The sequence below is a fragment of the uncultured Chryseobacterium sp. genome, from assembly GCF_936933875.1.
Classification (GTDB): domain Bacteria; phylum Bacteroidota; class Bacteroidia; order Flavobacteriales; family Weeksellaceae; genus CAKZIK01.
Map to the genome: position 1 here is coordinate 1 of NZ_CAKZIK010000077.1, position 41,290 is coordinate 41,290.

Consider the following 41,290-nt stretch of genomic DNA (forward strand, 5'->3'; position numbering starts at 1 on the left):
AGCGATAATAATTGATGGCGCCAAAGCTCCTAAAAACAATATTAAAGCCCCTTTCCAGTCGAAAATATATTTGGGTAAAGAAGAATTTTTCAAACTCATCAGTTCATAATTTTAACAAAGATAATTTTTAATATTCAATATCGCTTTCCAGCTGCTCCACAATTCTTTTCATTGAAGTTTGATACTCTTCATCAGAAGAATTCTCAAACACCAAAAAATCCAGATCATCATCGGGATTGTCAATGGTTTTCGGAACCGAAAAATCGATGGTTTTTACATATTCATCCCAGTTCTGCAGTTTCCAGGTATCTCGGTCGGAATTCCTTTCTATCATTCTTTCATGAATAACTTCAGGCGTTGCAACTACCCAAATCACTGTCAGTTTCGCATTAAATTTTTTGAGTTTTTCCTTTAAATTCTTCATATAATCCACATCGCGGATCTCTCTGGTGAAAGGGGCGTTAATCAAGACGAAATTATCGTAATTCAAAGCGTCCAAAGCCAAGTCAACAATCGCTTCATATTCATAATTGCGGATGTATTTTTCGAAAAATTCAGAACTGCGGTTGTATTCTTCTCCGGCAACGGCGAAAATCTGCTTGCTTAAAGGAATCAAGGTGTCCTTATCAAGATAAACAATATGTTTCAGATTTTCGGAAAGCTTTTTTGAAATATAAGTTTTTCCAGAAGCAGGAGGCGACGTAACTAGTATAAGGCGTTTCGGCATTGCATTTTATTTGAAAACAAATATAAATAATTTGAAATCACAGCTCAATAGGGATTCAACATTCGAAAAAAGCGCAACTCTCCTCTTTCAAATCTCGCTAAAATTCCCGATTTTTGCAGCCATAAATTTTCATATGTCAGATTTAATCAAGGAAATAGAAAAAAGAAAAACGTTTGGGATTATTTCTCACCCCGATGCCGGAAAAACCACACTTACAGAAAAACTGTTGCTTTTTGGAGGTGCAATTCAGGAAGCGGGAGCAGTAAAATCCAATAAAATTAAGAAAGGTGCCACTTCCGACTTTATGGAAATTGAAAGACAGAGAGGGATTTCTGTGGCGACTTCGGTTTTGGCGTTTGAATATAGAGGTCATAAAATCAATATTCTCGATACTCCAGGCCACAAAGATTTTGCGGAGGATACATACAGAACTTTAACGGCAGTAGATTCTGTAATTGTTGTAATAGACGTGGCAAAAGGTGTTGAGGAACAGACGGAAAAACTCGTTCAGGTTTGCAGAATGAGAAATATTCCGATGTTGGTGTTCATTAATAAATTGGACCGTGAAGGTAAAGATGCATTCGATTTGCTGGATGAAGTAGAACAAAAATTAGGTTTAACAGTTTGTCCACTTTCTTTGCCAATTGGGATGGGAAGCGACTTCCAGGGAATCTATAATATTTGGGAAAACAACATCCAATTATTTTTAGAAGAGAAAAAACAAAAAGTTGGAGATTCTGTAAAAATTGATGACGTTCATGACGCAAAAGTTGATGAAATTATCGGTGAGAAAGCAGCGGCAACTTTAAGAGAAGAACTCGAATTGGTAGAATCTGTTTATCCGGAATTCAACCGCGAAGATTATATGAACGGAAATTTACAGCCTGTATTTTTCGGTTCTGCTTTAAATAATTTTGGGGTTCGAGAACTTTTGGATGCATTTATCGACATCGCTCCGATGCCACAACCCAAAGAATCGGATTTGCGAATCGTAAAACCTGAAGAGAAAAACTTCACCGGTTTCGTTTTCAAAATCCACGCCAATATGGACCCGAAACACCGCGACAGATTGGCTTTCGTGAAAATTGTTTCCGGAACTTTTAAAAGAAATGAAAATTACCTTCTTGTTCGTGAAGGCAAGAAAATGAAATTTGCTGCTCCAAATGCATTCTTCGCTGATAAAAAAGAGGTAGTTGACGAAAGTTTTCCGGGGGATATTGTCGGATTACACGATACCGGAAATTTCAGAATTGGAGATACTTTAACGGCGGGAGAAAAATTGAGTTTCAAAGGAATCCCGAGCTTCTCACCAGAACATTTCCGTTATGTAAACAACGATGACCCATTGAAGGCAAAACAATTGGCAAAAGGCGTTGACCAATTGATGGACGAAGGTGTTGCACAGTTGTTTACGCTCGAAATGAACGGCCGAAAAATTATCGGAACGGTGGGAGCACTTCAGTACGAAGTTATTCAGTACCGTTTGGAACATGAATACGGAGCAAAATGTACATACGAACCACTTTCCATTCATAAAGCATGTTGGGTGGAAGCCGATGAAAAATCAGAAGAATTCAAAGAATTTGCGAGATTGAAACAAAGATTTTTGGCAAGAGACAAATACAATCAGTTGGTATTTTTAGCAGATTCTTCGTTCACGATTCACATGACTCAGGAAAAATTTCCGAATATCAAACTTCACTTTATCAGCGAATTTCACAACGAATAACTATCACAGTACGGATTTCAATATTAACTGTTGAACGGAAAAAAGATTTCGGGGAAATATTCCGGATGGTGAACTCTCCAGGAACCATAAAATAGGGGATAATTTTTTACTTAATCTTCAGAAATTCTGAAGATTTTTTTTGTGAAACGATTGTAAAACTGATTTACAAATTATTGATTTTAAAGCATTTAAATAAAATTTAAACCAACTTATACAAAAAGAGAAAATTCGGGAACGTAAATTGCTTCATGTTTCGTGTTAAAAACAAATTATAACGATGAAGAAATTTTTTCTTTCAGTTTTTGTAGCAGGAGCACTTATTTCCTGCAGTAAATCTGAAATTCAGCAGACAACGGACAGTATTAAAAGAGCCGACAGTCTTTTCACGAAAGCCAACGAAGGTTTCAAAACGCTGGATTCTATTTCAAAAACCATCAACGATTCGAACGGAATTGCCAGAAAAGTTATCATTCCGGAAATCGAGAAGCAGAAAAAAATGATTGACAGCACTATTAAGAGCGGCAATTATAAAATAGATTCCATCAACAAAGACATTGAAAAAATCACGAAACATGTGAAGAACGGAACTGAGGTCGCAAAAACTTTAGATTCTGCCAATCAGGCTTTAAAAAACGGTGAAAACGCGATTTCAGTTCTAACGAAAACCGCAGACAAAATTTTAAAGCAGACCAAACCACAAACAAGTACTACTAATAAAACTTCGCAGCAAAATCCTGCAACGCAAAATCCGCAAGCACAACAAACACAGCAAAATCCAACAATTGTTGTTCCGCCAGTCATTCAGCAAGACCCTGTAACGAAAACGGCAAAACTGGAAATCAGTGTGAAGGATTTATCGAATGCTAAAGCCATGCTTCAACAGCAAATACGCGACAGCAATGGAGATTTAGTAACGGAGAATTTTACCGAAAATGAAGGTGTAAAAAAAGAATATTTAACGGTAAAAGTTCCTTTAAAAAATTTCGAACAGCTTGTTGGTTCTGCTTCGAACAGTTTGGGTGATGTGAGAATGAAAAATACAGAATCTGAAGGAACCGATTATCAGCCGAACCAAATGTGCGACATCGAAATCACGTTGGTACAAAGCGAATTGGTGGACAATCAAATGGCGAATAACGACACTTCCAGCAATCCTGATTCTTACAGAGAAAAATCTTCTGGCGCTTTTATGAAAGGTTTTATAGTTTTAGGAGATGGTTTTCTGATGTTGCTTCCTTTTTGGCCGATTTTCTTAATTGGAGGTTTGATTTGGTATTTCGTTGCCCGTAATAAAAAGAAAAAAGAACGCGAGGAATTCGAAAGGCAGCAGATTTTGAATCAGCAAAGAGTTCAGGCGCACTATCCTACGGAAAACCAGACTTCTACCGAAACAACTTCTGAAGTGAAGAAAGATGGAGGTGATGAAACGGATTACTCGAAGTACTTGCCGAAGAATTAATCGCTCAACGAAGTTTTTGCTTAAGGAAATTTAAATTTAAAAAAGCCTTCCGAAAATTTGGAAGGCTTTCTTTTATTTCATGCTGACTACTTTATCTACAACATAAACGCTGTTCCCTCTCCAAGGTAAAGCACCTTTGTATTCTTTGTAATGCAAGTCGAAATATTTTCCGCTGTTTTGCTCCATTTGTTGGGCAACATTTGCATCTTCGATAGAAAATTCGAATTCGTAGCTGGTTAAAGCTCCTGTTTTTCCGCGTCCGAATCCTTCCTGAATCAGTTTACCTTCGTAGGTTTTGAAGAGATATCCTTTCTTCACCACGTAGTTGAGTGTACCGGATTTTACGCCTTCACCGAAAACAAAAAAGTATTTGTACCAGATAAAACCACCCAAAAGCAGCAGTACAAAAGCCAAACTTATCCAAAAATATTTCATCGTCTGTTTTTAGTTTTAATATTAATTTTTAGAAATACTTCTTGAAATCACGATTTTCTGAATTTCAGAAGTTCCCTCATAAATCTGAGTAATTTTTGCATCACGCATCATTCTTTCCACGTGATATTCTTTCACATAACCGTAGCCTCCGTGGATTTGAACCGCTTCAACAGTAGTATCCATGGCAACTTGTGAAGAATACAGTTTTGCCATTGCTCCACTTTCAGAAATGTCTTTTCCTTCATCCTTTTCGGAAGCTGCTTTGTAGCACAACATTCTTGCAGCTGTAATCTGCGTTGCCATATCTGCTAATTTGAATGCAATTGCTTGGTGATTGATAATTTCTGTTCCAAAAGCTTTTCTTGTTTTGGCATATTTCAAAGCCAGTTCGTAAGCTCCGGAAGCGATTCCTAAAGCCTGAGAAGCGATCCCAATTCTACCACCGTTCAAAATCGCCATTGCAATTCCGAAACCTGCTCCATCATCACCAATTCTGTTTTCCTTCGGAACTTTTACGTTGTTGAAAATTAAAGAATGTGTATCACTTCCTCTAATTCCCAGTTTATCTTCCTTCAAACCGATTTCGAAACCTTCCCATCCCTTTTCAACGATAAAAGCATTAATTCCTTTATGTTTTTTCTCAGGATCAGTTTGTGCGATTACGATATAATAAGTTGCATTCCCACCGTTGGTAATCCAGTTTTTAATACCGTTCAAAAGGTAATAATCTCCTTTATCTTCCGCTGTAGTTCTTTGCGAAGTGGCATCAGAACCAGCTTCAGGCTCGGAAAGCGCGAAAGCTCCAATAACTTGTCCACTTGCCAAAGGAACCAAATATTTCATTTTTTGCTCTTCGCTTGCATATTTTTCCAAACCAGCACAAACCAAAGAGTTGTTCACCGACATTACAACTGCTGCAGAAGCATCAACCTTTGCAATTTCCTCCATCGCAACAACGTAAGAAATATAGTCCATTCCCGCTCCTCCATATTTTGGATCGATGAACATTCCAAGGAAGCCTAATTCTCCCATTTTCTTAACCTGTTCATGTGGAAACTTCTGGTCTCTGTCTCTTTCAATTACGCCGGGCAAAAGTTCTGTTTGTGCAAAATCTCTTGCTGCCTGCTGAATCATCAACTGCTCTTCAGTTAAGTTAAAGTTCATAAAATGTATAATTTTTAATTGTCCCAAAAATACACTTTTTCCCAAAAACACTGAAAAATTTTCTTTTTTTGCTGAATTAAATAAAAATGATATTTTTACGAGAACCAATCTCTGTTAAATTTAAATTAAAAATAAATTAATATTTATGTCGATTAGAAGACTATTTGATTGCGCACATCATACGCACAACAAATTTCCTAAGGATGATATTTTCGTAACGAAATATCACGGTGAATGGGAAAAAATTTCCACTGCAGAGTTTATCAACAAAGGAAATATGATTTCCCGCGGTTTACTGAAACTGGGCATAAAACCCGGCGATAAAATTGCTTTAATCACCACCGCTTCACGCACAGAATGGGCAGTAATGGATTTGGGAATTTCCCAAATTGGAGCAGTTTCCGTACCTGTTTATCCTACGATTTCTCCGGAAGATTACGATTTTATTTTCAACAATGCTGAAGTACAGTACTGTTTTGTTTCCGACAGAGATTTGCTGGATAAAGTGATGAAAATTAAAGCCAATGTTCCTACTTTAAAGGGTGTTTTCACCTTTGATAATATTGATGGAGCTCCGAACTGGAAAGAAGTTTTGGATTTAGGTCAGGATGATACTACACAACAGGAGGTGGAAGACCTTTCAAAAACCATTAATCCAGAAGATTTAGCGACGATTATTTACACTTCCGGAACTACAGGAAAACCAAAAGGCGTAATGCTTTCGCACCAGAATATTGTGTCGAATGTGTTAGGTTCGGACCACAGAATCCCTAGAAAAAGAGGTCTGGATTACAAAGACACTCGTGTATTAAGTTTCCTGCCGATTTGCCATATTTTCGAGAGAATGCTGTTCTATCTTTTCATGTACAACGGTTTCAGCATCCACTTTGCAGAAAGCATTGATAAAATGGGCGAAAACGTGAAGGAAGTAAAACCTCACTACATGAGTGTGGTTCCACGATTAATTGAAAAAGTTTACGATAAAATTTACGATAAGGGAACAAGTGCAGGAGGTCTGAAAACCAAAATTTTCCTTTGGGCTTTAGGTGTGAACAAGGCCAAACAAAAGATCGGCAAACCAAGCGGAATTAAAGAAATTATTGCCGATAAACTGGTATTCTCTAAATGGAGAGAAGGTTTGGGTGGAAATATCGTGACTTTGGTTTCCGGTTCTGCTGCGCTTTCGGAAAGGCTGAACAAAATGTTCCAGAATGCGGGAATCCCAATTTTGGAAGGTTATGGTTTAACGGAAACTTCTCCGGTAATCTCTGTAAACTCTTTCGACAGATTAAAAATCGGAACTGTGGGTCATGTTTTGGACAATCTGGATGCAAAAATTCAGGAGGATGGAGAAATTACGGTGAAAGGACCATCTGTTTTTAAAGGATATTTCAAAAATGAGGAAATGACGAAAGAAGTCTTTACCGAAGATGGCTACTTTAAAACAGGTGATATTGGCCATTTCGACAGCGAAGGTTTCCTGAAAATTACCGACCGTAAAAAAGAAATGTTCAAAACTTCGGGTGGAAAATATATTGCACCACAGGTAATTGAAAACCTTGCGAAAGCTTCCAAATTTATTGAGCAGATTATGGTAGTTGGAGACGGCGAAAAAATGCCGACTGCTTTGGTACAACCTGACTATGTTTTCGCTAAACATTGGGCAGAACGCCACAACCTCAATATTGGAGCTACACCAGCAGAAATGTCTCAGAGTAAAGAATTAAAGGAAAGAATTGGTAAAGAGATTGATTATCTGAACACGAAGCTCGGAAGTTGGGAACAGATTAAACGTTTCGAGCTGACTCCGGATGTTTGGTCCATCGATTTGGGGTTACTGACGCCAACTTTAAAACTGAAACGAAAAGCCGTAAAAGAAAAATATATCGATTTGTACAATAAAATGTACGGCCACGAAGCATAAAACAAAAACCCGGTTTGAGCCGGGTTTTTTGTTTGGTTAAAATTTGAAATTTTAAAAAATAATTTAAACACGTACAAAAGTTGCTTATATTTGAGTGTTGTAGGCAATCTTAAACAAAAATATGTCAAAATATGGACTGACAATCCGAAAAGTTGAGTATGTGAAAAAGAAAATCAACTGTAAATAAAAGAGTATTTGAGTAAGCGAAAATCAAAAGAGTAGCAATTAATTAAATCCATTTTATTATGAAAACGATAAATTTTTTATTATATGTTTTTATTGGATTTCTATTATGTTCTTGTTCAAGAAACGAGGAAATAAATGTAAAAGAACTAACTGACCAAGCCAAAATAGCAAAAATCCAACAATCAGGAATTAAAGGAATTCCATTTCCTTTAGATAGTAAAGCAGTCGAGACAGAAGTTCACGATGTTATAAAGATTTCATTGCCTGAAGACGTTTTTTTTGTTGTGAAAGATTCAAAAGGAGAGGTATACCGTTTACCTGAAGCGGGTGTAAGATGTACTTGTACACGAGGAACAGGATGTTCACCTGTGAAATATGATGGTGACTATTATTGTGTTATGAACGAAAATTGCAGCGTTTGTTCAATGAAGACTACTAGAATTGGATCTAATGAAGTCATTGAAATTATAGGATTAATGGACGAAAGAAAACCAGTTAAACTGTTCGCAAACGTAAGTGGAAAATTTACAACAAACGTTTCTAAACACCAATATGGAATAAGCGAAGACTTTTTTAAATGTAAAGAGGTTAGAAATGAAATTGCTAATTTATATAAAGTTATCTATGGAGAAAACATACCAGACTTTATTAAAAATAATTCATTTAACATACCAACTAACTACACTTACACAAAAGTTGATTTTTTTGGTAATGAAATCTTAGTTCCAATACCTAAAAATTCTTCTATTATTAATGATTTAAATCTGAAAATTGTTGACCCTGGAGATGGTGGTGGTGTATCTTGTAAATGTTATAAAGGTTCAGGTTGTGTTTTAAAATCAATGTTAGGAACGAAATACTGTGATGCGGGAAATTGTTCTGATTGTGCATTGAACGGATAAAAAGACTGCCTACAACATCGGTTTTCCGTTAGCTGCAAGTGTGCCAATCGATCACATAAATTTATCAACAAAGGAAAAATATTAAATAAAGGTGATTAATTCAAAAACACAGAATAATTGGTATTTAACCCCAAACAAAACTTTCTTAATTATATTTTGGGTGTTTTCATTAATCGGATTTTTTTATGTTTAACTTCAATGACCAACTTTTTCATCACCATTTAAAACTAACTATTTAGTGATTTGGTTTTTAATAGCTTCAGGTTTATTCTCAACTATTAAACTGACTGCAAATTATTTTAGAAATACTAAAAACAAATAATATTATTATATAAATTTTCTTTAATCCACCTGCATTTAACATTATATTGCCGAAAAAATGAGTTGAATATTAACTTTAACGACTCATTTTAAATATATCAAGGTAACAAAAAAACCGCAGATTTTTCTGCGGCTTCTTATTTTCAAGAAAGGTCAATTAAAACTTAATTATTTCTTTCATTTTTTCAGTTTCTTCAACAACCAAATCGTCGTCTACCAAAATTTTTCCGGAATGCTCATCGATGATGATTTTCTTTCTCTGCGCAATTTCCATTTGCTTTTGTGGCGGTATTGTGAAGAAAGAACCTTTCGCAGCACCTCTTTCCAAACCAACTACAGCAAGTCCGTTCCCGGAGTTTGTGCGGATTCTGTTGTAAGAAGCCAACAGTCTTTCGTCGATTTTTGTAGCGAATTCCTGAGATTTGTTCAACAGGTATTCTTCTTCTTTCTGCGTTTCAGCAACCAAACCTTCCAATTCTTCTTTTTTGAATTTAAGGTGCTGTTTCAAATCTTCGATTTTAGAATTCAGATCGTCCAAAGTTTCGCTTTTCACCGAAATGCGGGCATCAAATTCCTTTATTCTTTTTTCAGCCAGTTGAATTTCAAGTTCCTGGAACTCAATTTCTTTTCCAAGTGCTTCAAACTCCTTGTTGTTTCTTACGTTGTCCTGCTGAGATTTATATTTTTCGATTAAAGAATTAGCATGATTAATCACCTCTTTTTTGTTGTTGATTTCGTCATTCTGCTCCTTTACCTCGCCTTGAAACTTTTCAGCTCTTTTTTCAAGACCTTCAATTTCAATTTCCAAATCTTCCACCTCGATAGGAAGTTCACCTCTTGTATTGCGGATTTCGTCCAATCTGGAGTCGATAATCTGCAGGTCGTAAAGTGCTCTTAATTTTTCTTCAACAGAAATTTCGATTGTTTTTTTAGCCATATCTAAAAGAAATAATTTACTGGGTTTGTATTTTCGCCTGATTTAGCGATTGCAAATTTAGGAAATTTTTCTGATAAAATCTCAATTAATTGTTGGGTTACAAACTGTTCCGATTCGAAATGTCCGATGTCGCAGATGAGCATTTTATTTTCGGCCGCGAAAAAATCGTGGTATTTTACATCTCCTGTCAAATAAGCATCGCAACCTGCGCTTAAAGCAGCTTTAATTCCACTTGCACCACTTCCTCCCAAAACGCCTATTCTTTTGATTTTTTTTGAATTGAATGAAGAATGACGAATCACTTTCAAACCAAATTTTTCTTTTACGAATTTCAGGAGTTCTTCCTCCGAAAGTTCCGTTTCCAAATCACCGAATCTTCCCAAACCGGAATACTGATTTTCGTTTTCAAGCGAAATCAGCTGATATGCGACTTCTTCGTAAGGATGAGCCGATTTCATCGCTGAAATAATTTGATGTTGTTTGAACGCTTCAAAAATTACAGATATCATCACTTCATCAGCATTTTCACGAACATTTTGCGTCCCCGAAAAAGGATTGGAACCTTCATTGGGTCTGAATGTTCCCGTTCCGGAAATACTAAAACTGCATTCATCATAAAAACCGATATTTCCTGCTCCGGCTTCGAAAAGCGCTTCCTTCACTTTTTCTGCATCATCTTTCGGAACAAAAACTTCCAACTTCTTCAAATTTTGCATTTTCGGCATTAAAATCTTCTGATTTTTTAAACCTAAGGCTTCGCAAATACCATAATTCACTCCAAAAAAATCGTTGTCGAAAGCCGTGTGTAAAGCATAAATCGCAATTTTATTTTCGATAGCTTTCAGAACAGCGCGTTCTACATAATTTTTTCCGGTTAAAGATTTCAAACCCGAAAAAATAATCGGATGAAAAGTGAAAACCAAATTGTAATTCTTCGAAATCGCCTCGTCAATCACGTTTTCCAAAGCGTCATGACAAACGAGAATCCCTGTGATTTCCCGGTCCGGATTTCCGCACAAAAGACCAACGTTGTCGAAATCTTCGGCTTGTTTGGAGGGAATAATCTGTTCAAATTCCGAAATAAATTCTTTTATTTTCATAAAAAGTCCTTAATTTCAACGAAAATAGGAATAATTTCGAAAATCAGCAGTTTATGGATGCACATCATGCAATAGAAAAAGAACATAATCTAATTCCAGGACGCAAAAAATGGAAGCGGCAGTTATTCCGCATTATCTATCACGCAGACACACCACTGGGGAAACTTTTTGATATCTGCTTACTGGTACTCATCTCGCTAAGTACCTTCATCGTTATGATGGAAAGTGTTCCTTCGCTGGACAAACGGTTCCATACTGTTTTTATCGTTTTGGAGATCATTATTTCCATTTTTTTCACCATTGAATATATTTTGAGGATCAGCATCATCAGAAATAAAAAAGATTATATTTTTAGTTTTTTCGGGATGATCGACCTGCTATCCATTCTACCCTTTTATCTGAGTATTTTCTTCCCGGTAACCAAATTTTTCCTCATTATAAGAATGTTGAGAATGCTAAGGGTTTTCCGGATCCTGAACCTGCTGGATTTTATGAATGACGGCTACCTGATCGTAAAGGCGTTGAAGAACAGCTCCAGAAAAATTTACATCTTTCTGCTTTTTCTGATGATTTTTAATGTAATTGTAGGTTCACTCATGTACATGGTAGAAGGTCACAAGGAAGGTTTTGAAAGCATCCCGCAAAGTATTTACTGGGCGGTAGTTACGGTAACCACGGTAGGTTATGGCGACGTTTCGCCAACCACACCGCTGGGAAAATTTTTCTCGATTCTACTGATGCTGGCAGGTTATGCCATTATTGCGGTTCCTACGGGAATTGTAACAGCGGAAATGCGAAATAAAAGACAAAATTTCGAAAAAATCTGTAAAAGATGCGGCAACGAAGACATTGATGATGATGCGAATTACTGTAAAAGATGCGGCGAAAAAATGGACGATACTTTAAATTAACTGATATTGAGTGTATCAGTATAACTTTCTTTGGCGGCTTCATATCCAATTTTGAAAATTTCATCCATCCTTTTTTGTTTGGTCTCGAAAAGGTTGTATTTCTGCAGTTCGGTAGGATTGATAAACCAATCACAAGTCGTCATTTTTCCTAATTCAGCCTGAGTTGTCATCAAATCATAAGCTCTGGAAGTAACATCAATCATCGATTTTAAGTCGGAAGCTTCAACCTGTTGTTGTGGCGAAAAATAAACACCGATAATCTTTCTACTTACATATTTCAAAACATCAGCAGGAAAATTATTTAGAATTCCACCGTCGTTGTAAAGGTCATTACCAATTTTATATGGTGTTGCTACCATCGGAACTGCACATGAAGCAATTAAGGCGTCCACAACTTTCGTCTGTCCGCCAAAAACCTCCAATTTTCCGCTTACAATATTGGTGGCGGTGATGAAGACTCTTTTATCCAGATCATCCAAAACCAGGTCTTTAAAGATTGGATTCAGATATTTTTTAAACACGTCTGAATGAATAAATCCACCCGGTTTCATCAACGCAAAATGGTTCCATTTGAAAAAATAGACCGATTTGAAAAACGTTACAATTTCTTCTGGCTTTTTTCCTGCAGCATACATGGAAGCCACAATTGCTCCTGCACTTGTTCCTGCAAGAACATCGGGAACAATTTCCTGTTCGTTTAAAAACTTGATAACTCCAGCATGTGCAATTCCTTTAGAACCACCACCACAAAAAGCAATACCGAGACTGTACATTTTAAATTCTTTCTGTAAAAATATAAAAACCACCGTTTTCGCAGTGGCTTTTCGTTATTTGCTTCATAATTATTTCAGCAGATATTCCTGCATGAATTTGATTACCGCCAATCTTTGGTAATCAATATTTTCTTTTTTACGGAAACCGTGTCCTTCATTTTTGGCTTCAAGATACCATACGGTATTGCCCTGCGCTTTCAACTTATCGCGCATCTGAATGGCTTCTGTCACAGGAACTCTTGGATCATTTGTTCCCTGAATGATGAACATGGGTTTTTTAATTTTTGAAGTGTTGTTCAAAGGAGCAATTTTGGTGAAAAATTCGCTCATTTTAGGGTCGCGTTCGTCGCCATATTCTGCACGTCTTAAATCTCGACGGTATTCTTCCGTATTTTTAAGGAACGTATTGAAGTCTGAAATCCCTACGACATCAACCGAAGCACGAATTTTATCTGCATATTCGTACGCTGTGGCCAACGTCATAAAACCGCCGTAACTTCCACCCATAATCATAATTCGGTCTTTGTCGAGTTCAGGTTGATTGGCAATCCAATCCAACAAAGCGCCGATGTCCTTTACGGAATTCATACGGTTGAAACCATTGTCGCTCGCAAGATATTTCTTCCCAAATCCCGAAGAACCCCTTACATTGGGATAAATGGTTGCAATTCCCAGTTCGTTCGTGTAATAATTGCCGGAACCTAAAGATGAAGCCATACTTTGACCTTCAGGACCACCGTGAATATTGATGAGAACCGGTCTTTTTCCCGTGAATTTTTTAGAAGCCGGATAATAAAATCCTGAGATTTTCATGCCGTCGAAGCTTATCCATTCGATGAGTTTTGGTTGTGCCATGTCGGATTTCTGCATTTCGCCCTGCTCACTTTCCGTCCATCTTTCAATTTTGTTGGAAGCTAAATCCAATCGGTAAATATCTGACGAAGAATCGAAAGTTGATTGTGAAAAGAACAATGATTTTCCGTCTTCAGTAAAATCAAAATTATTAATCAAACCAACCGGAAGACCTTTGATTTCTGAATATTTATTAGAAGAGGTATCCATCAAATACAGTTTATTCAAACCGCCTTCATTGGTGGCAAAAACCAATTTCGATTTATCTTTTGAAAGCGAAAAACCGGAAACTTCCCATGGAATTGATGAAGTATAATATTCAATTTTTCCGGTTTTCAGATTTTTTGTGGCCAATCTTTCGAATTCATTGTCGCGGTCGGTTGTAAACCAAATTTCGTCGGGATTTTTGCTGAATTTCGCACCACTTTGGACAATATGTTTTTCGGTTCTGTCGGTAATGGGTTCCAATTTTCTGGTTGCGGTATCAAGCTGATACATATATGATTCGTTAGCGGAAATATATTCTCCAACCAATATTTTTTTACCATCTTCAGAAATATCGCTCATTCCCCAACCTCCGCCTTTTACTTCAAGCACAAGTTTGTTTTCAGCCGGATTATTGGGATTCATGTAATAAATATCGCGGTCGCCTCCGTTTCTTTTCGTGGATGAAAAATAAAAACCGGAACCGTCTTTCTTCCACACAATTCCTCCGTTCTGACTTCTTCCGCCATCTGTCAAAAGCGTGGATTCCATAGTTTTTAAATCGAGTTTAAAAAGTTGTCCAAACTCGTTTCCGCCAATATCTTTCGAATACACTAAATACTCGCCTTTTGTCGGTTCGTAATCTGCTGAATTTACGGGTTCATCAAAAAACGTGATTTGCTTTCTGTTTCCCATGGGTTGAGAAAGTTTGTGCAACTGATTGGTTGATGCAAAACGCGTTACCATAATCAGTTCTTTTCCGTTTGGATGTATTGCAGTGAAATTGGCTCCTCGACTTTCGGAATATTTTTTGATTTTTTCATTCATGCTCTTCGGAATGGCAGGAATGTTTTCGGTAATTAAATTTTCGTTGGGAACAACGAGGGCTTCTTTTTGCTGAGCGAAAATATTTACACTCAGAAAAAGTGCTGCAATAATCGTTTTGGTTTTCATATTATTTTGATTTGTTGACTAAGTTATGAATATTTTCAGGTGTTTTATTTAAAATTTTGAACATAAACCGTAAATAGCCCCGGTTGCAGCGACATCCTTTTTGCGAGGAGGAACGACGAGCAAAAAGATACAGCGGAAAACGGGAAAAAGCTCCAAAAAAAATGGGACACAAATTGCGCCCCAAATATTGTATTACGAATTTCAAATTTTAGATGTGAATCACTTCACCGTAAGCTGCAGCCGCCGCTTCCATAATTGCCTCGGAAACCGTTGGATGCGGGTGGATTGATTTGATGATTTCGTGACCGGTAGTTTCCAGTTTACGAGCTACAACTGCTTCTGCAATCATATCCGTAACGCCTTCACCAATCATGTGGCAACCTAACCATTCTCCGTATTTTGCATCGAAAATTACTTTTATGAAACCGTCGGTATTTCCATTGGCTGTTGCTTTTCCTGAAGCAGAAAGCGGGAATTTTCCAACCTTAATTTCGTAACCTTTTTCTTTTGCCTGTTTTTCAGTTAAACCAACAGAAGCGATTTCCGGTGAACAATATGTACAACCAGGAATATTGCCGTAATCGATTTTTTCTACGTGAAGACCTTTGATTTTTTCAACACACGTAATTCCTTCCGCAGAAGCAACGTGCGCCAAAGCCTGAGTCGGGATGATATCGCCAATCGCGTAATAACCCGGAACTGAAGTTTCATACCATTCGTTCACCAAAACTCTGCCTTTATCGGTCTGAATTCCCACTTCTTCGAAACCTTGACCTTCAATATTAGCAGCAATTCCGACCGCTGAAAGAAGAATATCTGCTTCCAAGGTAATGTTGCCGTCTTTTGTCTTTACATTAGCTTTAACGCCTTCTCCCGAAGTATCAACTGATTCCACAGAAGCGTTCGTCATGATTTCGATACCTGCTTTCTTCAAAGATTTTTCAAGGTGTTTTGAAATTTCCTCGTCTTCAACAGGAACGATATTCGGCATAAATTCTACAACTGTTACTTTTGTGCCCATTGAATTATAAAAATCCGCGAACTCAACACCAATTGCACCAGAACCAACTACAATCATGGATTTTGGCTGTTCTGGAAGTGAAAGTGCCTGTCTGTAACCGATTACTTTTTTACCGTCCTGTGGAAGGTTTGGCAATTCTCTGGAACGAGCTCCGGTTGCAATAATGATATGATTTGCCGAATATTCAGTAGATTTTCCGTCTGCATCAGCCACGTCAATTTTTTTGCCCGCTTTTACTTTTGCGGTTCCCATAATGACATCGATTTTATTTTTCTTCATCAGGAAAGAAATTCCGCCGCTCATTTTACTGGCAACGCCTCTACTTCTCTGGATTACTTTAGAAAAATCGAAACCGGGATTTTCAACTGGATTCAAACCGAAATCTTCAGCATGCTTCAGGTAATGGAAAACGTGAGCCGATTTCAACAAAGCTTTTGTTGGGATACATCCCCAGTTCAAGCAGATTCCGCCTAAATTTTCTTTTTCAACAATCGCAGTTTTGAAACCTAACTGTGCTGCTCTAATTGCAGTAACATAACCTCCAGGTCCGCTTCCGATGACAATAATATCGTAGTTCATTATTTTTAATTTTGATGCGAATTTACGGATAATTTTTGAGGTTTTTAGATGATTTACATAACCTCAATTCTCAACTTGTACTGAAATTCCTGTTCCGCCATTTCATGATGGGCTTTTCAATCACATAATAAAGAAATGCAGCCGCGCAAAAACTCAAAATAAAGAACAGGATAAATTTGAGTTCAGATGGAAATGCAGAAAACATCTTCAGTTCAAGACCACGGAAAACCAGCCAGTGAACCAAATACAGCGAGTAAGAAATTTTGCTGATGAAAACGATGGATTTTGTAACTACAGATTTTTTCCAATTTAAATTTGTGAAAAACGGAAACAGCAAAGCCAAACCAATTCCAAGAACGGAAAAATATACCGAGTTGAAATATTTCAGATGTGAATAGTTGTCTTTGAATATGATATATTGATTCAAGGCTAAAAGAATGAGTCCTGAAATGAAAAGCAGATTCTTCAGTTTGAACACTTTTTCTTTAGAAAATTCCATCAGCCAAACCGAAAAAATACCGAAGGCAATGGCATCAAGCCTAAAGAACGCCACTTTTCGAACGCCTTCATAAAAGTGAAATTTTCCTTCATTGAGATTTAAAATTCTCATCAGCAAAAAATAAATCACGAAAATTAAAACTGCTGAGAAGAAAAGATTTTTAGTTTGAATATTTGGGAAAGTCTTTTTAATAAAGAAAAGCGATAAAGGAAATAAAACGTAGAACCACTCTTCTACACTCAAACTCCAGGAAATTCCAAAAAATGTGGGCTGAACTTCATAGAAATTCTGGATAAAAAACAAATATTTCCAAAAAGAAACGCCTTTATTCTGTACGGAATCAAAGAAGTAATTCCCAAAAAAATACACGATAAGCATTATGAAATAAAGCGGTAGCGTTCGAAGCCATCTTCTGAGGATGAAGTTTTTAAGACTTTTTTCTAGGTTTTTAGATTCAAATACATTGAAAAGCAATTTCCCAATGAGCACTCCACTTAAAATAAAGAACAGTTCTACTCCGAAAAACCCACACAAAAAAGAAATGAAAAACGAATAACTTCCGGCATAAATAAAGCCAAGACTATGACCAGCCATTACTAAAAGTATTGCCATTGCCCGAACAAAATCGTAACCAAAAATCCGTCTTTCCATCACTTCTTCAAAATTATGAAAACCGCAAAAATATTAACTAAAATTTAATAAAACTTTTATATACAGATGTTAGATTAGTTTCTAATTTTACAAAAAAATGAAGAAGACGTGATGAAGTACACATTAATCAACCGAAACAAAAGCACTGTTGCCAACAGCAATTCCGATTTCGTACGGTGGATGCGAAAGTCTGATTTACAATCGTTTAAAGAAAATGAAGAATTTATGGAAGCCTATGCTCATCGGAAATCAACTTTTGAGCAAATAGAATTACGCTACCATAACGAAGACGAATTTGTGGAAGATCTTCAGAAGAACAATATGCTAAAAATTGAGGAACCACCGAAGAAATGGAATCTTTTCGGAAAATAAAAGGAACCGCTTTGAAGCAGTTCTTTTTTTTGCCTTAATAAAAATAAACACGATAACCAGGAAATTCCTTTTAATACTCTATCTAATTTTCTCCGTTCTTCATGCATTGTATACAGGTTAATGCAACTAGAAAGTTATCGCCAAAATTTTTCATTTTCTAAAATTTTTCTCAAAGTTAATTTGAAAAACAATAAAACGTATATTTTTTAAGGGTTTGATTTACAGATTTTCACCCACAAAAAAGACGCAATCTGCGTCTTTAATTATTTTGTTTTTATTGATTTAAATCTTTGGAAATTTCGTCGGATTGCTCTCGGTAAACATCGCATAAATTTTTTCCACCATATCATCTGCAGACGGTTTGCTGAAATAATCGCCGTCGCTTGCATACGCCGGTCTGTGATTTTCTGCAGAAATCGTCAGAGGATCGCTGTCCAAATATCTAAATGCTTTCTGTTTTTCCAAAATCTGCTGCAAAATAAACGCTGAAGTTCCGCCTTCCACATCTTCGTCAATTACGACTAAACGGTTGGTTTTCTTCACACTTTCAGCAATTTCATTGGTTAAATCGAACGGAATTAATGACTGTACATCGATAACTTCAGCAGAAATTCCCACTTTTTCCAATTCTGCAGCGGCTTCCATCACAATTCTCCAGGTTGAACCGTAAGTTACTAAAGTCACGTCTTTTCCTTCTTTCGTCACTTCAATTTTTCCGACTGGAACAGTAAATTCACCTAAATTGTCCGGTTGCTTTTCTTTCAGACGGTAACCGTTCAGACATTCAACAATTACGGCTGGTTCGTCGCTTTGAAGCATTGTGTTGTAAAAACCAGCAGCTTTCGTCAGGTTTCGTGGAACCAAAATGTTAATTCCTTTTGAAAGGTTTAGAATTCCTGCCATTGGAGAACCGGAATGCCAAATTCCTTCCAGTCTGTGTCCACGAGTTCTGATAATTACCGGCGCTTTTTGTCCACCTTTTGTGCGGTATTGAACCGTCGCCAAATCGTCGCTCATTCCTTGAAGACAGTATAAAATATAGTCGAGATACTGAATTTCTGCAATAGGTCTTAAACCACGCATTGCCATTCCGATTCCCTGTCCCAGAATGGTTGCTTCACGAATTCCGGTATCTGCAACGCGCAATTCACCATATTTTTCCTGCATTCCTTCCAAGCCTTGATTTACGTCACCGATATTTCCGGCATCTTCACCAAAAACCAAAGTTTCTGGATATTTTTCAAAAATTTTGTCGAAATTATTACGAATCACTACTCTTCCGTCCACTTCTTGTGAAACTTCAGAGAAAATTGGAGCGACTTCTTTTACATTAGTCGCTTTCCACTGTGACTGTGAATATAAATGTGAAGAATAATTGTCTTTTTCAATTTTATAAACTTCGTCATATTTATTTTGAAGCCATTGTCTTTCCGTTGAAGAAGTTCCTCTCGTCAGCAGCAAAGCTTTTCTTGCCAAATGGAAAATATCTTTTTTAGCAACCGAAATGATTTTGTTGAATTTGTTGATTTCTTCTGCAACATCTGAATTTGCAATCAGTTTTTCAACCAATGGCAAAATCTGACTCTTAAGTTCAGAAATCGCACCCTGATAATTTTCCCAGGCTTTTTTCTGTCCGTCTTTCGCTGTTTTTTTGGCTTCACCATCAATTGCTTCCAACTCTTCAACTGTTGCAAGAATCTCTTCGTTTCCATCAATTTCTACTGAATAATTCAAAATCCACTCGCGGAATTTCACCAAACCATCGTATTCGCTTTCCCAAGCTAATCTTTCCTCATTTTTATATCTTTCGTGAGAACCGGAAGTTGAATGACCTTGTGGTTGCGTCACTTCAATGACATGAACCACCACTGGAACACTTTCAGTTCTTGCAAAATGTTCTGCTCGTGCGTAAGCATCCAGCAAAGCTGCATAATCCCAAGCTTTTACCTGGATAATTTCGCAACCCTGATTTTCGCCTTCTTTTCTTTGAAAACCCGAAAGCATTTCCGCGATATCCACTCGCGCTCTTTGGTTATGCGTGGGAACCGAAATTCCATAACCGTCATCCCAAATAGAAACAATCATGGGAACCTGCAAAGCACACGCTGCATTCAAAGTTTCCCAAAAATGACCTTCTGCTGTGGAAGCATCACCAATTGTTCCGAAAGCGATTTCGTTACCGTTATTGGAGAATTTTTCAGAACCTTCAAATTTTACATGTTTGAAAATTTTGGAAGCCTGCGCTAAACCTAATAAACGCGGCATTTGTCCTGCTGTTGGGGAAATATCGGAAGAAATATTTTTGATTTTTGTTAAATCTTTCCATGAACCGTCTTCATTTAAACTTCTGGTAGCATAGTGACCATTCATTTGTCGTCCCGCAGAAGCAGGTTCGCGCTCAACACTTGTATCCGCATAAAGCTGTGCAAAAAAACTTTCAACAGTTACAGCTCCAACTACCAATGAAAAAGTCTGGTCACGGTAATATCCGGAACGCCAGTCCCCGTCACGAAAAACCTTTGCCATTGCCAATTGCGGGAGTTCTTTACCGTCACCAAAAATACCGAATTTTGCTTTTCCGGTTAAAACTTCACGTCTCCCCAAAAGTGCCATTTCCCGCGAAATTCTGCCCATTTTATAATCTTTGAGCACCGCATTTTTAAAATCCTGAAAAGTGACTTCCTGAGTTTCTATATAAGTGGTTTGCATAAAATCGTTGGTTTTTACAAATATACTTATTTTTTGAATTGGAATTTAATACCATTATTAAATCGATAAAATTATTGAATATCTTTATGAATTATTAAAAGGGACCAACTATTTCCACCAAACCTCAAAGTAATTCTGAAATATATTTTTTAGTGGAGTTATTTTCTTAAAAAATCTTATCCATAATTTTTTTAATTTTTCGCTAATCAATTTACCCTATAAAGAAACTCCGGCAAAAAAAATCCTCAGTTTCTGCTAAAAGATGGAGGTCATTGAAAACGCATTATTTTTTTCGTGATCAAATATAATAGACCCAGCTTAACATCAGAATTTCTTTTTATACTTTTTAATCATTCTTTTATATAATTAAAATTTTGCCATTTTAATAAGTTTTTTTTAAAATACATTTGAAGTAACAATTAAAAATCAAACAATCATGGCAAAGAAAACCACTACTGCAGGTAAAGTGAAACCCAAAGCAGATGCTGCTGACCAACTTAAAGACTTTATGGTAGACGGGATTAAAGACTTGTATTGGGCTGAAAAAGCATTGGTAAAAAATCTCCCGAAAATGCAAAAAAATGCAACCTCAAAAAATCTAAAAGCTGCGATTGCAGGACATTTGGAAGAAACCAAAGGTCAGGTAAAAAGACTGGAAGATGCCTTCAAAGCATTGAAATTGAAACCCGAAGCTGTGAAATGTGACGCGATGGACGGACTTTTGAAAGAAGCTGAAGGAATTTTGGAAGAAACCGAACCGGGTGCAGTTCGCGACGCAGCAATTATCGCTGCCGCACAAAAAGTGGAACATTACGAAATTGCATCTTACGGAACACTGGCGACGTACGCCAAACTTTTAGGACAAAAAGAAGTTTTGAAACTCCTCCTGGAAACTTTAAAACAGGAAAAAACCTGCGACAAAGATTTAACCAAACTCGCAAAAACTGAAATCAACCTTAAAGCGAAATAAATGTGAAGCGGTTTTATGACCGCTTTTTTTGGCTAAAATCCTCAGACAAACTTGGGATAGACATTCCGAAGAAAGTTGATATGCCATTGAACCAAAATATCGGCGCAGATGAAAACCCAAAAAATCACCAACCAAAAGATGCGAATTCTGTGAAAGAAAAATCTGAAAAACTTTCAATGGAAGCGCATAACAAAGGCGACATTAAAACAAGAGTCATTGGAATTTTATGCGATAGCAATGTGGATGAAGATTCTTTCAACCAGTTCAAAAAAGTTCTGGAAAAAGAAGGCGCAAGTTGCAAAATTATTGCACCGAAAGGGGGAAAAATAAAAGGAAACAAAGGCACGGAAATAAAAGTGGACGAAAATTTCCTAACGGTAACTTCTGTTTGTTTCGCAGCGGTTTTCGTTCCAAACGGAATTTCTAATGAAGTTATAAAACACGAAGTTGCAAAACATTTGCTGAATGAAACCTTTAAACATTGCAAAGCAATTGCGATTGAAGGAAATGCGAAAACATTGTTAGAAAACACGGATATTCCTACCGATAAAGATGACAAAGCTCTTTTGGTGGATAAAACTCCGAAAGATTTTGTAAAAGCCATTGCATCGGGAAGAAATTGGGATCGTGAACTTCATCCAGTAGTTCCGGCTTAAAACTAAAACATATTTAACTTTGCCAAAATTTTAAAGTTTTGGCAAAGTTTATTTTATAATATGAAATCAGATATTCCAAAACAGAAAGAAGGCGCATTTAGTGACACGGTTTCCTCCATCAAATTTGAGAACGAAACGCAGGCGATTGAACATTTTACAGTGGTGCGAAAACGATTCCTTGATGTGAATTCTTGGGAACTTTTTGCAGGTGAAGAGAAAGCATCATTTTCGCTGACAGATGCTAACGGAAACTTTCTTCTGGATCATCCCGCGGTTGGAAATTTTATCAAAATTAAAATTCCCGGGCTACACAATCCGACTGGAGACGGTTTCGACTGGGTGAAAATTGAGGAGATTAAGGAAGAGAAAAATTTAAATTTTGAAAGTGTTTACATTCGAGTTCGTCCATCGTCCGATCCCACAAAACCAGAAGAAAAAGTAGCTCATTTCTTTGATGAAAAGGCGACTTCCAACTTTCTGATCAGACGCGTTGGCGAAGAAATTTTCGCCGAAGTTCATGGCAGAAATGAAGAACCTAATACTGAAAATTTAAATCTTCTGGAAAAAGCGAGAAATCTTTTAGTGGCAATCGGAGGAATGATTGCGGGATCAAAATTCCAGTGGAAATCTCTGACTGAAGGACTAATAAAAATGTGAGATTTGTCCTCTGAATTTCAGGAATTATATTATCTTGATTGAATGAACAATTAGAATTTTCGTTCGATTACATAATCCAACATGAGATGAAGTGACTGTCTGGATTCTGATTCGGGAAACTCATTGAGGATGTCTTTCGCTTTTTGATGGAAATCTTTCATCACTCCGATCGCATAATCCAGTCCGCCTGATTTTTTTACAAATTCCACCAATTCTTTCACCCTTTTCGTGTCGTTGTTGTAGCGTTTAATGGTGTTGAAGTAATATTTTCGGTCGGTTTCATTCGCAGTTCTTAACGTGTAGATTAAAGGCAAAGTCATTTTCTGCTCTTTAATATCGATTCCAACTGGTTTTCCGATGATGTTTGAAGTGAGGTAATCAAAAAGATCGTCCTTGATTTGGAAAGCCATTCCCGTCAAAGTTCCGAATTCTTTCATTTTGGCAGCCATTTTTTCATCTGCATTATTGGAAAGAACACCTATTTCGCAACACGCTGCAATCAAGGTTGCAGTTTTCTGACGGATTATTTCGTAGTAAACCTCCTCTGTAATATCTAATTTTCGGGCTTTCTCGAGCTGTAAAAGCTCACCTTCCGCCATTTCTCGAATCGTTCGTGAAATCACGGCAAGCAAATCAAAATCTTTATGGTCGGTTGAAAGTAAAACTGCTTTCGATAAAAGATAATCTCCCACCAAAACCGCAATTTTATTTTTCCATAAAGCGTTGATAGAAAAGAAGTTTCTCCGTTTAAAACTTTCATCCACCACATCATCATGAACCAAAGTCGCCGTGTGAATCAACTCAATCATAGAAGCTCCCCGAAAGGATTTTTCGTTCACCTCTCCTACCAATTTTGAACAAAGAAAAACAAACATTGGGCGCATCTGCTTTCCTTTCGTGGTAACGATAAAACGGGTGACTTTGTCTAAAAGTGGCACATTGCTCTGCATCGACTCATAAAACTTTTGTTCAAAAAGTTTCATTTCTGTTGCAATCGGTTTCTTGATTTCTTCTACAATATTCGCCACGTATTTATGAGCAATGAGTAATTAGTAATAAGTAATTTTGATACGAAGGCAAATATAATTAAAAAAGCATGAAAGATTTAGGCAAATCAATAGAAAATCTTAATTCCATCCAAAGCATTTTTCCCACAAAAAAAATCAGCTATGGTCTTTTGTTGTCATAAATGTAGTGACTTTCCTGATTTCATTTCAAACACATTTCCCAATTCAAAGACCGTAGAGTATAATGTTAAGAATTTTAACAAATATAATTTAAAAAGACCAATTTAGATTGAAGTAGTTTCGATACGTTATGCAATACAGTTTACTAACGAAGTTTTTCTCGCGGGATAAAATACAGGCTTTGTTTTACTTTGCCCAGTGGGCTTTTGAATTCTTCCCCGGAAATATAAATTCCGTCCTCATTTACTGAAATTCCTTCAATTTGGCCAACTGATAACGAGCTTCCGATATAATATTTCACCGGTTTCTGATTAAAGAATATTCCAGGTTCGGTCTCACCAAATATGGAAAGAAAAACTTCGGTATTTTTTGTGTATCCAACTAAATAAAGTTTTCTGTCAAAATAAGAAGCATCGGTAACAACAAAATCAGTTTTAAAAGATTCAATTTTTTCGGCAGGCTGCTGCACAAAAACATTTGGATTTACGGTGTAATGTGTTACCGATTTTGAAATCCATTCTTTGGTAAAAAGGTGAATTTTTCCGTTCAGGAAAATCATCGCTTCTGCGTCGAAATCGTTGTTGATGTTTTTTGGTTCGAAATCTTTCTGTTCAGGATAGAAAAATGGTATCTCCTGTATAGAATCAATTTTCACAGAATCTTTAAAAGGGATTTTATAAATCTTCAAGTCTTTCCTAGTTCCTGCATTGTTCCCGAAGTCACCAATATAAATATTTGTGGAATCGCTTGTAATGGCTTCCCAATCCTTGTTTTTTAAATCTGTTTTAATGACATCAAGAATTTTTCCCGAAGATTTGTCGATTTCAAAAACTTCGGAGGAATTTCCGCCATCATTAATCGTATATAATTTGTCTCTGAAAAAAGTAAGTCCGGAAGTTTCTTTCAAAGAATCTGAAAGCGTGGCGACTTTGTATTTTTTAATTTTCAACCATTTCAGGTCTTGCTGAGCGTAAAGGTTCAGAGCAAATAAGAAAGAAAAAAGAAAAAGGATTTTTTTCATTTTTTATCCTGATAAATTTTTCACGAAATTTAAAACAAAAAAACCACCAAACAAAAGTTGAAGGTTTCGTTTTAATGATTTTTTATTGATTAACTATTTCACTTTTTTATAATACGGAGTACCTCCTACAAAAACAGTTTCATCGTAATTAGAAATATTTCGGGTAGGAGGAGCACTAAATAATCGTTGTACAACACGACCGTCACCATATTTTAAAGTAATTGTATAATTTTCGATGGAATAGGTTCCTTTTCCACCAGTGCAATTATTCAAATTGGTGGAGAAAATTCCTTCATCATTAAAGGTTCCGTCTTTTTTAAATTCAATAACAAATTGGCAGCCGGAATTGTCCAAATAATTCAGTTTTGGATCTTTTCCCCAGTTTGGAGCAACATGGGTGTAAAACCCTTCCAATCTCGCACCATCAACGGATAAACACTTATGGAAACCATGAGTATAACCATCTTTTTCCATGTAAATTTCAGTTTTTTGGGTTACTGCAATTTCATCGTAATTATTTTTGAATTTTCCTTTATTTCCGCTCATTATCAATTTCCCCCAAGATTCTGACTGAAAAGTTTTATCCAAATTCATGATTCCTTCATAGGGCGCATTTGGTAAATAATCTCCGTTTGGATACACCACATAAAAATCTGTAATAGGTTTTGTTCCGGCGGTTACATCATAAAAATCTTTCGGCATGTATTTCATATTTGCCCATAAAATAGGTTTTTCTGTAGATTTTTTCATTGAATTTACATTGGATAAATTTGGTTTTGAATTTGAATTTTCCATTTTCATAAAAGTCACCGATTCCAAAAAAGTTTCCATTTCTTTTTGAAAATTTTCAGTGTTGGTGAGGATTAGAATATTCATCATTTTTGAATTTTTGGAACTGGTCATTAATATTGCAGCACCTTGTAAACCGTCTTTATTGAACGGAGCAGAACCAATTTGCGTTTCCCAACCATTGTGGTTTGCTGAAGGCTGCATGATAGGGTTTGAAGTTTTCAAAATCTCTTGAACCAAGGATTTCCATGAAATATCGAAGTTTTTTTTAGCGTCATTTCCGGCTTCAATGGATTTGTATAAAGTCATCACACAAAAGTTTCCGTTTGTATCGTCTTTACTGAAGGTTAACGTTTCATCAGTTGAAGATTTCGCCCAATTTTTCGGCGGTTGAAAGGTGACAATATCAAATTTTTCCTGCGAACAAAACAGATTTGAAATTATTGAAAGCACAAGTATAAATAAAGTTTTCATAGGATGATGTTTTATTTTTTAATTCCTTTTATAATCGATATTTTCCCTGAATTATTGATTTTGAACAGATATAATCCTGAGTTCAATCCCGAAGTGTTGACCACATTTTTCTTTTCGTTCAACGATTTTTTGGAAACGAGTTTTCCGTTCATATCCAAAATTTCCAGTTCGGCTTTTTCGGAATTTTCTATACTGATATTTACTTCGTCGGTGAAAGGATTTGGATAAATTTTAACCGAAGAATTTGCTAGAACATTTGCTGTTGATAGCGAACTTGTACCCATTCCACGAATTCGCTGATTGAGATTATCAGCAATTAAAAAATTTCCATTGTTGTCGAATTCAATATCATAAGGTCTGTAAAATTTGGCTACACTTGCATGGCCATCCAAAAATCCTTGCGTTGTTCCTGCAATTGTAGAAACCATTCCAGCCTGGGTAATTTTTCTTATTTTGCTGTTTCCGGCATCAGAAACATACACATTTCCGCTGGTATCAACACAAATTCCTACTGGTTGATCAAACTTTGCGGTTGTAGAAGGACCATCCAAAAATCCTTGCGTTGCACCAGCAAACGTACTTACAACCGCAGCAGGAGTAATTTTACGGATTTTATTATTGTTATAATCTGTTACATACAAATTTCCTGCAGTATCAAAAGCAATTTTTACGGGTGCACTAAACGCAGCCACGTTTCCAGCGCCGTTTGCAAGACCAGAAAAACCAGTTCCTGCGAAAGTACTTACAACTCCGGTATTCGAGATTTTACGGATTTTGTTGTTTGCGGAATCTGCGATAAAAATATTGTCATTTGCATCTATTGCAATACCGTAAGGTTGATAAAACGTTGCGGTACTTGCATTTCCGTCCGCACTTCCAATCGCTCCAGTTCCTGCAAGGGTACTCACCGTTCCGTCCGGAGCAATTTTTCGGATTTTATTGTTTTCGCGATCCGCTACAATAAGATTTCCGTTGCTGTCAAACGCCAAATCGGTCGGATAATTAAATGTTGAAGATACCGCTGGTCCGTCGTTACTTCCCGCGACATCATTTCCTGCAAATGTAGTAACTATTCCTCCAGAAATTTTTCTTATTCTATGGTTAGTATTATCGGCAACATAAACATCGCCATTAGATGCTACCGCTACTCCCACTGGATTTCTGAACGTAGCCGTTGTAACAGATCCATTTGTAGCACCGTAACCACCGTTTCCTGCAAAAGTTGAAACGGTTTGTGCACAAAAATTTATTTGAACGCATACTGCAATAGATATTGATAAAATTGTTTTCATGATATTGTTTTTTAAGGATTAATATTGGTGTAAATGGTGAAAATTCCGGAGGAAGAAAATCGAGAATCTAAAGGTTTATTTGCGGGAACAGCCACGAAATTTCCTTTTCTTGAAATTACAGGATTTCCTGTACCAATTCCAGAAGTGTTTGTTATGGTAAAAATTTTCTTGTTTTCAGTATTTTGAACGATGACATTTCCTTTGGAAACGCCCAAGTTGGAAGCATTGGTGTTGTAAGAAATCCATTTTCCATCAAAGGAAATTCCTACTTTTCCGCCTTGTAAAATCGGACTGTCGCCATTGGATTCAGTATTATTTTCAAGTGTTGAAATTCTTTTTAAACTCGAATTCTGAACATCGTAAAGGAAAATATCCTGAAAAGTATTGGTGTCATTTTCTACTAAAGTGGAGGAAGTTGTCGCAAAAACCACTTTTTCTCCATCCCCTGAAATCGATGGATATACAACCCGACTCGTACTTTCGTTGCCTTGGTTTCTTTCCATTCCCGAGTTGGGAACCGAAATTCTTTTCACATTTCCGTTTTTCCAAAGAAAAATATCCCACAATTTGTTGGTGTCATTTTCCACCAAACGATGATTGTTAGAATAAAATGCAATGGATTTTCCATTTTCAGAAATGGACGGCGCAGAACCTCCGGAAGCTTTTCCGTTTTCAAAATCTTTGGTGATAAAATCTGTAGAACCCGATGAAATTTGATGTACAAAAACATTTGGTGTATTAAAACCACTTCCCAAATCCGTAATATCACTTGCATAAGACGTAAAAGCCACCGTTTTTCCGTCACCGGAAATTGCAGGTTCAAAACTTTCGCCATTGGAAGGAATATTTTGACTGGATTTACTAATTAAACTTACTGTTCCAGAAGACTTTTTCCACAAAAAAATATCCCGAGTCCGGTTGTTGTCATTTTCTGAAAAATTGGTTGCATAAGATTCAAAAACTATGGAATTTCCATCCGCAGAAATCGACGGTGCAAAGCTGTCCTTGTTGCCTTGTTCACCATTATTGGCTTTACTGATAAGCTTGGTTTCTCCTGTTTTTCGGTCTCTCCAATAAATTTGGCGGAACTTTCCATCGCTGCCGTCAATTCCTTTTCCGAACATCATCAACGCGACAAATCTTCCCTCATCTTCACCTTTTCCACCGATACTTGGCGAACTGCTTTCCACAAAAGTATTGGTGATGGTGTTTTCAGAATTTCTAGTAACCAAATCGATTTTATTTTTCGGAATTGTGGGATTGGCTTCATTGTTATTCGTTGTTGGATTAGAAGGATTGGAAGGCGTTACAGAAGTTTTTGAACAGTCCGCAAGAACGGTAACAACATTGGAAGTAACCGTTCCTTCATTCAAACTTAATTTACAGTTTCTTGAGCCTTTTGTTTGTGTGATATTGTATTGCGAACCTTGAGTAAACCCGCCCAAATTTGAAGTGGTTGAGTGATTAACACTGGTTTCACGCCCCAAATTATCTTTAAATGTGAACCATTCTCCGACTTCAATTCCTGTGGTTTTCAGAGAAAAAATCGTAATTGGAATTGGAGCTTCTCTTGAGCAATTCGCAACGACGATAATTGGCGTATTTGTAACCGTTCCTTCGTTATAAATCAATTTACAATTTCGAGAACCATTTTTTTGAAAAATTTTGTACTGAGAACCTTGTACAAATCCTCCTAAATTTGTAGTTGTTGAGTGATTAACACTGGTTTCCCGACCGAGATTGTCTTTAAATGTGAACCATTCTCCAGTCTCAATTCCAACAACTTTTAAGGAAAATATGGTGTGTGCATTTTGCGAATAAAAAGAATTCGTACCCAAAAAATTTGCTAATACAAATAGCGAGAAAAAGACTACATTTTTCATGATTTCAATTTTTTAAAGTCCTAGTTTTCCTTTCATTTTTCCTAGAACATTGTTCTTCTTTTCCTTAAGTTTTTCAACCGTAGTTTTTTCCTTTGTGGAAGAATTTTCATCTGAATTTTGAGCAGAATTTGAACTATAATTTTCATTTTTTGATGCATTCAAACTCACTTTTTGATCGGAAATGATGTCGCCTTTCAACCATTCTTTTGCAAAAGTAGTGGCAACGGAATTGGCGTCTTTCCCGGCTCTGTAAATGGCTTTCCATTTTAGTGATTTACTTTCATATTCGGGTTTTGTGAATTTTTTGTATTTTCCTGAAGAGGTCAGTTGTGCGTTGAAATCAACCGTTGAAACTAGATTCAAATATTCGTTCAAGCGGTTTTTAACCATCGTTTCAGGATTTTCAGGATACATTTTCTCCCAATTGGTTTTGTTTGGAGTTGGATCTTTCATGTTTTGGATTTCCTTTTTCTGTAAATCCATGGATTTTTTGGCTTCCGCTTTTTGTTCTGCGGTCATGTAAGCTGCAGCTTGTTTCATCGCTTTTTCGGCTTCAACAATGGCTTGTTCCATTTGTTGGATTTCGCTTGCGGACATTCGATACGGTTCGCTTGTTGGTTTTGCACGTTCCCTCAATTTTTCATATTCGACGATAAATTCCTGACTGTTCACATAATTTTTCACGTATTGACAGAGTTCTTGCGTTACCGTTTTTTTATCAATGGAAGTTAAATTCGACATTTTCGGAAGTTTGAACGATTTCAATTGAAATCTTACGCTTCCGTCGTCCTTGTACGATTCTTCATCAATTGGTTGATTTCTAAAATCTCCGATTAAATTTTTCAAAATATGTTCTTGCGCAAACTTTTGGGATAATCCAAGTTGTGAAATCACGTCATTGATGATGGTGAAAGACATTAGCGTGAATGCAACTGCACCGATTAAAATTGTTTTATAGGTTTTCATTTTTTTAGATTTTTGAGTTAAAATAAAATCGATTTATCGTGTATTTCCGTTCATTCCCATATAACCATTGTCCAACGTAGCAGGTTCCAAAACGATGGTTGCAATTTCGTCGCCCAATTGAACGGACATCACTTTAATTGCCGTCATTTGGATTTTTTGTGAAACGACTTTTCGCTCGGCTTGGATTTGAACAACAGCAATTTCTCCATTTTGCAAAGCAAATTTTGAATTTACAATAGATTGAAAAGCATTCACCGCCGGAGAATTGGGAATTGTAATGGTTACAGAATTTCCGTTACTCACTAAATAAGAATTCACAATAATTTGTTTTTCAAAACCTCTTTCAAAAGAAGTTCCTTTCACGGGATAACCGTCTTTATCGGTAAATTTTCCAAATTGGATCGTACGTTGTGCAAATAAATTTGCAGAAACCGTTACTAAAAGCAGCATTAAAATTTTTAAAGTTTTCATGATATTATATTTTTAAATGATTTGATTTTTAGAAAGAGTTTTCATGGTTATTGTTTTTCAACAAGCCAAAATTCTAATTAAAACAAAGGAGAAACAATCCAACAGAAAGGGTAAATTTTTCATCAAAAAAATACACCGAACAAGTGATAAAATCCAGCAAGAAAAATCGGATATTTGTGTAAACGAAAACCGACCATGAAGTTCAAATACCTTTTAATATCCATTTTATTTCTTGTTTTTTTTCTGAAGTTAAATGCGCAAAATTCTTCTAAAACAGACAGTTTGTTGCGTGTTTTGAAAACAGCGAAAGAAGATGAAAAGAAGATTTTATTGCTTTATGAAGTCGGACTAAACTTTGAAACCACCGATTTAGAAAAATCGAAATCGTATTACCGACAAGCTCGAAAACTGGGAAAAAAAATCAAATATTCTTTATCGGAATTTAAATTCATCAGCAATTATACGTTTTCCCTTAATATGCAGGGAAAATTGGACTCTTCCCTTTATTGGAATTTGAGAGGAATTGAAGAAGCCAAAAAATTAAAATCTGATGAATATCTTGCTAAAGCGTATTTCAACACGGGAACTTCTTATCAATATCTAACAGATTACCAGTCTGCAGTAGAAAATTATCAGAAAGGGCTGGCTTTATTTGAAAAATTAGATAATGAATTATTGAAAGCACAAGCCAATGATATTTTGAACGTTTTATACACGTCAATGAAGAATTTCAAAAAAGCAAAAAAACACGGAAAATTAGCGGTTCAGCAATTCCAAAAATTAGATCAGCCGCAATTGTATGCTTATTCATTATCGAATTTGGGAAGGGTTTACGGCGATTCTAACCAAAAAGATTCTTCGCTTATTTATCACCAACAAGCCGAACAAATTGCAAAAAAAATAAACGATGAAGTTCTGTTGGCAACCGTTAATCTCAATTTAGGCGATGTTTATCTTTGGAAAAAACGGTTTGAAACGGCAAAGAAACATCATGAAACGGCATTACAATATGCGCGAAAAAACCAACTTTCGGATGTGGAATCGGTGGCTTTAAGAGGACTTTCCTATTATTATATGGAGAAAGGTGATTTTGAAAAATCCCAAGAATTTGCAGAAAAAGCATTAGAAATTTCACAGAAAAATAATTTGAGGGAAGAAAAAGTTTCCAACCTTAATCAAATGACAGCTTTGGCTTATGTTTCGAGAGATATTGATAAAGCCGGAGAATACGAAATACAATCCAAAAATCTGCGAGACAGCATCTTGAATGACCAAATTATTAACGCCACTATTAACACCGAAAAAAGATTTGAACTCGATAAAAAAAACACAAAACTCCAACTTCAAGAAGAAAAAATTAACCGGAAAAATCTGTTGAACTGGCTTTTGATTGGAGGTTTGGTTGCACTTTTAACCATTGCCATTTTAGGATACAGAAATTACAATCATCGAAAAAAAATCCAGGAACAAAAAATCACCAAACTCGAAACCGAAAAACAACTTTTAGCCACACAATCACTTTTGAAAGGACAGGAAGAAGAACGAACCCGCATTTCAAAAGATTTGCACGACGGTTTGGGCGGATTGTTGAGCGGCGTTAAACTACAATTAGGAGCCATGAAAGGAAATCTCATTTTAACCGAAGAAAACGGAAATGCATTCAACCGTGCTTTAAATAAATTGGACGAATCTATCTCCGAAATGCGCCGCGTTGCGCACAACATGATGCCGGAAACTTTGCTGAAATTTGGGCTTCAACAAGCATTAACCGATTACAGCAACGGACTTTCGCAAGGGCAAAATTTCACGATTGATTGCGAATTTTTCGGACTTGAAAACCGTTTGGAAAATTCGGTAGAAATTGTCGTTTATAGAGTCGTTCAGGAACTCATCAATAATGCGGTTAAACATTCTGAAGCGACAAAAATTTTGGTTCAAGTGATGCGACACGATCAAGAACATTTGAATATTACGGTGGAAGACAACGGAAAAGGATTTAACTTTGATGAAATGAAAACCAAAAATTCCGCTGGCTTGCAAAACATCCAATCCAGAGTAAATTACTTGAACGGAAAAATGGACATCCAATCCGTAATAGGAAAGGGAACTTCCGTATACATCGAATGTGATTTGAATCAAAATGGGTATATTAATGAATAGTGGCGGGCTTTAGCCCGCTTAAGAAATCAGATTTCGTTCGGCTTTAGCCAAAATTTTAAGCGCATTTTCAAAAAACATGAATTTGGATAAAATAAAAATCATTGTGGTAGACGATCATCCGATGGTCATTGAAGGCATGAAAGCGATGCTAAACCAAATCCGTTACGTGGAATTGTGCGCAACCGCTTCCAACGCTTACGAAGCCATGGAAAAAGTGAAAGAAAACCAACCCGATTTGGTGATTACGGACATCAATATGCCGGAAATTAGCGGCGTGGAACTGACTTCAAAACTGAAAAAAGAATTTCCAAATCTCAAAATTATCGGTATGAGCACCTTCAACGAAAGAAGTTACATTGCACAGATGATTCAAAATGGAGCCGATGGTTTTTTGGTAAAATCTGCATCGAAAGAAGAAATTGAAACGGCGATTTCATCCGTTTTAGACGGGAAAATGCACTTGAGTTCCGATGCAGGAATGAGTACTTCCGAACAAAAAGAATTGAAAAACCAACCCACTTTAACTAGCCGCGAAAAGGAAATTCTAACCTTAATTTCCGAAGGCTTCACCAATCCTCAAATTGCCGAAAAACTGTTCATCAGTTTATACACCGTAGAAACGCACCGAAAAAATTTGTTATCGAAATTTAATACGAACAATACGGCTTCGCTGATAAAAATTGCAGCGACAAATGGTTTACTATGAAAAAAAAATTTGATTATTCGCCCGATTTATTCGCCAACTGTCCGCAAGCTGCATCAATATCTCCGCCTCTACTTCTGCGAACCATAACGGTAATTCCGGCTTTTGTAAGGTCACGAACATATTTTTCTTCCGCTGCAATGCTTCTATGATCGAATTTTCCTTCACCAATTGGATTATATTGAATGAGGTTTACTTTGCTTGGAACTTGTCTGCAATACTTGATTAATGCTTTGATGTCTTCATCTTTGTCATTAATTCCGCCCCATACACAGTATTCGAAAGTGACGACATTTCCTGTTTTTTCATACCAATATTTTAGGGAATCCATGATTTCGGTTAGTCGAAATTTCTCTGAAAAAGGCATGATTTCGTTTCGTTTTTCTTCGATTGCGGTGTGAAGAGAAAGCGCCAATTTCACCTTCAAATCTTCATCCGCCAACATTTTAATCATCTTCGGAATTCCCGATGTGGAAACGGTAATTCTTCGAGGTGACATTCCCAAACCTTCCGGTTTTGTTATTTTTCGGATGGCTTCAACCACGTTTTTGTAGTTCATCATTGGTTCTCCCATTCCCATGAACACAATATTTGAAAGAGGTCGATCGAAATATAGTTTGCTTTGTCGGTCAATTAAGGCAACCTGGTCCACAATTTCTGCAACTTCCAGATTTCGCATTCTTTTCAAACGTGCAGTTGCGCAGAATTCACAATTCAGAGAACAGCCGACCTGCGAAGAAACACAAGCTGTAGTACGAGTTTCTGTTGGAATTAAGACAGATTCTACTAAAAGTCCGTCGTGAAGTTTCACCCCGTTTTTAATTGTTCCGTCTGTAGATTTTTGCAGTTGGTCAACCGAGATTGGATTGATGATATATTCTTGCGAAATTTTTTCCCGTAAATCTTTAGAAAGATTGGTCATTTCATCAATGGAATGGAGGTTTTTGCTCCAAAGCCAGTCGTAAACCTGTTTCGCGCGGAAAGGTTTTTCACCAATTGTTGCAAAATAATCTTTAAGCTGTTCTAAACTTAATGTACGTATATCCTTCATAAAAAAGTCTCGCAGATTTAGCAAATTCAGCAGATTTCTCTTTCTGCGTCATCAGCAAAATCTGCGAGAAATATTTTAAAATTACTTTTGTCTTACAGAATCAGCATTGCGTCTCCGTAAGAATAGAATTTGTATTCATTCTTAATAGCTTCTTCATAAGCGTGCATCACGAAATCTTTTCCTGCAAACGCCGCAATCATCATCAATAAAGTAGATTTTGGCGTGTGGAAATTGGTAATCATCGCGTTTGCAACTCCGAAATCGTGTGGCGGGAAAATAAATTTATTGGTCCAACCGTGATAAGGACTAATTTTTCTGTTGGATGAAACCGAAGTTTCCAAAGCTCTCATCGTTGTAGTTCCAACGGCGCAAACTCTTCTTTGTTCTTCAACTGCTTTGTTGATGATGTCTGCATTTTTTTGGTCGATGATAGCTTCTTCCGATTCCATTTTGTGTTTGCTCAAATCTTCTACTTCAATTGGGTTGAAAGTTCCCAAACCAACATGCAGCGTCACTTCCGCGAAATCGATTCCCTTGATTTCCAATCTTTTCATCAAATGTTTGGAGAAGTGAAGACCTGCAGTTGGAGCTGCAACCGCACCTTCGTGTTTTGCGTAAATCGTTTGATAACGGTCTGCATCGGCTGGTTCTACCGCTCTTTTAATATATTTTGGAAGTGGAGTTTCACCCAATTCTTTCAATTTTGCACGGAATTCTTCGTAAGAACCGTCGTACAAAAATCGCAAGGTTCTACCTCTTGAAGTCGTATTGTCAATCACTTCAGCAACCAAAGATTCGTCTTCGGTGAAGAATAATTTATTTCCGATTCTGATTTTTCTTGCAGGATCTACCAAAACATCCCAAACTCTGGTTTCTTTATCGAGTTCTCTTAAAAGGAAAACTTCAATTTTAGCACCGGTTTTTTCTTTGTTTCCGTATAATCTTGCCGGGAAAACTTTGGTATTGTTGAAGATAAAAAGATCGTGTTCGTCAAAATAATCAACCACGTCTTTGAAAAGTTTATGTTCAATGGTTTGGTCTTTACGGTTCAAAACCATCAGTTTAGCGTCGTCTCTGTGTTCAGCTGGATGTTCTGCCAAAAGTTCTTCCGGCAAATGGAAATTGAAATCAGATGTTTTCATAAAATTTACGGATTTTATTGAATTAAAAAATTAAGTCCGAAAACATTAAAATTTTCGGACTGCAAAGATACGATGATAAAAACCGAAAATCAAGCTTTTAAGAAAATTTAAAACTTACTGTAATTTAATACTTTAGGAACTGTTACTACAAAATCTACATTTTTGTACTCCACTAAAGTATAAAAACAACCATCATCACGCACTGCTTTGGTAACTATAAAGTTTTCTTTCATATCAATACCTTTTACCCCTTCGAACGGGTGCAGAAAAGATAATTTAAAAATCGAAAACAATGGAACATTGGATGTTTGCAATGTAAGTTGAAAGTCAAGCGATTTTTTTGATTTTTTATTTTGGAATATTTGTAACAAAGTATGTTTTTCCTTTCCATCAGTTGTAATTTCAGTAAAATTTGACCAAACGTTCTTGCTTAAATTTTGCTGCCCTTTTTGTGTTCGATTACTTTAAAAGAATGGAACAAGTTATTTTCAAAATCTATAATTTTTGCATAATACTGATTATTAGCTTTGCTAACCTTCAAAAAATATGAAAAATTATCAATGTCGAAATATGTTATTGCCTCTGTTGTGCGGGATGATTTTTGATGATCTATTAATGATGTTTTGAATTTTTGTGAGGAAATTAAACTCATAGGTTTTTTGTGAGAAAATAAGAACACTGCAAAAAAGAAAAAGAAAAAGAAAGGGTATTAATTTTTTCATAAAAAATCTAAAATCTTTCTCCAAGATAATGCTTTTTCTTCATACTTTAAACTTGCGTGAGCCGGACTTGTAGAAGGCAAAGCAATGACTGGAACACGAAAATCTTTACCCAAAAGTTTCTGCAAATTTTTGAAAGACTTTTGTCCGTTGCAGAAAATAGCCTGAATGTTCCGATATTCTACCAATAATTTTGAAATTTGATTGGCTTCTTCATTCTTGATATCAGAATCTAAACTGCCTTTTCTTTCGCACGAATCAATGACATCCCACAATGCGATGTTGTGTTTTTTCAGCATTGAAATTCTTTCAGCATAATCTGTAGTGAATTCTTCTCCTAAAATTTCACAAATAATCTTCCAGAATTTATTTTGAGGATGGGCATAATATTGCTGCATTTGCAGAGATTTCGCACCGGGAATGGAACCCAAAATGAGAATTTTTGAATTTTTGTCTGCGATAGGTGGAAAGGAAGAAATACGTTCGGACATAAAAAATGCGATAGAAAAATCTACCGAAATTTAAATTTATTTTTTTGAACACCCCGTCTAAATCTCCGATTTAGACACCCCTCTGGAAGAGGGAAACCCGCTTTATAGCTGATGTGGATGAACTGGACTAAAGTGTTTCTTTCAACCATTCAAAAAATTCTCTTTGCCAAACCAAGCCGTTTTGTGGATGAAGAACCCAGTGATTTTCGTTCGGGAAGTAAAGGAATTTTGTTTTCAAACCTTTTAGTTTTGCAGCCTGGAAAGCTTCCTGACCCTGTTCGTAAGGAACACGGTAATCTATTCCACCCTGAATAATCATCATCGGCTTGTTCCACTGATCAACAAAATTTGATGGATTAAAATCTGTATACGCTTTTGGAAGTGGCTTATCAAATGGAGAACCTAAATCCCAATTCGCAAACCACAATTCTTCTGTTGTTAAAGCCCAAGATTTCATGTCAAACAATCCGTCGTGTGCAATGAACGTTTTAAAGCGGTTCTGATGAATTCCGGCCAATATAAATACACTGTAACCGCCGTAACTTGCTCCAACTGCCGCCATTCTGTCTCCGTCAACATACGGCAAAGTTTTCGCGTAATCTGCAGCCGACAAGTAATCTTTCATTGGTTGTCCTCCCCAATCTTTAGAAATAGCTTCGTTCCATTTTGTTCCCCAACCCGGCATTCCGCGACGGTTGGGAGCTACTACGATATAGCCGTTTGCAGCCATCAAAGCAAAATTCCATCTTGTGGAGAAATATTGCGTTAAAGCAGATTGTGGTCCACCCTGACAATACAACAGTGTTGGATACTTTTTATTAGGGTCGAAGTTTGGCGGATAGTGGAACCAGACTCCCATTTCTTTTCCGTCGGTGGTTTTTACCATTTTCAGTTCCGATTTTCCGGGAGTTAGTTTGGCGTAATTATCTTTGTTGATATCCGTAACCTGCTTCATTGCTCCTTTTTTTAAATCAACAGAAAACAAATCCGGATTGTGGTTGATATCGTTTCTTGTTACCAAAAGCGAGTTTTTGTTTTGCGCATAGATTTCATTCACATCAAAATCGCCTTTCGTCACCTGTGCAACTTTTCCGGTTTTCGGATTTAAAGAAAACAGCTGTTTTGTTCCTCTGTAAGCTGTGGTGAAGTACATCATTTTCGAATCCGGTGTCCAGTAAACATCTCCTGTAACGCTTTCGTCCCAATTTTTGGTAAGATTGGATACTTTTTGGGTTTTCCAGTCCATGATTTTTACATCATTCTTGTCAGCTTCATAACCGTCTCTTTCCATGGATTGCCATGACAAAGTTTTTCCGTCTGGAGAAAATTTCATTCCCAAATCATAACCTTTATTGCTTTCGGTAAGGTTTTTTACGGTTCCGGAAGCTAAATCATATTCAAAAATATCGGTGTTGGTAGATTTTGCGTATTCAGCTCCACTTAAAGGTTTTGTAACGTACAATAGTTTTGAGGAATCAGGACTCCAAATGAAATCTTCAGCTCCTCCGAAAGGACGTTGCGGAGAATCCCAGGTTTTGCCTTCCAATAAATCTTTAGCTTTATCAATACTTTCCGAAGCATTTACTACAAAAACGTGGTTGTATTTTCCTTCATTAAAATAATCCCAGTGGCGGTGATTCAGATCGGTATAAATTTGAGCGGTCGTTTTAGGGGTATCTTCGTATTTGTCCTTCCCCATGAGTTTCTCCACTAAAACCTGCTTGCTGAAAGCCACTTTCTTACCGTCCGGAGAAATCACAATGTTATCAACTTCTCCAATCGTGTAAAATTCTGTCCAGGTTTTTCCGGCATCTTTGGAAAGGTAAATTTTATCGCCTTCCTGCGCGTACAAACCATTTTTATCCCACTGAATTAAAGATTTCTTGCCTAAATCTACACTTGAAGCAGTTCCATTCAAAGCATTCAGGAAATAATTTTTTCGGTTGGTTTTTTCGGTTTTCAAATCTACTTTTCCAACGCTGTACAGGAGGGTTGAGTTGTCCGGAGAAACCGCAGTAACGCCCAGTTTATTTAGCGTCCAAAGGGTTTCGGGAGTCATTACATTTTGTGCATTCATAAAAGTGGTAGCAGCAAGTGCAATAAGGGTATGTTTCAAATTCATATGGTATAGGGAATTTTTTAGCGCAAAAAATTTTGACGAATTTAATTAAAAAATCATCAAAGAAAAAACGCTCCAACAAAGGAGCGTCTATAATTTTTTACTTTTTGAAGCTGCTTTTCTTTTCACTTCGGTGATGTTGGTATAAATCCATTCGTCCATTTCAATAATGAATCTGTTTCGGTTTAAAACCATACGGCAAAGGAAGATAACACCCAGAAAAACAGCACTCAACATCACAGAAATCAATCCGAAACTAGTGGCGATTTTCCAGCGCTGGTCTTCATTTAATAAAACATTTAGCTGCCTGGAAACCCAATCCAGAAATATCTTAAAGTGAAACAGACTTTCCAACAAAAGACCAATTCCTAAAATCAAAAAAGCCACAAACAGAATCCACGACGCTACGTACAGCGCTCCTACCAAAAAAGTACTTCCGGAAACCGAAGGCTGACTGTCGAGAATGGTCTGAAGTTCCTTCAGCCTCATTATTTATCGTCCTTGGAAGTGAAAATTCCGTTCAGCAGCGAAGTAATGACAGACAGTAAAATACTGAAAATTAAAGCCCACCAAAAGCCGTCGATGTTCATACCATCTACAAAATAATCTGCGAGCAAAATTACCAAAGCATTGATGACCAAAGAGAACAGCCCAAGCGTAATAATGGTTAAAGGTAAACCTAAAAGCTTTAAAATTGGTGTCACAATGAGGTTTAGAACACCCAAAACGATGGCGAAGACCAGGGCTGTGGAAAACCCGTCGAAATGTACTCCCGAGAGCACGTACGTTAACCCAAATGCTACCACTGCGGTAACGAGAAGTCGGATAATTAAATTCATAGTTTAAAAATATTTACCCAAAAATAGGGATTTATTTGAATTTAATCAATATCTTTTGGTTCAACTCGAATTCATACAGTAATTTTAAGAATTGAGTTGGCAAAAAAAAGATAAATAATTGCCCACCAAATATTTTTTTCTATCTTTGCTGTGATACAAAACCAACATGAACCACACAATTATTATTTCTTTCATTATTATCGGTGCAACAGCATTCGGGAAGGAATAATTTTGTAAAAAATAAAACAACAAAATATTGAAGCTTCCCAAACCGGAAAGCTTTTTTATTAAAAGAACATCAGAATATAATGAATTACTTCAACAATATTATTATCAGCATTATTATTTACTCGCCTTAGTGAGGAATGCTGCTATGTTCATCTTAAAGCCTTTCTCACATTCGGGAAAGGCTTTTTTTATTTCAAAAAATAAATCAATAAACCAAAAAATATGTATTTCAACAACGAAACTGTCCTTTTTACAGACGGTCAATTTGTAAAAGCCAACGAAGCCTTAACAAATTTATACACCCAAACAATGCACTACGGTTATGGAGTTTTTGAAGGAATCCGTTCTTACAAAACTGAAAACGGACTTCAGATTTTCAAAGCCAAAGAACATTACGAACGTTTGAAAAAATCCTGCGAACTGGTGAAAATTCCATTTGATTATTCGGTGGAAGAAATGGTGGAACTCACCTGCGCCGTTCTCGATAAAAACAATCTGGAGGATGCCTACATCCGTCCGCTGGTGCATTGCGGTCCGAATATGAGCCTTACTGCGCCGACTTCCGTTTCTTTTATGATTGCAGCCTGGGATTGGGGTGCCTATCTCGGCGAACAGCTTCTGCGCTTGAAATTATCATCGTATTGCCGTCCTCATCCAAAATCCATCCACATCGAAGCCAAAGTCTGCGGACATTACGTGAACTCCATTTTAGCAACGAGGGAAGCGAAAGATGCAGGCTTTAATGAAGCGCTTCTGCTTGACTGCGAAGGAAATCTCGCCGAAGGTCCAGGAGCGAATTTATTTTTTGAAAAAAACGGCGAACTCTTTACCCCAAAATTGGGACAAATACTTCCCGGAATTACACGTGCTACAGTAATCGATCTTGCTGAAAAACTGAACATAAAATTAACAGAAGGAACCTTCACGCCAAAAGATTTATGCGAGGCCGACAGCGCTTTCTATTGTGGAACGGCTGCCGAAGTTGTGGGAATAAAATCGGTGGATGATTATGAATTTCCTTTAGAATGGAAAAGCTCTTTGGGTTACAGGCTGCAGCAGGAAT

The 41,290-nt window shown here is 36.7% G+C and carries 36 protein-coding genes; 12 read left to right on the forward strand and 24 right to left on the reverse strand.

What is annotated here, in order from left to right:
* Positions 1 to 127: 127 nt before the first annotated feature.
* The gene (locus Q0252_RS10705; protein WP_297986131.1) at positions 128 to 727 is read right to left on the reverse strand and encodes an AAA family ATPase; all 600 of its coding nucleotides are present in this window, start codon (positions 725 to 727) and stop codon (positions 128 to 130) included.
* A gap of 133 nt (positions 728 to 860) precedes the next feature.
* On the opposite strand from Q0252_RS10705, the gene Q0252_RS10710 reads away from it, so the two are divergent.
* Together Q0252_RS10710 and Q0252_RS10715 are read left to right on the forward strand one after the other, a co-directional pair.
* Positions 861 to 2,456: a peptide chain release factor 3 gene (locus Q0252_RS10710; protein WP_297986133.1), complete on the forward strand. Its 1,596-nt coding sequence runs from the start codon at positions 861 to 863 to the stop codon at positions 2,454 to 2,456.
* 277 nt (positions 2,457 to 2,733) lie between these two features.
* A complete protein-coding gene (locus Q0252_RS10715; protein ID WP_297986135.1) occupies positions 2,734 to 3,915 on the forward strand; it encodes a DUF4349 domain-containing protein in 1,182 nt (393 codons plus the stop codon).
* Between the two features lie 72 nt (positions 3,916 to 3,987).
* Here the strand turns inward: Q0252_RS10715 and Q0252_RS10720 are convergent, their stop codons facing one another.
* Both Q0252_RS10720 and Q0252_RS10725 read right to left on the reverse strand, forming a co-directional pair.
* Positions 3,988 to 4,350, reverse strand: a complete 363-nt coding sequence (locus Q0252_RS10720) for a hypothetical protein (RefSeq protein WP_297986137.1) — start codon at positions 4,348 to 4,350, stop codon at positions 3,988 to 3,990.
* Between the two features lie 21 nt (positions 4,351 to 4,371).
* Complete coding sequence (locus Q0252_RS10725) at positions 4,372 to 5,514, reverse strand: acyl-CoA dehydrogenase (protein ID WP_297986139.1); 1,143 nt, start codon at positions 5,512 to 5,514, stop codon at positions 4,372 to 4,374.
* Between the two features lie 145 nt (positions 5,515 to 5,659).
* Between Q0252_RS10725 and Q0252_RS10730 the strand changes: the two genes are divergently transcribed.
* On the forward strand, positions 5,660 to 7,438 hold the full coding sequence (locus tag Q0252_RS10730; RefSeq protein WP_297986141.1) for a long-chain fatty acid--CoA ligase: 1,779 nt from the start codon (positions 5,660 to 5,662) through the stop codon (positions 7,436 to 7,438).
* Positions 7,439 to 7,683: 245 nt separating this feature from the next.
* Positions 7,684 to 8,526 (forward strand): hypothetical protein, encoded by an 843-nt coding sequence (locus Q0252_RS10735; protein WP_297986142.1) that lies wholly within the window; start codon positions 7,684 to 7,686, stop codon positions 8,524 to 8,526.
* Positions 8,527 to 9,004: 478 nt separating this feature from the next.
* On the opposite strand, the gene Q0252_RS10740 is transcribed toward Q0252_RS10735, so the two are convergent.
* Together Q0252_RS10740 and Q0252_RS10745 are read right to left on the reverse strand one after the other, a co-directional pair.
* On the reverse strand, positions 9,005 to 9,784 hold the full coding sequence (locus Q0252_RS10740; protein WP_297986143.1) for a hypothetical protein: 780 nt from the start codon (positions 9,782 to 9,784) through the stop codon (positions 9,005 to 9,007).
* 2 nt (positions 9,785 to 9,786) lie between these two features.
* The gene (locus Q0252_RS10745; protein WP_297986145.1) at positions 9,787 to 10,884 is read right to left on the reverse strand and encodes a Nif3-like dinuclear metal center hexameric protein; all 1,098 of its coding nucleotides are present in this window, start codon (positions 10,882 to 10,884) and stop codon (positions 9,787 to 9,789) included.
* A 53-nt stretch (positions 10,885 to 10,937) separates the two neighbouring features.
* Between Q0252_RS10745 and Q0252_RS10750 the strand changes: the two genes are divergently transcribed.
* Positions 10,938 to 11,795, forward strand: coding sequence for an ion transporter (locus Q0252_RS10750; protein WP_297986146.1), 858 nt, complete (start codon positions 10,938 to 10,940; stop codon positions 11,793 to 11,795).
* Here Q0252_RS10750 and Q0252_RS10755 read toward each other — a convergent pair.
* From Q0252_RS10755 to Q0252_RS10770, 4 genes are all read right to left on the reverse strand, one after another.
* Positions 11,792 to 12,568, reverse strand: a complete 777-nt coding sequence (locus Q0252_RS10755) for a patatin-like phospholipase family protein (protein WP_297986148.1) — start codon at positions 12,566 to 12,568, stop codon at positions 11,792 to 11,794. The genes Q0252_RS10750 and Q0252_RS10755 overlap by 4 nt on opposite strands.
* Before the next feature lie 69 nt (positions 12,569 to 12,637).
* Positions 12,638 to 14,578 (reverse strand): alpha/beta fold hydrolase, encoded by a 1,941-nt coding sequence (locus Q0252_RS10760; RefSeq protein ID WP_297986149.1) that lies wholly within the window; start codon positions 14,576 to 14,578, stop codon positions 12,638 to 12,640.
* A 208-nt stretch (positions 14,579 to 14,786) separates the two neighbouring features.
* Entirely contained in the window at positions 14,787 to 16,178 is a 1,392-nt protein-coding gene (gene lpdA, locus Q0252_RS10765; protein ID WP_297986151.1) for a dihydrolipoyl dehydrogenase, read from the reverse strand.
* A 70-nt stretch (positions 16,179 to 16,248) separates the two neighbouring features.
* Positions 16,249 to 17,328 carry an acyltransferase gene (locus tag Q0252_RS10770; protein ID WP_297986153.1) on the reverse strand — a complete coding sequence of 360 codons (1,080 nt, stop codon included), beginning with the start codon at positions 17,326 to 17,328 and terminating at the stop codon, positions 16,249 to 16,251.
* Between the two features lie 111 nt (positions 17,329 to 17,439).
* On the opposite strand from Q0252_RS10770, the gene Q0252_RS10775 reads away from it, so the two are divergent.
* On the forward strand, positions 17,440 to 17,700 hold the full coding sequence (locus Q0252_RS10775; protein ID WP_297986154.1) for a hypothetical protein: 261 nt from the start codon (positions 17,440 to 17,442) through the stop codon (positions 17,698 to 17,700).
* Between the two features lie 282 nt (positions 17,701 to 17,982).
* On the opposite strand, the gene Q0252_RS10780 is transcribed toward Q0252_RS10775, so the two are convergent.
* Complete coding sequence (locus Q0252_RS10780; RefSeq protein ID WP_297986156.1) at positions 17,983 to 20,409, reverse strand: thiamine pyrophosphate-dependent enzyme; 2,427 nt, start codon at positions 20,407 to 20,409, stop codon at positions 17,983 to 17,985.
* A gap of 436 nt (positions 20,410 to 20,845) precedes the next feature.
* Here Q0252_RS10780 and Q0252_RS10785 point away from each other — a divergent pair, with 436 nt between their 5' ends.
* From Q0252_RS10785 to Q0252_RS10795, 3 genes are read left to right on the forward strand one after another with little or no spacing between them, the layout of a single operon-like run.
* Positions 20,846 to 21,379 (forward strand): ferritin-like domain-containing protein, encoded by a 534-nt coding sequence (locus Q0252_RS10785; RefSeq protein WP_297986158.1) that lies wholly within the window; start codon positions 20,846 to 20,848, stop codon positions 21,377 to 21,379.
* A gap of 2 nt (positions 21,380 to 21,381) precedes the next feature.
* On the forward strand, positions 21,382 to 22,035 hold the full coding sequence (locus tag Q0252_RS10790) for a DJ-1/PfpI family protein (protein ID WP_297986159.1): 654 nt from the start codon (positions 21,382 to 21,384) through the stop codon (positions 22,033 to 22,035).
* 60 nt (positions 22,036 to 22,095) lie between these two features.
* The gene (locus Q0252_RS10795; RefSeq protein WP_224136125.1) at positions 22,096 to 22,692 is read left to right on the forward strand and encodes a hypothetical protein; all 597 of its coding nucleotides are present in this window, start codon (positions 22,096 to 22,098) and stop codon (positions 22,690 to 22,692) included.
* 50 nt (positions 22,693 to 22,742) lie between these two features.
* Here the strand turns inward: Q0252_RS10795 and Q0252_RS10800 are convergent, their stop codons facing one another.
* From Q0252_RS10800 to Q0252_RS10830, 7 genes are all read right to left on the reverse strand, one after another.
* Positions 22,743 to 23,720 carry a polyprenyl synthetase family protein gene (locus Q0252_RS10800; RefSeq protein ID WP_224136126.1) on the reverse strand — a complete coding sequence of 326 codons (978 nt, stop codon included), beginning with the start codon at positions 23,718 to 23,720 and terminating at the stop codon, positions 22,743 to 22,745.
* 304 nt (positions 23,721 to 24,024) lie between these two features.
* A complete protein-coding gene (locus Q0252_RS10805) occupies positions 24,025 to 24,900 on the reverse strand; it encodes a hypothetical protein (RefSeq protein WP_297986160.1) in 876 nt (291 codons plus the stop codon).
* A 93-nt stretch (positions 24,901 to 24,993) separates the two neighbouring features.
* The gene (locus Q0252_RS10810; protein WP_297986162.1) at positions 24,994 to 26,163 is read right to left on the reverse strand and encodes a hypothetical protein; all 1,170 of its coding nucleotides are present in this window, start codon (positions 26,161 to 26,163) and stop codon (positions 24,994 to 24,996) included.
* An 11-nt stretch (positions 26,164 to 26,174) separates the two neighbouring features.
* Entirely contained in the window at positions 26,175 to 27,455 is a 1,281-nt protein-coding gene (locus Q0252_RS10815; protein WP_297986164.1) for a T9SS type A sorting domain-containing protein, read from the reverse strand.
* 11 nt (positions 27,456 to 27,466) lie between these two features.
* Positions 27,467 to 29,338, reverse strand: coding sequence for a hypothetical protein (locus Q0252_RS10820; RefSeq protein ID WP_297986166.1), 1,872 nt, complete (start codon positions 29,336 to 29,338; stop codon positions 27,467 to 27,469).
* 12 nt (positions 29,339 to 29,350) lie between these two features.
* On the reverse strand, positions 29,351 to 30,304 hold the full coding sequence (locus Q0252_RS10825) for a hypothetical protein (protein ID WP_297986168.1): 954 nt from the start codon (positions 30,302 to 30,304) through the stop codon (positions 29,351 to 29,353).
* Positions 30,305 to 30,337: 33 nt separating this feature from the next.
* Positions 30,338 to 30,775 (reverse strand): hypothetical protein, encoded by a 438-nt coding sequence (locus Q0252_RS10830; protein ID WP_297986170.1) that lies wholly within the window; start codon positions 30,773 to 30,775, stop codon positions 30,338 to 30,340.
* A gap of 294 nt (positions 30,776 to 31,069) precedes the next feature.
* Between Q0252_RS10830 and Q0252_RS10835 the strand changes: the two genes are divergently transcribed.
* Positions 31,070 to 32,935: a sensor histidine kinase gene (locus Q0252_RS10835; protein ID WP_297986191.1), complete on the forward strand. Its 1,866-nt coding sequence runs from the start codon at positions 31,070 to 31,072 to the stop codon at positions 32,933 to 32,935.
* A gap of 76 nt (positions 32,936 to 33,011) precedes the next feature.
* Entirely contained in the window at positions 33,012 to 33,641 is a 630-nt protein-coding gene (locus Q0252_RS10840) for a response regulator transcription factor (protein ID WP_297986194.1), read from the forward strand.
* A 13-nt stretch (positions 33,642 to 33,654) separates the two neighbouring features.
* Here Q0252_RS10840 and rlmN read toward each other — a convergent pair whose 3' ends face one another.
* The 7 genes from rlmN to Q0252_RS10875 all read right to left on the reverse strand — a co-directional run bounded on the left by rlmN (position 33,655) and on the right by Q0252_RS10875 (position 39,999).
* Positions 33,655 to 34,689 carry a 23S rRNA (adenine(2503)-C(2))-methyltransferase RlmN gene (gene rlmN, locus Q0252_RS10845; RefSeq protein ID WP_297986196.1) on the reverse strand — a complete coding sequence of 345 codons (1,035 nt, stop codon included), beginning with the start codon at positions 34,687 to 34,689 and terminating at the stop codon, positions 33,655 to 33,657.
* 92 nt (positions 34,690 to 34,781) lie between these two features.
* Positions 34,782 to 35,831 (reverse strand): tRNA preQ1(34) S-adenosylmethionine ribosyltransferase-isomerase QueA, encoded by a 1,050-nt coding sequence (queA, locus tag Q0252_RS10850; protein ID WP_297986197.1) that lies wholly within the window; start codon positions 35,829 to 35,831, stop codon positions 34,782 to 34,784.
* A 107-nt stretch (positions 35,832 to 35,938) separates the two neighbouring features.
* Positions 35,939 to 36,145 carry a hypothetical protein gene (locus tag Q0252_RS10855; protein ID WP_297986198.1) on the reverse strand — a complete coding sequence of 69 codons (207 nt, stop codon included), beginning with the start codon at positions 36,143 to 36,145 and terminating at the stop codon, positions 35,939 to 35,941.
* 404 nt (positions 36,146 to 36,549) lie between these two features.
* Positions 36,550 to 37,041: a DNA-deoxyinosine glycosylase gene (locus Q0252_RS10860; protein ID WP_297986199.1), complete on the reverse strand. Its 492-nt coding sequence runs from the start codon at positions 37,039 to 37,041 to the stop codon at positions 36,550 to 36,552.
* 127 nt (positions 37,042 to 37,168) lie between these two features.
* The gene (locus Q0252_RS10865; protein WP_297986200.1) at positions 37,169 to 39,163 is read right to left on the reverse strand and encodes a S9 family peptidase; all 1,995 of its coding nucleotides are present in this window, start codon (positions 39,161 to 39,163) and stop codon (positions 37,169 to 37,171) included.
* Between the two features lie 87 nt (positions 39,164 to 39,250).
* The gene (locus Q0252_RS10870) at positions 39,251 to 39,649 is read right to left on the reverse strand and encodes a hypothetical protein (protein ID WP_297986201.1); all 399 of its coding nucleotides are present in this window, start codon (positions 39,647 to 39,649) and stop codon (positions 39,251 to 39,253) included.
* A complete protein-coding gene (locus Q0252_RS10875; RefSeq protein ID WP_297986202.1) occupies positions 39,649 to 39,999 on the reverse strand; it encodes a phage holin family protein in 351 nt (116 codons plus the stop codon). Before Q0252_RS10875 ends, Q0252_RS10870 begins: the two co-directional genes overlap by 1 nt.
* A 450-nt stretch (positions 40,000 to 40,449) precedes the next feature.
* On the opposite strand from Q0252_RS10875, the gene Q0252_RS10880 reads away from it, so the two are divergent.
* On the forward strand, positions 40,450 to 41,290 hold an 841-nt coding region (locus Q0252_RS10880; protein WP_297986203.1), incomplete at its 3' end, for a branched-chain amino acid transaminase.

What these genes read in the sequence shown, in the direction of transcription:
- Q0252_RS10775 (WP_297986154.1), top strand. Translation starts at nt 17,440, where the DNA reads ATGAAGTACACATTAATCAACCGAAACAAAAGCACTGTTGCCAACAGC.
- Q0252_RS10860 (WP_297986199.1), bottom strand. Translation starts at nt 37,041, where the DNA reads ATGTCCGAACGTATTTCTTCCTTTCCACCTATCGCAGACAAAAATTCA.
- Q0252_RS10875 (WP_297986202.1), bottom strand. Translation starts at nt 39,999, where the DNA reads ATGAATTTAATTATCCGACTTCTCGTTACCGCAGTGGTAGCATTTGGG.
- Q0252_RS10745 (WP_297986145.1), bottom strand. Translation starts at nt 10,884, where the DNA reads ATGAAAATAAAAGAATTTATTTCGGAATTTGAACAGATTATTCCCTCC.
- Q0252_RS10840 (WP_297986194.1), top strand. Translation starts at nt 33,012, where the DNA reads ATGAATTTGGATAAAATAAAAATCATTGTGGTAGACGATCATCCGATG.
- rlmN (WP_297986196.1), bottom strand. Translation starts at nt 34,689, where the DNA reads ATGAAGGATATACGTACATTAAGTTTAGAACAGCTTAAAGATTATTTT.
- Q0252_RS10785 (WP_297986158.1), top strand. Translation starts at nt 20,846, where the DNA reads ATGGCAAAGAAAACCACTACTGCAGGTAAAGTGAAACCCAAAGCAGAT.
- Q0252_RS10710 (WP_297986133.1), top strand. Translation starts at nt 861, where the DNA reads ATGTCAGATTTAATCAAGGAAATAGAAAAAAGAAAAACGTTTGGGATT.
- Q0252_RS10805 (WP_297986160.1), bottom strand. Translation starts at nt 24,900, where the DNA reads ATGAAAAAAATCCTTTTTCTTTTTTCTTTCTTATTTGCTCTGAACCTT.
- Q0252_RS10770 (WP_297986153.1), bottom strand. Translation starts at nt 17,328, where the DNA reads ATGGAAAGACGGATTTTTGGTTACGATTTTGTTCGGGCAATGGCAATA.
- Q0252_RS10725 (WP_297986139.1), bottom strand. Translation starts at nt 5,514, where the DNA reads ATGAACTTTAACTTAACTGAAGAGCAGTTGATGATTCAGCAGGCAGCA.
- Q0252_RS10815 (WP_297986164.1), bottom strand. Translation starts at nt 27,455, where the DNA reads ATGAAAACAATTTTATCAATATCTATTGCAGTATGCGTTCAAATAAAT.
- Q0252_RS10810 (WP_297986162.1), bottom strand. Translation starts at nt 26,163, where the DNA reads ATGAAAACTTTATTTATACTTGTGCTTTCAATAATTTCAAATCTGTTT.
- Q0252_RS10865 (WP_297986200.1), bottom strand. Translation starts at nt 39,163, where the DNA reads ATGAATTTGAAACATACCCTTATTGCACTTGCTGCTACCACTTTTATG.
- Q0252_RS10780 (WP_297986156.1), bottom strand. Translation starts at nt 20,409, where the DNA reads ATGCAAACCACTTATATAGAAACTCAGGAAGTCACTTTTCAGGATTTT.
- Q0252_RS10830 (WP_297986170.1), bottom strand. Translation starts at nt 30,775, where the DNA reads ATGAAAACTTTAAAAATTTTAATGCTGCTTTTAGTAACGGTTTCTGCA.
- Q0252_RS10760 (WP_297986149.1), bottom strand. Translation starts at nt 14,578, where the DNA reads ATGAAAACCAAAACGATTATTGCAGCACTTTTTCTGAGTGTAAATATT.
- Q0252_RS10870 (WP_297986201.1), bottom strand. Translation starts at nt 39,649, where the DNA reads ATGAGGCTGAAGGAACTTCAGACCATTCTCGACAGTCAGCCTTCGGTT.
- Q0252_RS10735 (WP_297986142.1), top strand. Translation starts at nt 7,684, where the DNA reads ATGAAAACGATAAATTTTTTATTATATGTTTTTATTGGATTTCTATTA.
- lpdA (WP_297986151.1), bottom strand. Translation starts at nt 16,178, where the DNA reads ATGAACTACGATATTATTGTCATCGGAAGCGGACCTGGAGGTTATGTT.
- Q0252_RS10715 (WP_297986135.1), top strand. Translation starts at nt 2,734, where the DNA reads ATGAAGAAATTTTTTCTTTCAGTTTTTGTAGCAGGAGCACTTATTTCC.
- Q0252_RS10705 (WP_297986131.1), bottom strand. Translation starts at nt 727, where the DNA reads ATGCCGAAACGCCTTATACTAGTTACGTCGCCTCCTGCTTCTGGAAAA.
- Q0252_RS10795 (WP_224136125.1), top strand. Translation starts at nt 22,096, where the DNA reads ATGAAATCAGATATTCCAAAACAGAAAGAAGGCGCATTTAGTGACACG.
- Q0252_RS10755 (WP_297986148.1), bottom strand. Translation starts at nt 12,568, where the DNA reads ATGTACAGTCTCGGTATTGCTTTTTGTGGTGGTGGTTCTAAAGGAATT.
- Q0252_RS10820 (WP_297986166.1), bottom strand. Translation starts at nt 29,338, where the DNA reads ATGAAAAATGTAGTCTTTTTCTCGCTATTTGTATTAGCAAATTTTTTG.
- queA (WP_297986197.1), bottom strand. Translation starts at nt 35,831, where the DNA reads ATGAAAACATCTGATTTCAATTTCCATTTGCCGGAAGAACTTTTGGCA.
- Q0252_RS10720 (WP_297986137.1), bottom strand. Translation starts at nt 4,350, where the DNA reads ATGAAATATTTTTGGATAAGTTTGGCTTTTGTACTGCTGCTTTTGGGT.
- Q0252_RS10825 (WP_297986168.1), bottom strand. Translation starts at nt 30,304, where the DNA reads ATGAAAACCTATAAAACAATTTTAATCGGTGCAGTTGCATTCACGCTA.
- Q0252_RS10750 (WP_297986146.1), top strand. Translation starts at nt 10,938, where the DNA reads ATGGATGCACATCATGCAATAGAAAAAGAACATAATCTAATTCCAGGA.
- Q0252_RS10730 (WP_297986141.1), top strand. Translation starts at nt 5,660, where the DNA reads ATGTCGATTAGAAGACTATTTGATTGCGCACATCATACGCACAACAAA.
- Q0252_RS10740 (WP_297986143.1), bottom strand. Translation starts at nt 9,784, where the DNA reads ATGGCTAAAAAAACAATCGAAATTTCTGTTGAAGAAAAATTAAGAGCA.